Raw genomic sequence first — 57,671 nt, forward strand, 5'->3', positions numbered from 1 at the left:
TCAGCAAAAAACATCTTGATCCCTGGCTCACTAGATTGCCCGCCTATAGTATCCCAACCCCATAAGTACTCATTCCCTACTCCGTCTTTTTTTCTAACGTAATACTCTAATCGGTAAGGCTCTACTAATCTTCTGTACCCGCTATAAGTCATTTCAATCAAGCGTCGATTCCGTCCAGCTTCCAGGATCGCGTTCCTAACATTTCCGGGGCAATAACTGAAATCAACTATTCTATTTGGATACCCTGATCCAATACCGCCACCCAGGTTGCGGTATTGGGATTCAGGTAAAACTAAATCAAAAAGAGCATTAATGAGGGTTGTAAATTGCTCAAGAACATAGTCGAAGCTAAATACGGACGCTACTGGGACAAAAAGGTCTTTCCATGATAAATTAAAGTCCCCTATTGGAACAGAGAGAAGCTCTTTCCTCGCATCGTTTGGGCGCGGCTCGAAAATCGACTTCTTGAGAAAAGTAATAATAAGTTCCTGTCTATTTATTTGTTTTTCTCTCTGAAATACAAGCGAATAGAATAGATCAAAAAGATCTCCGGCTTTTCGGCGGTGTAGCAAAGTCGTCAGTTTAGAGGCAAGAACTTCCTCTGCTTTCTGACACGTGATCGTACCACGACATAACCCTGAATCTGAGTAAGGGTGGATAATTGACTGTTCTTGGGGCGGAAGATAAATTTTGTCGAATTGCGTAACATCAAATTGTGTTTTGAGCGTGCAATTTTCATCGTTATAAAATCCTTTAAAGTAAATTCTTGCTTCAAGAGCTTTAACATCAGGAATTGGGAGTTTTTTTTCCCTAACTGTAGCGTCCGCATCCTTGAAGGTAACACCAGTTTGCTTTTCGACAATGCGACACACTTCCCGAAGTTCAGTTTCTAGCAGTGTTTGACTGAAATTGTCTACAGAGGAGAAATCTAAATCTTTTGAAAATCTTGTTTCTGAAAAATAGCATTTCCGAAGCGCGTTGCCACCCTTCAATACAAGCCGCTTTTTTAATTCAGGTCTTGAGTTAATTGCCCACAAGATCCAGCTATGAACGTAATCCTTCTCAACCTGTTGCGGCTGTAGGCAAAATTTCTCTGCGGTTGATTCGATTTCTTTACTAGATATCACAATTTTCTATCCGATAGACACGGTTGCTTTGTGGGAATATTTGACCTCGACATAAAAGAGCGAGTGTCATTGTTAAAATTGACAAGCATGCTAGAAAGGTCATCGACGCATAGATGTAGCAATGATCATCGCTCCAATAATTATGGCCGCACTAACAAGGAGAGCAGAAACTGCTGCACCCATCGCCCAAAGTGCAAGTCCGGCGACCGTTGCGAGTAGAATACCGATAAAAAGCTCACGGATGAGTCCAAGTCCAATAATTAACAAGAGTGCACCAACAATCCAACCTACTTTCTTGTCCCATTCGAACGCAGTGAAATAGGATGCCCCGAACACTACAATGCTGGCTGGATATCGAAACCACCACGGCGCACTATATGGAAAATCCTCGTGATTCCACCACCGAGTAGAAGTATTCTCTTTCGAGAGGACTTCATTATTAGTGTCAATTTCATTGGCTTGATTGCTGGATTGATCTTCTTGGTGAGGCATAGAATCTCGCATATTTCGATACTGGGTTTAGTGCATAGATGTGCCGAGGAACGAGGCACATCGTTCGCGACAGATGCGCCTCACTTTGTTCAGCACATTATCCTACATTAAATAATCCCCCAACTCCCGTATGCCGCGCCGAGCATCGGAGCATTTATCGGAGATAGCCCATTAGGGGTGCGGCAGGGATGCCGCACGTTGCCGGAGGGACAGGGAAGTCCCTTCCGGCAACCCCCGGTAAATGCGAGAAGCGCAGGAGAGAAGCGGTATCGGGCGGATTTCTTTTGGATACTTTTCTTTGTCCGCGCAAAGAAAAGTATCTCGTCCGTGGGTACGAGAACCCACATTCAGATAACCGTCGCGATAGCGACACCTTAATATACCCCTCACCCTAACCCTCTCCCACAAGGGGAGAGGGGACAAAACGGGGATTCCGACAAGCAGTGCAAGTTCCCGCCATCCATAATGGTCGTCCCTGCCGGAATGAGGGCTTATTTTAGCAATATTGCTTCCTGAAAAGCGGTTTTTATTGTTTAGCGATTTCCTGTGCAGATGACCGTTAATTCCTAAGCGGTTTCCCCGTTTTCAACATGTGATCCAACCTATCCAACGTCCCTTTCTGCTTGACCAGCGCAACAAAGGCTTCTAGTTCCAACGCCAATAGGTCATCTTCCGTTATCGGCGCAGTGAAATCGCAAGCGCCGCCGCTCAAGACATGCGCCAATTGCCCGGATACGACGACATCATATTCTGTCGCCTTGCCCAGCAAACGGAACGCTTTGATGCCCATGTCCATCAAGACCTTGGCGGTAAAGCCCGGCAAGTGGTAGGTAAACGGTAAGGGCGGCGAGTAATCCTTGGCTAGAGCTAGGGCTTTGGCATCGGCCAAAAGCCGATTTTTGTTCATGGTGATGCCGTCGTGGGTGTTGAGGTACAACAGTTCCCGTGCATCAAAAGCCGATTTGGATACACTGGCCAAGCCGATGGTTTGGAAGGCTTTGATAACGGGCGGTATGGGGCCGCCGGGGCGTTTGGGTTGGCTTAGGCAACGGCGCAGGTATTCTTTGCAGCCGCCCCAGCCGGGTATCAAGCCGACACCGACTTCGACCAAGCCCATGTAAAGCTCGGCATGGGCTTGCACGGCATCGCAATGGAGCAGGATTTCGCAGCCGCCGCCCAGGGCAAGGCCGGAAGGTGCGGCAACGACAGGGAAGGGCGCGTATTTCAGGCGTTGGTAGGTCTGTTGGCCTTGTTTGATAAGCTGTTCCACCGCAGGCCAATCGTTGTCATGGATAGCTTTCATTAATAGGCCTAGGTTTGCGCCAGCGGAGAAATTTTCGGCATCGTTATGGATCACCAACGCTTTGAATTCTTTGTTAACTTTGTCGATACTCTGGTTAATCAATGCCATCGAATCCATATCCAGCGTATTCATTTTGCTGTGGAATTCCAGGCAGGCCACACCGTCGCCGATGTCCCAAAGCGAAGCCGAGTTGTTTTCCAGGACTGGCTTGCTTTGCTGCTTGATGTCGGATAGCAGCAAAACGCCTTCGGCTCGCCTGACGGGATGGTAATGACCTGACAGGTCGGCGAATTCCAACCTTCCTGAGCTGGTCGAATACATCTGGGCGTTTTTGGCTAACAGTGGCGGAACAGGTCGGCTTTCGGATTTCAGCTTATCGACAAACCAAGGAACGCCGATTTGGTCGAGCAACTCGAACGGGCTGAATTTCCAGTTATAGCCATCACGTAAGGCGGCATCAATTCCAGTGATGTCGTCGGAAATTTCCGGGATCAGGTTGGCGGCATAGCATAAGGTATGGGAAAGCACGCGCCAAGCATATTGGGCAACCGGATCAGGGTGCGACAATAAGGCTTGCAGCCCCGCTTTTTGGGCATCCTTGAGTGGGGACAAATCCGCCCGGTCACTGCGGGCATAGTCTCCCGTCGCAAGGCTGATGGATTCCTTAACCTTTTTGCCTTCGGTTTTATTCAAGCGGTAAAACCCGCCTTTGCCTTTTCTGCCCGTGTAACCTTCGCTAATCATTTTTTGCACGATGTCAGGCAAGTGATTGACTTCGTGAAAGGCGTCCTGCTGCGGCAAGGCCATTTTCATGCCTTTTAGGATAGGCGGGATCAAGTCCAGGCCGACCAAGTCCAGCAGGCCGAAGATGCCGGTTTTGGGGATGCCGAAGCTGGGCATGATGCCGTCGGCTTGTTCTACCGATATGCCATGTTCGATGGCATCCAATAAGCCATACAGCAACCAGTAAATGCCGATGCGGTTGCCGATAAAACCGGGCGTGTCTTTGCAAGTCACGCAGTTTTTGCCCAGTTTGATGTCGGCAAATTGGTTGATGGAATCAACAAAGGATGGTTCGGTTGCGGGGCTGCTGACCAGTTCCAACAAACGCATATAGCGGGGTGGGTTGAAGAAATGGGTAATCATAAACCGCCGCGTGAAGCTGTCGTCCAGGTTCTTTTTTAACAGCGCTAAGGGCAGGGTGGAGGTGTTTGACGAAATCAGGCATTCCGCTTTGCATATCGTGTTCAGTTTTTGGTACAGCGATTGTTTGACTTGAAGGTTTTCAATAACGGCCTCAATCACCCAATCGGCATCGGCCAGTTTGGGCAAGTCGTCCTCGATATTGCCCGTACTGATTAACTTGGCATTGGCCTTATCCATAAACGCGGCGGGTTCGGCTTCCAGTAATTTCTTTACAGCATTTTCCGCAATGCCGTTTCGGTTGCTTGCGCCTTCCGGGACGATGTCGAGCAAGTAGACGGGAATCCCTGCATTCGCGACATGCGCGGCAATGCTGGCGCCCATGACGCCCGCGCCGATGACTGCCACTTTTTGGATGTTCATAGCGCCTCCAGGATGGTGGCTATGCCCTGGCCTCCGCCGATACATTGTGTCGCTAGCGCATAGCGCTTGTGTTCCCGCTGCAAAAGGCTGGCGGCTTTACCGGTGATGCGTGCGCCGGTTGCGCCTAGTGGATGCCCCAGGGCAATCGCACCCCCATCCAGGTTGAGCTTATCGGCAGGAATCGGCAATTCTTTCAAGACGGCCAGGGATTGTGCCGCAAAAGCTTCGTTCAATTCGACAATATCGATGTCAGCCAAAGACAAGCCTGCCCTTTGCAAAGCTTTTCGTGTCGCAACAACGGGGCCTATGCCCATGATTTCGGGCGCACAACCGGATACTGCACATGACTTGATACGCGCCAGTTTGGGCAAGTTATGGGCATCGGCATAATTCTCGCTGCATATCAGGACTGCGGCTGCGCCGTCCGTTAAGGGCGAAGATGTACCTGCGGTGACCGTGCCGGTGGCTTGGAAAGCGGGATTGAGTCCAGCCAAGCCTTCGGCAGTGGACTCAGGCCGCAGGCAACCGTCCTTATCCACCGTGCCGTACTTGCCGGTAATTGGGATGATTTCATCAGCAAAAAGCCCTTGCTGCTGGGCGGTATAAGCCTTTTTTTGGCTTTCCAGCGCAAAGGCTTCCTGTTCTTTACGGCCAATGGCATATTTAAGCGCGAGATTTTCCGCCGTATCACCCATGCCGATATAAGCCTGGGGAAAGGTTTTGTACAGGGCAGGGTTGGGCATATTGTTGTAGCCGCCCATCGGAATCCGGCTCATGGATTCCAGGCCGGCACAAATAAACACCTCGCCTGCATCCATCTGGATTGCACCTGCCGCAATGTGGATGGCTTGCATGGACGAGCCGCAGAAGCGGTTTAGTGTCATCCCGGCGATGGAATTGGGCAAGCCTGCCAGAAATACAATAAGCCGCGCTACATTTAAGCCCTGCTCGCCTTCGGGAAACGCGCAGCCCAGGATCAAGTCTTCGATGTCGTCAGGATTGATACTTGATTTACTGACCAAGCCCTTAACGACTTGGGCGGCGAGGTCATCTGGTCTTACTCTTGCCAATGCGCCTTTCAGGGCTGGAGTAAATGGTGAACGGCAATATCCGGCAATAACAACATTTTTCATCTTATTCTCCTGTTATACCTGCACCTCTTGGCCCAATGGGAACGCATATTGGGTAGATAAATATCTTGGTTTTAAGGCAGCCCCTTGTTATCCCATTCATGGTTTGGTCGTTCGACAAGCCCACGATTCACCGAGGACAGGGTCAGCTTGTGTAAAGACTTCATCAGGAAAGCTCTTAAAATTAAAAATCTCCTCGTTTACTTCGGAGTATAAACCTAGGTTTGTGTTCCGGCATTCGCTGTTCATTAGGGGATCGAAAAATATTTTTTTGATCCCCAATTTCTTAACTGTGGGCAAGGAAGGAAAAGGGTAAGCAAAAAGCCCTTGATTTTATTCTCCTCCCCCCGGCTTTCTCCAACAAGAGGATGCCTTTATCCTCCTTGGCTTAACAGATGCTCTTAAGACCAGATTACTTTGCATTCGTTTCACTCACGCATTGTGCCATAAACGCATCAATACTTTCCCAGGTGCCGCCGATGTTTTCCATCAAAATGCCATGACGGTTTGAGTTGATGATTTTTAGCTGTTTGTTAGGACAGCGTAGCTTGTTCATGATTTCATCGGCGCTTTTGGGAGCGACGACAGGGTCATTGTCGCCTTGCAAAACCAGTACTGGTGCAGCACATAGCGGCACAAAATTATCCATTTCAGCAATCAGTTGCCTTAGCTCATATAGGCTTTTGACAGGCACGTTCCGGTAGTTGACTGTTGGATGCTCGGTAGGGTTCTCAATAAAGGACTTTACGCCTTCGAAGGATGACAGCCAATCTACCAGTTTGTTGGTGCCGTGCAGTAAAGGCACAAGCATAAAGGCTGGGTTGATGAATTTAATCGGCAATGCGACGACACTCACGCCAATGATTTCAGGGAAATGTTCGGCAGCCAACTTGAGGGCCAAGCCGCCGCCCGTGGAAAATCCGGTAATAAATATCCGATTGCAATGGGCTTTAAGAATCCTATAACCCCGAAGAGCGGACTGATACCAATCTTCCCAGGTTTGGTTTTGCAGGGCATAAGGTGACGAGCCGTGGCCTTTCAGGCGCACCCCCATCACAGTGTAACCTTGTTTAGCCAGGTAGTCTCCGTAATCCCTGAGTTCGGCAGGGCTGGCGAGCAGGCCGTGGACTAGCAGAATGCCGATGCCATTGTCGTCATGCGGATCGAGAAAAAAGGGGTTCGCATCCGCAGTCGCGGTTTCTTGCTCATTGATGTCGTCATAAGCGGGTTTGTTGTAGGCGTGATGCTCCCAGCTTAGGTCGCGGCATTCATCCTCAAAGTGCCAGGCCGCAAGTTCCTGTTGGTCGATATCATCGCATTCTACCAATGCCTTGATGAGAGTGTCCCTAACCAGCGAAATTGGCTTGGCTTCGTTATCATAGACCGCGATCATATTTTCCAGGCGGATGCTGTCAAAATCATGGTCTTCCAGCAGTTTCGGCAATAAATGGTATTGGCTGTCGTCCTCACTGATAAGGTCGGTGTTTTTTGCCTCATCGATAAAATGCTCAAACCGCGTCCCCGAACCGCTAATCAGTTCACTGTAATCAATGGGGTTGAGCAAGCTCCGGTGCAGGTTGATATTGCCGTTGTTTTGTAGGAGTTTCACGGCAATATAGAGGGTAGTTAAAAAGCGTTGCCGTTCTATCTGCACCTCTCTGTGTTTGATGAGGTGCATAATCAAGGTGGAGGCAAGGTGGCTTAAGTTAATGGTGACATTAAGGTAAATTTCCTCCATGTATTGGTCACGGGTCGCATTGGCGGCTTTTTTGAAATAATCGCCCAAGCGTTTTTGTTGCGGGTCTTTGGGATGGGCTTGGAAGGTAAATATCTCGTCCAGTGATTGGGCATTGGCCATGGCTTCTTCCAATAAGCTGTGATTTGCCAAGAACTTACGGTCAAAAGGCTCTAGCGGTTTGCCCATGCGTATGTCCATATCGGTATTCTTGAGCATAATATTGCCTTCGATCAACAGTTCTTCGGTTTGACGCAGGCTTAAGCTGTCGGTAAAAAAATCGACGGCTTTTACCATCAGGTTTTCCGATGTCCGTATGGGGTAAAACGTGATATTGGCCGGGATAATCGACGTGTTTTTGAGTGCGGAAGCCAGCAACTGGTCTAAGCTATCGAGCTGGAGTTGCTCTTTCCACCAAACCAGTCGGGCATGGTCTTTTTGATGGTAAGCCCGCCGGATGATAATTTTTATGGCTTCAACACCCTGTGCCAGTACTGCCGCACCCGTATGCGGTTTACGCCTTTGCCCAGTCGTGCGTGAATAGATGTTGTAATTGCCTTTCTCGTCCATGACCCGGTGGTCTTTAATCATGCTGCCTTCGGGAAAAATGATGATCTTGCGACCACGCAAAATTTGGGCGGTCAGCAGGGAGAACAAGCGGTCGTGGTCATGTGGAAAAACACCGACATGTTTTAAGTAACGGGCCAGTACCGAGTCTTGTTCAAAAAATTCACCCGAAGCAATAGCACAGCCATAAGCCCCAGTTTGTTCGTAAATTAGAAATTGCGGGATGAAAGTTTCAAACCGGGAGAAATGGTTGAACAGGAAGATGTCGCCCTGCTGTAACTGTGTTTCGGCATGGAGCTTCATTTTGACGCTCAGTACTTTTTTGACGGTGTTAAATACCCGTACAGAACGGTTATAGAGTGCTTTTTCTATGTCGTACCAGTTATCAGGGTAGGCTTCTGTTGGCATGGCGGTATAGTTATTTGCGTTGGTTTTCCTCTTCAGGTGCGGATAATTCCAATAGATGTTTCGAATTGTCGATAACAGGAACCGGGGGGGCTTCTTTGGGCATCGTAGTGGAGTTGTCGATAATAATAACGGCGTTAGGGTTTTGGACGGCTGATGTGCTTGGCTTGGGCGGATTTGATAGGTTGTTTGGGCTATTATTGGCTGCAGGGCCCGTTGCGCTACCTTCAAGTGCTTCGCCCGCTAAAGGGTCATCGTTTTCTTCCGGTGGATTGCCGTCATGGATCAGGTATTCGCGGCGTTGCTTATAAGAGTTTTTGACGAAATCATAGCGATCCACGGATGCCTCATTGAGAATTTTCTCAGAAGACATCAAGTCAGATCGGGAATCGGTGACATCAACCCCGGTGGCGGCGGCAGAGGCGGCATTGGCCGCAAAACCACCAAAGAAAGAGACATATGTCAGCGGGTTGAACAACGCATCGCCGATCAGCCCAACCGTATCCCTGGGTGAACTGGCACCCAAGAAAGGCAGCACCATATAATTGCCGGACGGAACGCCCCAAAATCCCAGGGTTTGGCCGAAATCTTCGTCATGCTTGGGCAAGTCGATCATTTTGGCAACATCAAAAGCCCCGACCAGGCCCACCGTGGTGTTCACCAGAAAACGACTGGCATCCATGCCGCCCTGGACAAATTTCAATTGTAGGAAATCATTGATAGTTACGCCTATATCATTAATATTGCTGAAAATATTGGTGATGCTTTCGTCGACTGGATTCGGCGTTATGTCCTTATAGCCTTTTGCCAAGGGTTTTAGGATGGTATCGTCGAAATCCTTGTTAAAGCTATGGACATCGCGATTCCAACTTTCCCAGGGATCGTTTTTATCCGTTGCCGTAGGTGAGGTCGAGCAACCCGACAACGTACCTGAGATAAGTAGGGCACCTAACATTTGACAGGCAATAGGGGTTTTTTGAGATTTCATCTTAGCGATTATTGGGGTGGCTATCGTTAATTGGCTGTTGATAAAGCTTATAGCATCAATCTTGTTACAAGTATAACCCAAGCTGATTATTAGTAAAAAGAAGCAGGTTTATTTTTCAAAATCCCAGTCAATGTCTTGGTTTTGTAGGCATCCGGCTATCTCGGCTTGGGTTTTGTCGGCATCCCAGGATAGGATGGCCGCTGCATTGTTGGCTAGACGGTTGAATTCGTCAGGCGATAGTTTTGCAAGGATTAAAAGCGGTATCCGCCGCCTTAACAAATCCTCAAGATGGATAGTCATCTCGTTTTTAGCACAGAACACGAAATCGGCCATAATAAACGGTAATTCCGGCCTTATTCGTTTGACTAAAGCGGGATTTTCAGTGCATAACTGAAAGATTTCAGTAATCCTATTGCCATGCCTTCTTACCAGCCAGACGGCGCTATCGTTGTCTATGCCGAGTTGCTCGGCTGTTAAGAGCGAGCTGTCCAGCAAAGCCGGATAATCCGTATGGGTTAGCCAAGGGAATGTTTTGCCGAAGGTTTGGCAGACTGAAGGCTTACCGAGTTGATTGCAAAGCACGTCAACTATAATTGCGGAATCTTCCCTGGCAGAGGTAAATTTGCCGCCGATTGATGAAAGCAGGCCGTTGGGGGATGTTTTTAACGCCCAATCGCGGCTGAGGTTGGACGGATTCTTGTCCTGGCTTTGTTGTAATACCCGTATGCCGGCAAATTTGCCGATAATATCCTGCCCAGTCCAATGTGTCGTTTTAAGCACATGATTTGCTTCGCCCAATAAATAGCCGATGTCTTCACTGGTGATGGTAACCTTGTCAATATCGCCCTCATAATTGGTGTCGGTCGTCCCCAATAAGGTCAGGCCGTACCAAGGGATGACAAAAAACACCCGTCCATCCGATTGCGCCGTCAATAACAGCGCTTCATCCGTCACGGTTTTGGGCATGATTAAATGTATGCCTTTCGTTAAGCGATAACTCCCCTTGTCGTTCTGGAATGAAACCGACCATCGCCCTGTCGTATCGACCACGAGGGACGCTTCAATCCTGAGGGCTTCATCGTTGACCTTGTCCTGTAGGACGGCACCGCAGATTATGCCATTTTGTTCGATTAATTCTGTCGCTTCGCAATAGCTTACGCAAACTGCACCCGCAGAAATGGCGCCGTCTATCAACTCCAGTACAAAGCGCGCATCGTCGGTTTGGGCATCGAAATAGGTGAATCCACCCATTAATCCCATCGGATCTAGGCAGGGGAAATGTTTGATGAAATCATCCTTAGAATGGTATTGATGTGCTTGGGTTTTCGGCATGTCCCCTGCGAGGAAGTCGTACAAGGCTAAGCCACATTTCAGCCGGAATGCGCCTATGCGACTGTTTTTGTAAACGGGTATCCCAAAACGTAAGGGCCAGACTCGGTGTGGCGCAGTTTGCAACAGCATGCGCCGCTCCGTCAGGGATTTCTTTACCAGTTTAAAATTAAAAGTTTCCAGATAACGCAATCCGCCATGGATCAGTTTGCTTGAAGCCGACGAGGTTGCACTCGCCCAATCGCCTTTGTCGACGAGGGCGACTTTAAGGCCGCGTAGGGCGGCATCGTAAGCGGTCCAAGCACCGTAAATGCCGCCGCCACAAACCAGCACGTCGAATTTTCGGTTTTTGAGCTGCTTGAAATCTCTTTGCATAACCTGAATCCTGGGGAATTGATGAAAATCGAGCTTGCTTACGTGGGAATCAATAAGATTAGCCTGCCATAAAGTTTTACCAAATAAAGACTATACTGCGATTCTGATTGGGTTTCCGAAGAGTTTTAAGATTTATACATTTTTACAAGAGATTATGCGTGATATGTTATAAAATACATGTACTTTGCAAGTGCTTGATGGCATGGGTTTTCAGTGCTGGCTTGCTGTTTTTTATTTTGCACGGTATTTGCCTTTGGCAATACCTATCATGGAGTGTGCGATGCGAATTATCCTTCTGGGAAGCCCTGGGTCTGGCAAAGGCACACAGGCCCAGTTTATCACTGAAAAATACCGGATTCCCCAGATCTCAACGGGTGACATGTTACGCGCTGCGGTGCGTGCAGGGACACCATTGGGCATTATGGCAAAGCAGGTGATGGATTCGGGCGGTTTAGTTTCTGACGACATTATCTTGGGCCTGATAAAAGAACGCATCAAACAAGATGATTGCGCCAACGGTTTTTTGCTGGATGGATTTCCGCGCACAATCGCCCAGGCAGAAGGGCTGGTTGCCATGGGTGTAGCCATTGATACGGTGATCGAGATTGTGGTGGATGATGAGCAAATCGTGAAAAGGATGGCAGGAAGGCGGGTTCACTTACCATCTGGACGGACCTATCACATTGAATATAATCCCCCCAAAACCGAAGGCATTGATGATGTGACGGGGGAAGCCTTGATCCAACGGGATGACGACAAAGAAGAAACGGTTCGTAAGCGCTTAAGTGTTTATCACGACCAGACTAAGCCGTTGGTCGATTATTATTCGGCCCCAGGCCAAAAAGTCAGGTTTTACTCGATTGTTGGGGTAGGCAGCGTCGACGAAATTACCCAAAAAATATACACGATTTTGGGGTAAATATTTTAGGGCCCTTAGTTTGCCGTAGGGCTTATTAAGGGCTATTTTTAATAGATTCGTGAATAGGTAAGTATAAAAATTACCAGGTCAGTTGAAAAAAGTGAGAATAAATGAGCAAACTTTATAACGTCGCGGTAGTAGGCGCGACGGGTGCCGTAGGCGAAGCCATGTTGTCTATCCTGGAAGAACGAAATTTTCCGGTGGGGGAAGTCTACGCACTTGCCAGCAGTAAATCCGTTGGGAAACGGATTCCGTTCAAGGGTGGATCGTTAAAAGTCGAAGATTTAGCCGACTTTGATTTTTCAAAGGCGCAAATCGGCTTATTTTCGGCAGGTGGATCGGTTTCTGCCGAATACGCCCCGAAAGCAGCGGCAGCGGGTTGTATTGTGGTCGATAATACCTCGCATTTCCGTTATGACGACGACATACCCTTGGTCGTGCCCGAAGTTAACCCCGAAAAAATCGCCGATTACCTTAACCGTGGCATCATTGCCAACCCCAATTGTTCTACGATTCAAATGGTAGTGGCCTTAAAGCCGATTTATGATGCGGTCGGCATAACCCGGATTAATGTATGCACCTATCAGGCGGTTTCGGGTACGGGTAAAAAAGGCATTGAAGAAGTCGTCAAACAGACGTCCAGGTTATTGAACGGTCAGCCCATAGAAACCAATGTTTACCCAAAACAAATTGCTTTCAACGTACTGCCCCAGATTGATGTGTTCATGGATAACGGCTATACCAAAGAAGAAATGAAAATGGTATGGGAAACCCAGAAAATTCTTGATGATCAGTCGATTATGGTAAATGCCACAGCCGTACGTGTGCCCGTTTTTTATGGGCATTCGGAGGCCGTCCATATTGAGACTCAGAAAAAAATTGATGCCGACACAGTAAGGTCGTTGTTATCCAAAGCACCCGGGGTTGCAGTCCTCGATGAACGCAAAAATGGCAGCTATCCAACGGCGGTCACGGAGTCTTCAGGACATGACAATGTATTTGTCGGGCGGATACGGGAGGATATTTCCCATCCTTTGGGTATAAGCTTATGGGTGGTGGGCGATAACATAAGGAAAGGGGCCGCCTTAAATAGCGTGCAGATTGCTGAAATACTGGTAAAAAATTACATCTAGGCTAATCTTGTTCCTATAATTGTGGCTGTGTGGTAAAACATCGTGATAAAAAAAGGAGATGGATGCGTGCGCAACTTAACTAAAGCCCTGACAGTGGTATCGTTACTGGCTCCTGTTAGTGGACATCCACTAGGGATCGGTGATATCAGAGTGCACTCAGCCCTTAACCAGAATCTCAACGCCGAGATTAACTTGGTTGCTTCACGCGGAGAAAATCCTACCAATATCAAGGTCAACTTGGCGCCACCTGAAAAATTTGATGAAGCCGGTGTGCCTTGGTCGTACTTTCTCTCAAAAATCAGGTTTCAACCGATTATCAAGCCGAACGGCTCGATGGTTATCAAGGTAACGTCAAGGGAGGCGTTGAAAGAACCCTTCCTTAATTTCTTGCTTGAAGTGAGTTGGCCTAAAGGCAATTTGTACAGGGAGTTCACTGTGCTGGTCGATCCGCCAGCCGATTACCAGCAATCTGCACCGACTTACCAAGAACCGGTATATCAAGAACCCGCCTATCCCATAAATTCAAAATACGAAAACTACTCGCCAGGGCAAGAAGATTATGCGTCGCGTAATCGTCCTGTCAGGCATGCAAATAGGCCAGCCCGCAGTTCTGCCGGTAATTATGGTGGACAAATTACCACCAGGAGAAATGACACTTTATGGCATGTGGCAGAGCGTGTGCGAGGCTCCGGCGTTTCTGTAGAGCAGATGATGATTGCGCTTTACCAACAAAATCAACATGCGTTTTATCAACAAAACGTGAATGCGTTGTCTGCCGGAAAGACGCTGAAAGTTCCAGAAAAAGATGTGGTGCAGCAAACCTCTAGGCAGGAGGCTTTAGCTGAATTTGGACGGCACAATGACGCATGGAATAACAACCGTTCAAGTGTTCCTGCAGGGGAAACTCAGCTTACAAAAGAAAATGCCCTGGATACCCAGTTAAAGCTGGAAGCCCCAAATGAGGCGGCTGTTGCTGCCAACGAGACTGTTTCGCCTTCAAGTGAGCAAGAGCCTGGGGCAGCAAATGCCCCTGCACAATCTGCGGCGGTAGCCCCCCCAGGCACGCAAAATCAAGCCGCAACCAAAGGGACATCGGCAGTCGATGAAGCTGTGCAAAGCAAAATTGCTGCGCTTGAAAAACAGATGGCGACGATGCAAGAATTGATTGCATTAAAAGACAAGCAGCTTGCGGAATTACAAAATCCGGGCCAGGGGGCGGCACTAGGAACTCCGCCGACACCCTCTACATCTGCACAATTACCCCCCCCAGTTGCGCCAATTCCAGCCCAACCTGAACCAACGGTAACGCCGCCAGTAAGCCAGCCTGCGCCGCCGCCTCAACCGGTTCAACCTGTCGTTCCACCAAAGCCAATCGTCAAACCGATTGAAAATAAAATGGTGCAACCCGCTCCCGCTGTGGAGGATTCTGGCTTTTCTTTACCGCTGATATTGGGAAGCCTGGGGGTATTGGTCTTATCCATTTTTGGTTGGTTATGGTGGCAAAAAAGGAAAGCTAGCCAAGAAACCGAGGCTGAAAGCATGTTTCGTAACTATAGCAGCATGCGAAGCAACAGCGATTTATCGGGGCCTTTTTCCGGCAGCCGGAAAGGTGGGGCCGATTCCGGCGTCCTTGCGGGTGAAAGTTCTTTTCTGAACGATTTTAAAGCCAGTGACTTTGAATCATTCGAATCTTTTAACGTAGACCATGGCGACATTGATCCGATTGCGGAGGCCGATGTCTATTTGGCATACGGACGTTTTCAACAAGCAGAAGACCTAATAAAGCAAGCGATCATAGATTTTCCCGACCGAGATGATTGTAAATTGAAGCTGCTTGAAATTTTCCAAGCGAGCTCAAATAAAGAAGGGTTTGAAAATTATGCGAGCGAATTAGTCGCTGAAGGCAAACAAAGGGATACGGATTTTTGGTCAAAAGCGACGGAATTAGGTCGAGATATTAGCCCGGAATCTGTCTTATTTTTATCTTCACCCATCAGTAATACGGCGGTATTTTCTACGGGATCTGAGGTGCTTGCTGAAAATGTCCTGCTTAGCCCAACAATAGATCAGGACGCAAATGGCAAGCCAATAGATGTCCCTGAGCCTCAAGGTTCGGCAACCTTTGATATTTCCGATATTGAAGAAGGGCAGTCGGTATTTGAGGCCAAATTATCACAAGAAGAACTGGCAGTCCAGCAACGAGATGAGCCAACCGTAGAAACGCATAAGGGCGGAAACATCAGCGAGGAACGGCCGGACCTTGACCTAGATCTATTTGAAGACGATCTCTCAGGACTCAAGGACAACGAAGCGTTAGATTTTGACTTGGGGCCTTATCCTGGAAGTGCCCCAAAAGCTCAACCTGAAAATATGCTTGATACCGATACCGTCGCTAATGCTTTCGGCAAAAGTCCATTAAATGAACAATTAGACGATTTTGATGACAAAAACGAATTTGAAACCTATGAATTTGATTTCAAATCAGACAAAACGGAAGAAAATAAACCAGAAAAGATAGGGACAATTAACGCGGAGGACTCTTGGGATCTTGATCAAACCTTAGAATTTTCTATTGATAAGCTGCCTATGGCAGATTCGCTTGGCAACGATCCGTTAGATTTTAGTTTCGATCTAGAACCACCGCAATCCGATACAGCTAAGCCAAGCAGTTTAGATCAAGGGTTTATGGTATCCGACCTGACAGATATGGACGAAATCGAAACCAAACTGGATTTGGCGAAAGCGTATATTGATATGGGGGATGCCGATGCCGCCAAAGAAATCATAGAGCAAGTCATCGAAAAAGGGTCTGCGGAACAAAAGAAAACGGCCCAAATGCTACTGGATGAACTGAGTTAAAGTTGTGCCGATAAACGGTAATTCAAAGGTTTTACAGAATAGCCCTAATAAGGGCTATTTTTTTGTATGCCAGTTATTTTGTAAGGTGGTCCAGTATAGTTTGGCGGTGCTTTAGTAAAGTCTCAATGCTGCGTTGCAACATCAAAAAATAATCTTCGGCAAGGTCGTATCGTTGGTGGTTTAGGCAATTTTCCAAAGCTATTGCCGGTTCTTCAATGTCATTCAGGTAGCATATTTTTGCAGAAGAATTGATGGTATGTGCTGCCTCAAGGGCTACTTGATAGTGCCCTGCTTTGAGGGAAAAAGCGATCTGGTCAATTTGTTGGGGCAGTTCTTCGAAAAGCTTCTCGTAAAGGGTCAACATGACCCCCTTATTTTTCCTTAGCTGTACCGATAAGGTGCGGATAGATTCAAGTAACGAGGCTAAGCCGTCATTTTCTCGCCAAAGCTGGAATAATTCATTTAGCTTGTCGATGGTCAGCGGTTTTAGCAAGCAATCATCAAAACCGGCGGCGATAAGCTCTTTTTTCTGGTCGGGATTAATCCCTTTACCAAGCAGTGCAATGATAGGCGTGTTGCAATTGGGACAGTCCTGGGATTTTGCCAGGGAAACCAGGCTTAATCCGTTTAATTCCATGTCAACAATGATGAGGTTAAATAGCTTGTCGGTAATTGCCTCTGCCGCTTCAAGTTCTGTGCTAACCAAAACCACGCTGTTACTACATAAACCCTGCGTTTGGGCAATCGGCGGCATCGGGTTATTGGCGTGGGCCAATAACGTAGTGAATTGCCCCGGCTTGGCTGATGGTTTATCCATAAGTTAATGATTCATGATGATTACAGTGGCAATTATTACCAAGACGAATGGGCTCAACAAAAGATTGGGCAAGTATTTTAAATAATCGGTGCCTTATTGATAAAATGAAAACATCATGATTTCATTTTTCTAGTGCCATTTGTAATGAATTACCCATCAGAAATCAATCACTATCTCGCTGAACATGCTGACTTATTGAGAAAAAGTTATAGGAAACTCCTAGAAGACGAATTAATCGTGACAAACAAATCGCATGGCACTTTGGCTCAAGCCTTATTCCATGCGCCTTTTGTCATTGTTTCCCACAATATCGCACCTGATCCGGTGTTCAATTATGCCAATCTGAAAGCCCTGGATCTTTTCGGATTTAGTTGGGAAGAATTTACTCAACTGCCGTCCAGGTTATCGGCAGAACGTATCCATCAGTCGGAACGGGAAAATCTGCTGGCAGAAGTAAGTCAAAAAGGCTATTTGGATCGTTATCAAGGTGTCCGTATCACAAAAACGGGCACCAGGTTTTTGATCAAAAATGCAGTGGTTTGGAATTTAATTGACGAAAACGGTTGTTATGCAGGACAGGCCGCAAAGTTTGGGGAATGGGAATTTCTTTGAACTGCTAAATACTGCCTGGAGGTGTTTTAGGGTTATTGGGGTTGTCCGGCTTTTTTAAATCCTGTCCCAGTTCGTCGATTTCATTTTTCAATTGATTGCCCAAGGATTCTATTCCTTTTTGGACTTGAGGAAGTTGCTGCTCCAGTTGCTTGGCAAAGGTATCGCCCAGGTTTTGCAGGCTTTTCACGACTTCCCCGAGAGGGATCATGGAGATGTTCATTTGGGTTTGCAAATAATCCACTTCCCAAAGGCCTTCCTTTTTAATCAAAACCGTGTCGAAAGTGACCAAGCGTTTATTACGGCTAATGGTCGTTTCAACACGGGCTGTTGAATCTTCAATGACGGCTACGCCCATCTTAATGGTCGAATGCGTGTCGATGTCTTGCAAGTTTACCAAATGTTGGGAGTCTTGGGTGACATGCGTTCTGGCATTTTCAATCTTGCCTTGTGCCAGGGACTGCCAAAATAAGCTGGTGACTTCTTCGGGCGACTTTCCGGTCTGGCAACCGGAAAGCAACAGGATACAAAAAAGCCCGGCCAGATTGACCGGGCATTTGATGGGTTGTAATAAAAACTTAATCGTCACCGCCAAACACGCCCAGTATTTGCAACAAACTTAGGAACAGGTTGTAGATGGAAACATATAAGGAAACCGTCGCCAAAATATAGTTGGTTTCACCGCCGTGGATGATTTCGCTGGTTTGGAACAAGATCATGCCCGACATCAGCAAGATGAACATGGCGGAAACTGCCAGCGACAGGGCAGGGATGGAGAACAGCACGGCACCGAGTCCAGCCAGGAATGCGACCAAGATGCCGACCATCAGAAAACCGGACATGAAGCTGAAGTCCTTGCGGGTGGTGAGTGCATAACCGGAAAGCCCCAGGAAGATTGCACCAGTACCGCCCAATGCAGTCATCACCAACTCGTTGCCGTTGCTAAAAGCATGGGTGTACATGTTGATGATGGGGCCGAGGGTCAGTCCCATGAATCCGGTCAATGCAAAGACAAAAACCAAACCTAAAGCACGGTCACTGAATTTTGTGGTCAGAAACAACAAGCCAAAATAGCCGACCATTGTCAGGATCATGCCAGGGTGGGGCAGGTTGAAATACATGGATGCCCATGCGGTCATCGCACTGAACAATAGGGTCATGGACAACAATAAATAAGTATTTTTCAATACTTTATTAGTTGACAAGATACTTTCTTCAGTACGGGTAATAGCAGTGTTTAATCGCATAAACGTAAATTCCTTAAATCAAGTGAACAACAAAAACTGAGACAGGCTAATCTTACAAGAGTTTCAACCAATTGGTAAGTTAATTTGAGCTGCCTGCCAAAGTCGTGTGCGAAATCTAACACAAACAAGATTTACAACCCCTATTTACGCCAAAATTCCGGTACGAACAAGATGATGATGGAAAAAATCTGCACACGACCGAGTATCATGGCAAACGAGCATATCATCGTTTGCAGGTCGCTTAAGCTGGCGTAATTGGTGGCGGGCCCGACTTGGTTAAGGCCTGGTCCAGCGTTGTTGAAGCAGGCGATAATGGCGGAAAGTGCAGTAACGAAATCAAGTCCGGTCAACAGCAATGCAAATACCAAGATGACGATACACATGAAATACAGAAAGATGAACCCAGTCACGGAGGTAACGATATTGTTACTAATGATTTGGTCGCCAATCCTTAAGGATTTAATGGCATAAGGATGGATAAACTTGAATAATTCCAAACGGGTTTGTTTGAGCAGGATAATCGTCCTAATCATGCGGATACCGCCGCCAGTAGAACCCGATGATGCCGATAAACAGCTTAAGAACAGCATCCACATCGGCACAAAGATAGGCCACTGGTTAAAGTTCTGAGTGGCGAAGCCGCAATCAGTGGCTATTGTGACCAGATTAAAGGTGGCATGGCGCAATGCCGTTGGGAAGTCCGGGTATGTGCCGGTATCCCACAAGACATAAGCTGCAAACAAGCAGCTACTCAATACCAAAGTTAAAAACCCCCGCATTTCCATGTCCTCCCGATAAGGACTCAGTGACCGTTTTCGGATGACCACGAAATGGGTAGCGAAATTGATTGCCGCCAGCAATTGAAAAATCGTCAACACGATTTCGATAGGCACTGAATCAAAAAAACCGATATTACTGTCGTGCGTGGAAAACCCGCCCAGACTCATGGCGGCAAACGCGTGGCAGATTGCGTCAAACCAGTTCATGCCTGCTAATTTCAACGAGATAATACAAACGGCGGTAATACCTGCATATACCAGCCACAAGGCTTTGGCAGTTTGGGCGATACGAGGCGGCAAATCGGATTCTTTCACCGATCCCGGTGCTTCCGCCATGTATAACTGCATTCCGCCGATGCCCAAAATAGGCAGAATCGCCACGGCGAAAATGATAATTCCCATCCCTGCAATCCAGTTTAACTCATGCCGCCAGAGGTTAATTGACATGGGCAGGTTGTCAATGCCGCTAAAGATGGTTGCACCCGTTGTCGTCAACCCAGAAACAGATTCGAAATAAGCATCGACAAAGCTTAAGGAAGGTATGTAAATGAGGAAAGGAATCGCACTAAACACAGGCGTGGCAGACCAAGTAATCGCAACCAGCAAGAATCCCGTTTGGCGGGTGACTTTTTTGGTGGCGCGAAGGGTAGAAAAAAACATCAGCGCGCCCAGCAAGAGCGTGATTGCCGTGCCTTCAATAAAAGCATCCATTGCACCGTCTTTAGCGAATATCGAGGTCAACAAACTGGTGGACATCAGGCCACCGCAACCCATCGTAATAAGGCCAAAGACGTGGATGATGGTAAGCAGGACAGTCATAATTTGGGCAAGAAAGGCTTTTGGTTTAGTTGCGCGAATGGCAAAGTCTAACTGACCTAAGCAATCTCTGGGCAACTCCGTCAACAAGCTCAGGACGGACGGAAAAATGTTGATTCCGTTTACGGTTCGACAGGCTCGGTACGAACGGAATCAACTGGACCGGCGATTCCTGAATAAAAATGGTCATTTTTGCAGCGGCTGAAAATTTTTCTCGATATTGATAACCAATTTTTTCTCCATTGCAAACATGACAACATGGTCGTTTTCTTCAAAAATCGTGTCGTGATGGATTTCGATAACTTCCTGTTTGCGGATCAAAGCCCCCAGTACGATCCCGGAAGGGAAATGGATCGCATCCACACGCTTACCGACGACCGAAAATGTGCCGCTCGCGTGGGCAATGGCTTCAATCGCTTCGGCTGTGCCGCCGCACAGGGAACTGACTTGGGCGACATCGCCTTTACGCACATGTTTTAAGATACTGCCCAAGGTTTCCTGGTTGGGCAGCACGGCGACGTCTATCCCCGTGCCGGGCAGCAATTTGCTGTAGGAAATGTGATTGAGCAAGCAAATAGTCTTCCGTGCGCCCAAGCTTTTAGCCAGTGCGGCGGAGATAATATTCACTCCGTCATTGTCGGTGATGGCGCAGAACAGGTCGGCGCTGTCGATGGATTCGTCCAGCAGCAGGGTTTCGTCCGCGCAATCGCCTTTCAAGACGACAGTCTTATGCAATTCATTGGCGATTTTCTTGGCGCGTCTGGGGTCTTTTTCAATGATCTTAACTTGATGGTCATTTTCTAACGCCAACCCTAGTCGCTTTCCAATATGGCCACCACCAGCAATAATAATGCGCTTGATCGGGGCTTCAAGTTTGTTGAGCGATTGCAATACACGCTGTACTTCTTTTCGCGGTGCGACAATAAAGATCTCATCGCCCGATTTAATCACGGCGTGACCATTGACTGCCAACGGTTGGCCTTGCCGAAAAATTGCCACCACACGAATTTTTCCGTCCGCTAGGCGTTCTTTCAAATCTTTGATTTTTTTGTCTATCAAGAAACCATTGGCGCCGACTTTGACCGAGAACAAACGCACCAATCCGTCAGCAAAATCGGAAATATGCAAAACGCCAGGAAAGTCGATCAGGTTGCGGATGGCTTCCATCACGATCATCTCAGGGCTAATCACATGGTCGATAGGAATCCCTTCGAAACCGAACAACTCTGGATGTTTGAGGTAATCAATCGCCCTAACCCTCGCAATCGTTTTAGGTCGCTTGTATAAGGCATTGATAATAAGGCAGGCCAGCATATTGGTTTCGTCGCTGTCCGTGACTGCGATGACTATATCGGTATCGTGTATCCCGGCTTGTTCCAGGACGCTGGGATGGGCGGCATTTCCCGCGACGGTAGCAATATCGAAACGCTCTTTTAACGCATCCAATACGAGTGGCTTAAAGTCTACGACCATAATGTCGTTTTCTTCGCTGGCTAAGGCAGCCGCCACAGCGGAACCGGTGACTCCGGCCCCAAGAATGAGTATCTTCATTAAATCCTTCTAAACCACCAATAAAACTAGGGGTAGCGTATTTTACTGATTTTGATTGCTAAATACTATATGAATAAATGATGTTAGATAGCGTTGGCCCTTAATTATGGTGTTGCCGCCGCGACGCTTGATTTAATCGGGTTCTCGCATCCGAAAGCGAGACACTTTCTTCACGCACTCCGACGCTTATCGAGGATTGCTAAAGGGACTTCTGTCCCTTTGATAAAGCGCGGCTTTTTTGTCGTACACCTAACTAAGTTATTCGTAAGCTATTCCCGACAAAAACGTCGGCGTTCAGTACGGCGTACGGGGTGGTAGGTATGCATGTCTTGGGCTGCGTAGTATCAATTAACTAGCCAAATATGGATATTATCAACCGCTTTTTTAGTTAGCACATTAAACCCCGTAACAGCACCTTTGGCATCCGGCGTTGGGCAGGGGAGTTGCAGGTTGAATTCCCGTTTTTGGGCTTGATGTTTATTGTCGTCCGGCACCGAAGTGGCTGTGAAGCGCATGACCACTTTTGCCTTTTCTGCGGAATCAAATTGTTGCTCAAAAACCTGTAGCTTGATGTTGACAGGTGTAGGCCATTGCTTTTCGCTGTTATTGAGCAATTGCTCAAAAAGTTCTGACGGCGGTGCTATCCAGCGATCCAGTGAATAAAACCGCACCTGGGTCGGTGCGGCATACAGCAAACGATAGCGGATATGGGTGTCAGTTAGCCATTTGGGCGCATCCACAGTGACGGGCGGTTGCTCGGGCAACGTGGTGGCTTCGGATGGCGTATTTGTATAAGGGTAACCTAAATCATGCACTGCTGACGGCTTGGTCAGCAGGCTGCAACTGCCGATAGACAAAATGAGCAGTAAAATAAATAATCCAGTCATTCGGGGCTTCATTTTGGCTCCTCGTAGCCGGGTTCGCCCGGGCCAGGCACTTGGCGTTCCGGCAGCAAGAGCGATTGCGGGTTGTTTTCAAAGGTTGTCGCAATACGTTTGACTTGCTCTGTCGTCGCTTGCAGTTCGGTCAGTAATTGATTCATTTTAGGGATAGTGGTTTGCACGAACTGGCTTCCGGCTACATTACCCGTATCGGCAACGGTACCGACTTTTTTGCTGAGATTTTTGGCTTCTTTACTCAGGGTTTTTAAATCGCTTGCCAATGCATCAATATTTTTAAGGGTTTTACTTGCGTCCTTTGTCAATACAGGAATGCCAACCAGCGCGTTATCGACGCTTTTTTGCAAGGATTCCAGTTTGCCGCTCAATGTCTTTAGGTTGGCGAGTATGCCGACAATATTCTTTTCGTTTTCTTCATTCAACAAGCTGCTCAAGCGGATCATGAGGTGGTCGGCTTTTTTGAGCAATTCATCCCCAGAATCCAGCAACCTGTCAGTAACGGACTGCACTAGTGGGATGCGATTGGCAAAGTCATCATCACCCGGCGGCAGTTTTTCGGTTATTTTTCCAGAATCCTTAAGCTCCAGTTGGGTCAGGCCGGTGACACCTTTTAATTGCAGAGTGGCATACACACCTTTGGTAAACACGATGTTTTTGTCCACTTCAATCTTGATAAGGATGATCCCGGCATTCTCAGGGTCAAAGCGAATATCCAGCACCTTGCCTACGGCAATCCCGCGATAAAATACGGTCGATTCAGGGTTGAGTCCCGATACGGAAGCCTGGGTTGAAATAATATAAACATCCCGTTCCCGCTCCAAATGCCCCAGCCAATATACGATGCCAGTGGTTGCGGCAAGCAGGATGGCCACGAACAGTCCAGACAGCAAGGCGCGATTGCTTCTACCCATGCGGTGTTCCCGATGAAGGCAGGGGTTGGGCTTGAGGTTGATATTGGAACACGCGTTGGGCGCGTTGGTTATGGAAAAACCGTTGCACAAACGGGTGCGGATTGGCCATTACATTGGCTAATGTACCAAAGGCCACCAACTGTTGGTCGGCCAGTACGGCAACTTGGGTGCATAAATCCCGCAATATATCCAAATCGTGCGTCACTAAGATCACCGTAAATTTAAGGTCTCGATGCAGTCCTGAAAGCAAATCCACAAAATCCTGGCTAGAAATAGGGTCCAGTCCTGATGTCGGCTCGTCCAACAATAACAAACGGGGTTCCAGGATCAAGGTACGGGCAAGCGCGACCCGCTTGGTCATGCCGCCGGACAAGTCTGCCGGTTTTAACCAGGCATCTCGTGCTGATAAGCCCACGTCTTCCAACTTCATGAACACCAAACGCTTAATGAATTCCTCGTCATCAACACCCAGCTCGCGCAAAGGGAAAGCAATATTTTCAAACACGTCCAGCACACTGAACAATGCCCCTTTCTGGAATAGTACACCACAATGGTTGCGTAGCCGTTTCCCGTGGCTACTGGAAATCGTTTTTAACGATTCGCCCATCACAACTATTTCACCTTGGCTGGGTATTTGCAAGCCAATAATCTCGCGCAACAACACGGTCTTGCCGCAACCCGATGCCCCGACCAGTCCCAGTATTTCGCCTTGCGGCAGGGTAAGATTAATGTCTTTATGGACAACCTTATCGGCAAAGCGAGTCCAGATGTGCTCCATGCGGACGGCATCGGGTTGGCTCATGGCATCCCCACGTCCATAAACAGGATGGCAAACAAGGCATCGACCATAATCACCACCGTAATTGCCGCCACCACGGAATTCGTCGTTTCATTGCCCAGGCTTTCAGTGTTTGGCTTGATACAGAAACCGAAATGACAAGCAATCAACGCAATCATCAGGCCGAATACGGCACTTTTGCCCAGCCCGATAAAGACATTCAGTAAGGGTACGGCATCCGGCAGTTTAATCAAAAACTGTTGATAACTAATGTCCAGGGTGTTTTGCGCTGAGAACATGCCACCGATTAACGCAGTAGCGCTCGTCCACACGCTTAACAATGGCATGACCACTGTCAGTGCCGCGACCTTGGGCAAAACCAGCCGCAAGGAATGGGAAATCCCCATCGCCGATAAGGCATCCAGTTCTTCGGTGACCCGCATGATACCGATTTGGGCCGTAATCGCCGAACCGGAACGGCCTGCGACCAGGATCGCCGCCAGTAACGGGCCCAATTCACGGATAATGCTCAAGCCCAGAATATCAATAATATAAATTTCCGCCCCAAACAATTTCAATTGCAGGGCGGAGAGATAACTTAACACAATACCGATCAAGAATCCCACCAACGCCGTAATACCCAACGCCCTGACACCGGACTCAAAAATAGTGATAGAAATCTCAGGCCAAGGAATATCGCCGGGATGCCGTAGCAGATGGCCTATATCCAACAATAATTGCCCCAGCATCGTGACAAAGTCCAGGAACTGCTTAAAAACGTTCGCCATCATTTGCGCCAGGTAATTGGCCGTTAGTGCGACAGAGAAGCCAGGTGAACTTGAGTCAGGCACTGTCTGTGACTGCCACTTGTTTATAAGGCGCAGATGTTCCGGTTTTATCTCCAACTCTGCAGGCAATGACTGTCCCCATGCTTGCCAAAGCCATAAGGCTGTCGCGTTATCGAGGACATTGACCGAATGTAGATCCCAATGTAAATGGCTATTGTTGGCGGCTTGCTTGATATTTTTTTGCAGGGAAGCGTCTATTGTCAAGTTGCTCAACGTCCAATCGCCGGACAGGCAGGCGCTGGATTTTCCACCCTTTTGTCCAATCAATTCCAATATTGCTTGTTTTTTTAAGTTGGTTCTATTGTCGTCCATGCGATAAAAGCACGTTTTAAGCGGAATATTTCAAGTTATCCTAGTCCCAATAACTTTCAGGCACAATAAAATTCGACCGTACGCAGCACTTTATCACGGGGAACAAGAGTGGATTTGTCAACATCGCTCTAGTTCCTTTGAATCAGTCGCGCATCTCTCCCATCAGTAAACCGTTTCTAAAATATCAATTTGAGGATGCCATGAGCAGGCCCTTCGAGAATGAAGGGTTTCCTTAAACACAATACCAGAGATAGACATCTCTCCCCATTCTTTAATGGACATTGGCGCCTGTCACTAAACTGAAACACACCGGTCATTGCCTTGTAACATCAGCAAAATAGAATCTTGTGCGGATGCAAGTGATCCCTCATAACGTACATCCGATAGCTTACCTCAATAAACATAAAATAATTATCCGGAGTTAAAAATGAAAATGAAAGTTCTCTCCTTGGCGATTTCTACTATTTTTGCGGCATCAAGCGCACATGCCCTCGATTTCGGTCAAGAGGTCGAAAATGAAGCGCGTCAAGAATCGTTGGAATTATTCGGTACACTGGGCACATTAGGCGCATCGTCTATAGCCTCAGTAGATGCAGTGACTGCAAACGCTGACCCACTCAGCATGATTACCGTAGCACCAGGACTTACCAAAACGGTTGTAAGTGCGGCGGTTAACTTGGCTCCTAATATTGACATGATGGTGCTGTATCCAAACGATAAAGCACCGACCCATATAATAGCCTGTAACGAACAAGGTGCGACCAGTGTCGGCGTCCAACGTATCAGCCTTTCTGATGGTTCTGTTGAAGACATTATCTCATCTGGTATGAGTGGCTGCGACCCTGCTGAAATCACGCCTTGGGGTACTGTGATTGTAGGTGAAGAAGCGGGTGTGAATGGCCGTATGTTCGAAATCCTTGATCCATTGACTACCACTGGTATTACAGTCAACGGTTCTGGCTCTACCACAACAACATCTGACGACACGAAAGTGCGCTTCTTATCGGCTCTGGGTCAATTGTCTTTTGAAGGTATCTCTGTGTTGCCAAACGGCGTAACCCTTTACCAAGATGAAAAACGTCCAGGTAATGGTGTCCCAGGCGGCGCTTATTTCAAGTTCATCCCATCTACTTTATGGGCTGGTGGCGCTCCAATTACCGACTTGAACAACTCGCCACTGGCTGCTGGCCGTGTTTTCGGCTTGCGTGTTGGGCATCGCAATGGCAATACAGATTTCGGTCAAGGCAACAATGTTGGTCGCGGTGCTTGGGTTGAAGTGACGGACGGCCAGTTTGGATCTGCCCTAACTACAACGCCGGCAGTATCGCGTTCTAATTTAGGGGCCGCAGCGATAACCCTTAAACTGTCGCACGGTTACCGCCCAGAAGACCAGGACATTGACAAAAAAGCGGCTGCGCTTGGCAATGTCCGTATTTGTGGCACCAATACGGGTGACGACGCAGACGGTAGCAGCAATAACTTTGGTGAAACTTTCTGTATAACTGACGGCACTATTGCTCAGTCTGCCGTTATTTCCACGGTTAACCAAGTTTCTGGTGGTGTCACCTACACTGTCAATTCTGGAGCAGGTACATCCATCCCAGAATATCAAACTTTGGTTGAACATTTCCTGGATTTCGGTATGCCTGATAACATCGCTTACCAACCAGGACGCGGCAATTGGGTCATCAATGAAGACGGTGATGGCGCTTCTTACACGCCAGCCCGTAACAACGACATTTGGGATTGTTTGGATGACGGAAAGGATAGCAATCAATTAGCGGATGCTTGTGTGAAGATCGCTACATTGAATGACCTGACCGCAGAATCTAGCGGTGGCGTGTTCAATGCGGCCGGTAATGAATACTACGTCAGCATCCAACACAACGTCACGGGTCACGGTGCGATCGTGAAGATCGGCGGTTGGAAGAAGAAACGGTAATTGAGCTTAAGGGCTATGCCTCTTGCCCGCATCCTTGAAGATGCGGGTTTTGATAGATAACGGTCAGCCTTTTTGATGCTTGTTTGAAGCACAAAGCCCAGCCTAAAAACTGGGCTTTTTAAAACCTATTAAAAAATTATCAGTCATTGGAAATGGTTAGTGCGATAAGGTGGTATCATTCCGTCCAATTTTTTGCCCTATGAATAGCCTTTTGCCAAAAGTGTTTGAGTGTTGCAATTTGTTCAGGCGCTAAGTTGGGCGTAAACTGCTTGCTCATTCGCCATGACAACTTGAGGTCTTCTATCTTCCAAAAGCCGACGGCGATGCCTGCTAAATAAGCGACACCCAGGGCTGTGGTTTCCAGGTTTTCAGGTCGAGTGATGCTGATATTGGAGATGTCCGCCTGAAATTGCACCATCAGGTTGTTGTTGGCCGCGCCGCCGTCTATCCGTAATTGGGTGATGGCTTTACCGCTGTCCAAGGCCATGGTTTGTAGCAGTTCATCGGCTTGGAAGGCGATACTTTCCAATGCGGCCCTAGCCAGATGTGCGGAGGTCGTGCCACGGGTAATGCCGAAAATAGTGCCACGCGCCTGAGAATCCCAATGGGGTGCGCCTAGTCCGGTCAGTGCAGGGACAAAGTAAACGCCGCCGTTATCGCTGACACTGTTTGCCAAGGCTTCTGAAGCCGAGGCTTGTTGAATAATTTGCAAGCCATCGCGCAGCCATTGTATCACCGCACCGCCTATAAACACACTGCCTTCCAGGGCGTAGGTAAGGTCATCGCCGATTTGCCAAGCAATGGTGGATAGCAAACGGTGGGTTGATGCGACCTTCTTGCTTCCCGTGTTCATCATTAAAAATGACCCCGTACCATAAGTGCATTTCGCCATACCCGGTTGATGGCATAACTGGCCAAATAAGGCGGCTTGTTGGTCGCCGACTATTGATGTAATCGGTATGCCTATACTAATTTCGGGGTTTTGGGTAATTCCGTAGATTTCACTGGATGATTTGACTGTGGGAAGCAACGAAGTAGGAATATCCCATAACGCTAGTAATTCCTCATCCCAACAAAGCTCGTTGATGTTGTACAGCAGGGTGCGGGATGCATTAGAGACATCGGTAATGTGCAATTCGCCCTGAGTAAGCTTCCAAACCAGCCAAGAGTCGACAGTGCCGAATGCCAATTCACCTCGTTCCGCCTTGGCTCTTGCGCCTTCAACATGATCCAGCAACCATTTGACCTTGGTGGCGGAAAAATAAGGGTCAAGCAACAGTCCGGTCTTGGCTTGGATTAGGGGTTCATAACCTGCTTCTTTAAGTCGCATGCATTCTTCCGCTGTCCGCCTGTCTTGCCAGACGATAGCGTTATGAATGGGCTTGCCCGTTAAGCGATCCCAAATTACAGTCGTTTCCCGTTGGTTAGTAATGCCGCAACCCGCTATATCAGAGGTTTGAAGATTTTTTTCTTTCATTACCTTGTTAATGACGGCAGCTTGGGATTGCCAGATTTCCTCGGCATTATGTTCTACCCAGCCGGGCTGCGGATAAATTTGCTTGAATTCCTGCTGTCCGATAGTAACGGGTTGCGCCGCTTTATCGTAAAGAATGCACCGGGAACTGCTGGTTCCTTGGTCTATGGCTAGGATGTATTTCATGGCAGCAATTGGACTGAGTTTTTGAAATAAAGGTCATTTTTACGCATAGTACAATTTGTATTGCGGTGATTCAAATAACACCACAAGCATCCTTTTGGATGATATCCGATAAGCTTCTGACTTAAGGGGCGGCTTTTTCATATATAATCAACCAGAATTATTTTTGACAACAATTTGGACAGGCGGTGCTTTTAATGTTGATAATCACTGCCCACTTTGATTGGCCCCTTGGGCGCTTAAACTCATGTTAGCAGCCAATCCGTTAGGGATGACATCAAATTTATAGTACGACTTTGGAACATGAATATCGAACTAACTCGTGTCTATGGCTGAACGACAGCAGGATAGTTGGCTGAAAAACTTGCGCTATATCGCCATGACCACCTTGTTATTTTACATGGCGGGGCGGTTATCGTTTCCTCTCACTTGGAGCCAAAATTATGCCGGCGCGGTTTGGCCGCCAGCAGGCATAGAGTTAGGGGCTGTACTGTTATGGGGCTACGCAATGCTGCCGGGCATTTATCTTGCCGAGCTATTGCTGCACTATGAGGCATTTTTCGTGGCGGATACAGCACTCAAGCAAGTTGTTTTCTTTCTTGCACCGCTGAGTAGCGTCCTACGTGTCTGGCTAGCCACTGTGCTGGTTAGGCGATATGCAGGATTCCCTAATACACTGATTTCAATAAGGGCTATCCTACTTTTCTTTTTATGCGCCTGTCCTGTCGCCACTTTTCTGCCCGCCTTACTGAGCGTAATCGCCTTACGTGCAAATGGCATTATTCTCGAATCCAATTTCTTGTTCACCTTTTTGACTTGGTGGGTTGGGGATTGTTCTGGGATAGCTATTTTTACGCCCTTATTTTTTATTGTTTTTAACAAATCGCACCGGATATGGCGTCAGCGCTTGTTCAGCTTGGGCTTGCCGCTAATGGTCATTTTTTCGATTGTCGCCATGGGTTATTTATATGCCCAAAATAAGGAGTTTGGTCGATTGCAAAATCTGGTCAGCAATCAAACGGGTGCTGTAAAAGATGCCTTGCTCGATGAATATTCTATCCATGTGTCGGTATTGGGCCGAATCAAGGATGTGGTTGCCCTTAATCCTTTTAACGAAACCTACTTTCGTTTTAGCGCACAAACCGCCCTAACTCAGCATCCCGATTTGGTGGGTATTGAGTGGTTGAGCGCGCAAAAAATAAATCAAGGATATCGTTTCAATAGGCAAATTTTTGAAACCAGACAGTTTGGAAGGCCAGTCAATTTTTATTCGATCCCCAAATTGCTCAGTACATTGAACATCGCGCAGGGTAGCATAGCTTTATTGGGTAAACAGCATTATTTAATCGCTGTGCCAAATTATGAAATGGGACTCAATACCTGCCAATGTATGACGGGTGTCGTGGTTGGAGTCTTTGATATAAAAGCCTTTTTATATGATGCAATGCACAGGGGAAATTATAGGCAGATCGTTGTCAAATTGATGGATGATGTCAGCAACCCTCAAGTTGAATCTGTTTTCGGGATGAATGATGATGAAGACATGGCGGATCGTTTTGGCCTCGCTAAATGGGAGACTATTAAATTAGGCAATAAGGACTGGTATCTACAGGTGATGCCCAAGCCTATATTCTTGTCCGAAAATTATTCTTGGTCGCCTTGGCAATTGCTGATTGGTGGAATGTTCCTGACCGGAGTTATGAGCATCGGTTTGCTGGCGCTGACGGGGCATACTGAATTTGTTGCCGACCAAGTGGATAAGCGTACCCAGGAACTTAAACGCAGCAATATTAAATTAGCGGCGCGGGAGCAGCAATTCAGGAAATTGGTGCAAACTCAGTCCGCCATCGTTTGGCGGGCAGACCCCGTTACGTTCCGGTTTGTGTTTGTCAGTGCCGAAGCGGCGAGCATATTGGGGTATCCGGTCAAACAGTGGCTGGACGAGCCCGATTTCTGGCAGAAGCATCTTCATGAAGATGATAAGGAAAATGTCCTGAATCTGTGTGCCCGTGGCAGTATCAGTACGCACAACCAAAATTTCGACCAAGAATACCGGATGATTGCAGAAGACGGGCATATCGTCTGGCTACGCGATATTTCGACCCTGGTTGTTGAATCAGGAGTCATTACGGAATTGTACGGCTTTATGATTGATATAACCCGGCAAAAGCATTCGGAAGAGCAGTTACGTTTGGCGGCCAATACCTTTGAGAGCCAGCAAGGCATTATGATCACAGATAAAGAGGCCAAGATTTTACGGGTAAATAAGGCGTTTACCCAGATTACCGGTTTTTCTGCTGTGCAAGTGATTGGCGATAATCCTAGGATCCTGAAATCAGGACGGCATGACCAGGCGTTTTTTGAAGATTACTGGAGGCAACTGCTTACAAACGACAAGTTTGAAGGCGAAATCTGGAACCGTAGGAAAAACGGCGAAGTTTATCCCGAATGGCAAACGGTAACGGCAGTCAGGAATAACCAAGGGGAAGTCAGCCATTATGTGTCGGTGTTTTCCGATATCACCGAAAAGAAGGATGCCGAAAATAAGATACACAATATGGCTTTTTATGATCCGTTGACCAACTTGCCCAACCGGCGGTTATTATTGGATCGGTTTGACCACGAAATAGCTATTGCAAAGCGCTATAAACAATTTGGTTCGGTGTTATATCTTGATTTGGACCACTTTAAAATATTGAATGACTCTCAAGGCCACTTGGTGGGCGATGAGCTGTTGATCCAAGTGGCAGCGCGTTTATCGGAAGTCCTTAGGGAAGAAGATACGCCGGCCCGTTTGGGCGGTGATGAATTTGTGGTTTTGTTGCATGCCAATTCAGAATCCTTGTCGGCGGCGGCCGACCATGCCATGACAGTCGCTGAAAAGATTCGTGAACAGATCAACGCGCCTTTCGTATTGGGTCAATATCAGCATCAAATAGGCACCAGTATCGGCATTGCGCTATTTCCGGGAGACCAAGAAAGTCCGGATGGTGTCTTGCAGCAAGCGGATACCGCCATGTACCGCTCCAAATCGAGCGGACGTAATGCCATCAATTTTTTCCAGCCAAGCATGCAAGAAGCTGCCGATTTGCGCTTGAGTCTGGAACAGGATTTGAGGGGAGCTATTGATAAAGGGCGGTTTATCCTTTGTTATCATCCCCAAATGGACATAAAAGGCGAAATAGTCGGTGCCGAAGCCTTGATACGGTGGGAAGACAGCCTTAAAGGCAGGTTGTCGCCAGCCGACTTCATCCCTGTCGCCGAGGAAAGCAACCTGATACTGACCATAGGTAAATGGGTGCTGATGGAAGCCTGTAACCAGATTAAGATGTGGCAAGATGACGGGCTGGCGGTTTTGCCTTATGTGTCGATCAATGTCAGTTCCCGGCAATTCAGGCAACAGGACTTTGTCGATCAAGTTAAATACGCGTTGGAAAGCACGGGCATTGCACCTTCTCGCCTAGGCATTGAGTTGACTGAAAGCGTCATGATTGTCGATACCAATGATACGGTCGACAAGATGAAAGCCTTGAAAGCACTGGGCGTGTCAATTGCGGTGGATGATTTCGGTACAGGCTATTCTTCCTTGGTTTACCTAAAACAACTGCCGTTGGATGTATTGAAAATCGACAGGGGATTTGTCAGGGACATCCTGAGCGACTCCAGCGATGCAGTTATCGTGGAAACTATCATCAGTATGGCAAAGCACCTTAATATTAAGGTCATTGCAGAAGGCGTGGAAACGCTTGAACAATTGGTCTTTTTAAAAGAAAAGGGTTGCACTATTTTCCAAGGCTATTATTTCGACGAGCCATTGACCGCCGCCAATTTCGCGGAAACTTACCTGAAGCAGGAGTTGTAGGTACAAGACCCGGGCACAAGGGACAAAACAGCACGATTCACGTTCATCCAAAACCTGGGTCTAATCCGATTTAAGGCAGCCGGATAAAGCGTAGCGTATCGTCAAAAGCGTCATGAAAGTAGGAAATTGGATAAAGCGGTTTTCAAAATAAAGCGTAACTAATACGCAAGCCATCACAAACCATGGTTGGATAACGCCTGAATTAACGATAGTTTGCATGCGTTGTCGGCTATCTTGGTCAATCTTGTGCCGTTGTCCGATAAAAAATAAATCGGCAAACGCGACTATCAAAGCAAAATAAACGGGAAAGAAAAAGAAGATGGGCGAATCCGTTACGAACAACGGTTTCCAGTACGCAAACCAGACAAATAAGGCACTGCATGCAAAAAGGTCATAACCGGTTTTTTCAGGCAAGCGCTTAAAAAAAATGCCGATAATTATGGCAATCGCTATCGCCAAACCGACATAAATGAAGATAGGCGAGACCAAAATAGCCTGCAGTGGGCTTCCGGTTTGTACAATGATCGCCAGTAGCAGGCAGAGGGCAACAAAAAATGGCATGTTTACTCGTCCAATAAAAGGAAATACTTTACAAGCGGGTCATCACGCTTTAAGGGTATTAGTGTGCCGTGCTGACACTCATCAAGGCCGACGATAATTCTTGGCTAAATTCGCCCAACATTTTGCTAAGTGTCTTGACTGTTCCTGGGTATGACGAATCGGCCATCGGACGGTTGATAACGGAATGTCCGCTTTTCAGCACCGCGTGGGTGGCTTCGTTTTTTACAGTCCAGTTGGCTTCCAGGTTGGCGGATTCGCCGGGGGTGGTATCGAAGCGGACGATATCTACGATGACTTGCAGGTCTACTGTACCATGTATGCTCCAAGGATAAGCCCTGACGATATTGTTGGGTTGTAATGTCGATAAATTTCGGGTCAAGGCTTGGAGCAGGGTATCCTGCAAGGGTGATGCCCATTGCTGGAATTCCGCGATTTGTACCGTGTTGTCGGATGACCGTGTAACAATTTGTTGATGTTCCAGTAACGTTGGAATGGAAATCGGGCCGATGCCGATTAGCCGTTGTTTATCGGTAGGGATAGGTGATGGTGCGGCTTGGCTCAAGGTTTCCAGGACATAAAACTGGACGGAAGGCGTGCCGACGCAGCCAGATAATAAAATAACTAATAGGGTTGTCGCGGTATATAGCTTAGTCATCTTTATCTCACTTTTTACCGCGAATCAAGGATTCCGGATGTTGTTCCAGATAATCGGCCAATTGTTTCATCGAACGGGCGGCTTGCGTAAATTCCTGGAGCATTTTGTGGAGTTCATAATAGCCTGTCGAGCCCGGTTCTAGGTTACCCAGTACCAGTTGGGCCGATTTGATCGTGCCGCTGGCATTGCCCAGCGTGTCTTTTGCGGTAGCCAGTGTGCCATTCGCGGCCTTAAGCATGCCCGTTGCCGCTTTTGACGTATCTTGCAGCGAGGCTAAGGTTTTGTTCATTTCCTCGGACAGCTTATCCAATGGCAGCTTGGCAAGCTTATCCATAATGGTTTGTGCTGAATGGGTGAATTCCTCAACAGAACTGGCCGTGGTCGGGAATTCAGGGTAATCGTTATGGTGCTTGTCATTGGTTTCAAGCTTGCTTTCAGGATGAAAATCGAGGTCGATCAATAATTGTCCAGTGACGAGGCTGCCCATTTGTAATTGTGCGCGTAAGCCTTTGTTTATCAGCTGTGTCATCACATCTTTGTCGCTGACTTTAGGCTCTTCATTAATCGACGTAATCCGGTCAGGCTCCAATTCCACAATGACGGGCACACTAATTTCCGCCGTTTTTTTGTTAAGCTCAAGGTTGATGTCGGTGACCCTGCCAATAGGTATGCCACGAAGTTGGACGGGCGCGCCCTCAGTCAATCCACGCACCGACCCTTTAAAGTGCATTACGTATTTCAATGTGTTGCTGTAAGCCATTTGGGTGGATTCGTCATACGTGTCATATAGCTTGAACAAACTTTGTTCAGGTTTGACATCGGCAATCGAATCTTTGCCGGATGCCCGAAAGGCTATGCCGCCGCTGAGTAAAGAAACCAACGGCCCCGTCCTGACTTTGAAACCGTCGGCGCTGGCCGATAAATCCACGCCGCTATCTATCCAAAAGCGGGTATTTTTTCTGATGAACTGGTCGTAAGGCGCATTGATGAAAATGCTCAAATGGATGGCATTGGCTTCATCGGACAGTTTATGGCTAAGCACTTCACCGACTGGAATACCATGAAAATTAATCGGCGTTCCGGGTCGCATGGAACCCAGATTATTGGTTTCCAAGATAAATTGTTTTCCGTCTACTTGGCTTTTCATGACGGGCTGGACTGTCAGCCCAGTAAAATGGAGCTGTTGTTTACCGTTACCGGGTTTCAGTTCGATGTACGCCCCCGACAGCAAGGTACCCAATCCAGAAATACCGCCCAATCCTACCTGCGGCTTTACGACCCAAAAGCTAGTGCCTTCTTTAAGATAACCGGTCGCATTACTGTTCATCTGGGCACTTACGCGGATAGTTTTTAGGTCATCATTAATGGATATGTCGGTGACTTTGCCCACGTCCACATCCAAATAGCGAATTTTAGTTTTGTCCACTTCCAAGGCTTCAGCCGTAGGGAAGTCGACGGTGATAATCTCGCCTTTTTCTGATGCGGACTTGTAGATCAGCCAAGCGCTGACCAATAAGGCAATAAGTGGCAAAAACCAAACCAACGGCAGGTCTGGCTTTTTACTGAGGGTAATATCGGCGGCGGCAATATCTTCTTCGGGTAAATTATTCATAACTGAGTTGATGATCCCATATTAGGCGCGGATCGAAGCTTTTGGCCGCAAGCATGGTCAGTACGACGACACCAGCAAAAGCGGTTGCGGCAGGGCCTGCGATGACTTGCGCGACACCACGCAAATCGACTAAAGCAACCAGGATGGAAATCATGAAAATATCCAGCATGGACCAGCGCCCGACAAAGGCAATGACACGGTAAAGGCGGGTAAACAAGCGCGCGTTGACTTGCCATCGGTAATGGACGCAAAGCAGCAGCAAGCTTAATCCCAGCAATTTCATCAAGGGGACCAGGATGCTGGCAATCAACACCAGCAGGGCAATCGGAACCATATCGCTTTGGATGAGCGCCACAATCCCGCCCACAATGGTATGGGTTTCAGCAACACCAAGCTGGGTCACGGACATGATCGGGAATATATTGGCGGGGATATACAAGCATAACGCGCTGATTATTAAGGCGAGGGTATATTGGACACTGTTGGGTTTACGTGCCGAAACGTGATGCCCACAAACAGGGCACAAGCATTTTGGATCTGATTTTAATAAACTGCCACAATCGTGGCAACGGATAAATCCCTGCATAAAAGCGGTTTTTAGCGGTTTCTTAAGCATTATTTTTTGGTCAATTGGGCAATACGTTGCCAGAAAAAATAGCAGTCCAGTTCGTTTGACAGCATTGCATTGACAATCAAAAGGCCAATAAAGGCAAACAGCCCTAATCCAAATCGGAGTTCTGCCATCCCCGCCAGTTTAACGCAAGCCACGATAATCCCCAAGGCGTAGACTTCCAGCATGGCCCATTCGTTCAGGTGTTCATACCAATGCATCCAGCGGGCGAGCTGGTTGTTGGCCTTATGCATAAATAGATGGAAACCGATCAAAAAAGCCAATCCGAGATTAACCAAAGGGAGCAGGACACTGGATAACAAAACCAATACCGCAACGGCCCACATATCCTCCTTGAACAAAGCCGACACCCCTGTCCACAGGTTACCGTCCTGGCTGTTCCCGAAAATCTTGATACCGACCATGGGCAACAAATTGGCGGGCACAATTAAAATAAGCCCGGTGAGAGACAAGGCCAAAGTCCTTTCTATGCTCCGTTTGCGCGGACGTTGCAACAAATAACCGCAACGCGGGCAATAGGCTTTGTCACCTGGTTCAGGCACGACGGGGTTAAGCAATAAATCACATTCAGGGCAGGCGACATAGGCTAAAGGCGCAAGGCTCAAGGCTAAAGACATACGGTTTTCGCCTTGAGCCTTGTGCCTTGTGCCTGTATTTTTTTCACCATTGCGATTCGCCAGTCTCTGGATCGTACATCTCATGGACGATTTTATGGCGGTTGGCAATCAACTCCTCAATGCTGGGCGAGTTGTTCATGGCGCGTGATATCGCCAGTTTCATCGCTTCGTAATTGGTGCGGTACAAATCTTTCCTGTCCAGGTCAGGATTTGTTGCACATTCCGGCGCAATCCACAGCATGGCGATAATACACAAGTCATTGGCCTGGTCTTTAGGGATCACGCCAGCGATAACGCTATCCAGTACGGCATCAGCCACGGCAGACTGAACCGGTCCACCGAATAAATTGACATAAGCTGTCGATTTGATGGTGACCTTTGGCACCATCAGGGTTGCAGGGCGAACCTGTTGATTGCAGGCGCGGATGGCGAACATGCGGGTATGCCCTTCCGTTTGTCCCATCAAGTTGGCAAAGGCATTTCCGGCTGGGCCTTTTACGCTGCCAATTAGGATTTCTGGCATGGCATCCGTCCCTTGCCCATCACTGGAAAACACGGTGGCTTCCCCTGTCCTGAACCAAATCGAGTCTGTCATAAAATCTCCTAAAATCAAATTAAGAACGGCATTCTATGATGGATGAAGTGGCAGGGGCAACAGGCGATGCGCCATTAACAAAATGAGGGCCGGTTTTTCATGGTGGCGGGCTGACGGCATGAAGATGGGCTTATGTTAAACTGTCAGCCGTTCATTTCGCATTCATCTTTATCGGTGTAGCCTTGCTTTTATAGTTGTACCCTAACGTATGGGCTCAAAATCTATGTTGTAATGGGATGTTTAAAGTAGGGCAACGAACCGTTTCCTGTCAAAGTTCCGCGACGGGATGGTAAGGCGTTACAATAGCCGTATTGAGTAGGTTTATAGAAGTTTTAAGTGGAACAACAAACCGATAGTGAAATGCATGTGCAAGCACTTTTTTTGTTATGGATTTTATGGGAGAGAGATTTGTGAATAAGCGTTTTCTGATACTGCTTGCCACCCTGATTGCGGGGTTTGCACAAACCAGCCCAGCCGAACCTTATAGCCTACCGATCCAATTAGATTACACCTTGATAAAAAAAGCGGTCGTCAGCCAGCTTTTTAAGGGTGAAGGCGGTGTTGCCGAGGTTTGGAAAGATAAGCATAAATGCAGTTTTCTCAATCTTTACAACCCTAGGATTTCAGGCGTGGGTGGGCAAATCAAGTTATTGAATGATGTGCAAGTTCAGTTTGGCACGTCTTTTGGAGGCCAATGCATTCCCATTTTGGTGCAGGAAGGTGTATTGGAAACTTTCCAACAACCCACGATAAGTGCTGACCAATCCGTACTCAGCCTACCCGTCACTAAAGCAAATATCTACGATAAACAGGGGCGACAACTGACTATCGATAAGCTGCAAGACCTGATAAAAAAAGTCGCCGAGCCTAAATTGGCAGCAGTCAAAGTGGATTTGAATGAGTCGCGTGCCGATATGGAACGCACGTTGACAGATTATTTGCCTAAAGAAAATGCAGGTGAAGTCAAAAAAACGTTGGAAACCTTAAAGTTTAGCGGTGCAGAAGCCAATGAGGATGGCATCAAGGTGAAGCTGGCATTTGACGCCCCCGTAAAAAAACTGGACTCTAAACCAGAAGTACCTTTTACCGAGGCCGAACAAAAGCAATGGCAAGCGACTTGGCAAGAATGGGATGCGTTTTTGAGCAAAGCTATCGATCAAGCCGCCAGTGAAACAAAATCAAAAGAACTGAAAAATACCTTGACGGAAATTTTAGTGGAGTCACGCAGCGCATTCCAGGCCGGATTGAAGGCACAAAGCCCCGAAAGCAGCGACCCCGTTCGGGTATTTTTTACCCATACCTGGCAAAAACTGTCTCCCCAGATGCGTAGCTTGGCAAAGGAACTGCCGGAAATTGAAGCCTTGCGCTATATGACGTTTATAGCCGCTACCGATGTGATTTATGAGCTAGAAAACCTGGGCGCACCCTTCGGCTTGGAAATTTCGTCGGACGGCTTACGCAAGTTGGTAAGAATGTTGATGGCGGGGAAGCAGCAGGCTGACGCTAAGCGGCCGTAATTGTCCCGCTTATCCATACCATGTCGTAATGAGGTTAAGCCATGAAGCATACGAATTACATTTATTGTACGTTTATTGCCTTGTCCTTATCGGCCAATGCCGAAGTCTTTAAATGCAAGGACGCAGCCGGCAAAATTATTTATCAATCCGATCCTTGTCCATCGGGTGAAATCACGCAAGGTGTTATCGAAGTAAAACAAATGACACCCGAGGAAACCGAACAAGCCAAAGCAAAGTTAAAGGCTTGGCAGGAACAACAGGCGATTGAGGATGAAGCCAAGCATGAAGCGGAAAAAGAGCGGCAAATAGAATTGGAGAGGCAACAGGGTCTTGAGTTGCAACGGCGGAGTGTTATCGCACAGGAACAACAAGCGATTGCAGCACAACAACGCCCATACACAGGGGTAGGCGGGGTTTTCATCCCTTCTTACGGCTTGAATGGCCGAAATTGGGGCAACCAGCCGTATTCGCCGATTGGCGTTTGGAATCCAATCGTGCTGCCCCAACAACCCAACAATACCTGGAATCAGAACATGATGCCATCCCAACCCTTTGGGCATCCCTCCTACCAGCCGCCTACATTTAGTCCGCACCCTGCGGCGCCTGGAATAATTAAGCATCAGCAATAAATACCCGATAAAATCAAGGCAGGTTTAACCTTATTCACTATCCTTATTATTTTTACCCATGAATACAATGCCAGAAAATATCAATTTGACCAGGGCAAGGCCAGGCTTTTTGGCTAAAGAACGAATCATTGCGCCATCCGGTTTCAACCGCTGGCTGGTGCCACCCGCCGCGTTGGCAATCCATTTGTGCATTGGTATGGCTTATGGCTTTTCCGTTTTCTGGCTGCCGCTTTCCAAAGCGATAGGCATCAAAGAAGCGATAGCCTGCGGCCCTGAAATAGGTTTCTTACAAGAGCTGACCGCCACCCATTGCGACTGGAAAATTTCGACGTTGGGCTGGATGTATACCCTGTTTTTTGTTTTTTTGGGCTCGTCTGCCGCCTTGTGGGGCGGTTGGTTAGAGCATGTCGGCCCACGGAAAGCGGCGGTGGTCAGTGCATTTTGCTGGTGCGGCGGTATGTTGTTTTCTGCCTTGGGCATTTACTGCCACCAGTTTTGGATGATGTTGCTGGGTTCTGGCGTAATCGGCGGCATTGGCTTAGGCTTAGGTTATATCTCGCCGGTATCGACCTTGATTAAATGGTTTCCAGACCGTAGGGGCATGGCGACCGGCATGGCCATCATGGGTTTCGGTGGTGGCGCGATGATAGGTTCGCCCTTGGCGGCAGAACTGATAAAGTATTTTGCCACCGAAACCGATGTCGGTGTGTTACAGACCTTTGTGGTGATGGCTTCGGTTTATTTCATCTTCATGATGGCGGGTGCCTTGGGCTATCGTGTACCTGCGTCAGATTGGAAACCCGCCAACTGGCAGGATTCTGAACCCCAAAAAACCAGCAAAATGGTGACGCTTAAGCATGTGCACGCAAAAAATGTTTTCAAGATTAAACAGTTCTGGCTCTTATGGGGCGTATTGTGCATGAATGTAAGTGCGGGCATCGGCATCATCGGGATGTCATCACCGATGTTGCAGGAGGTTTTTGGCGGTCAACTTATCGGTGTCGCAAAACCTTATTCGGAATTGAATAAAGAACAGTTGGCTGCGATAGCTGCCGTTGCTGCCGGATTCACCGCCTTGTTAAGCTTATTCAACATAGGCGGGCGATTTTTCTGGGCAAGTTTATCGGACAAATTGGGCCGTAAAACCACATACCTGTTATTTTTTTTATTAGGCAGCTTGTTGTACCTCAGCATTCCAGAAAGTGCAAATACAGGCAATATCTTATTGTTCGTGGGAGCGTTCTGCATTATTTTAAGCATGTACGGCGGCGGCTTTTCCACTGTCCCTGCTTATCTCGCCGATTTATTCGGTACGCAAATGGTCGGCGCGATACACGGGCGACTACTGACCGCCTGGGCGACTGCCGGGATTCTAGGCCCGGTAATCGTCAACTACATGCGTGAATACCAACTCGCCTTAGGCATTCCGCGCGAACAGGTCTACAATCAAACCATGATGATTTTGGCGGCAATGTTAATGATTGGCTTGGTGTGCAACCTGTTGATTCGGCCTGTGGCAGACCGATGGTTTATGACCGAAGGTGAATTGGCGGAAGAAAGGCGCGTGGCACATGAAATCAAGAGGAACAGCATCCCTGGGGATGAAGCCGGCACCATTAAACCAACTGGCCTTATTTGGGTTCTGCTGGCATGGCTCGCGGTTTTGTTGCCCTTGGGTTGGGGGATTTACAAGACTATTCTGAATGTAACCAAGTTTTTTTCTTGACCACGATAGCGAGCAGGATAAGGGTTCAACGTCGCGTAAACGTCACTTTAAACGAATATGGTTGGCGATCAATCGAAAATGGCAGAATCCAGGTTTTTGCTGGATTCCAAGCCTTTAAGCTGCGATTTATCCTTGATGTCTGAAAATCGGGTTCCTGCCAAATTGCTGCCCGTAAAGTTAGTGTCGGTCAAGTTACAGCCCGATAAATCGGCACCGGACAAATCGGCATTCGAAAAATCCGCCCCAGAGAGATCGGATCCAAACAAAATAGTGTTCCGTAAAATGCTACCCGTGAGATTTGCATGTCGCAATAAAGCCCGATTAAGATTGGCATTACTTAAATTGGCACCGGACAAATCGACATTGTTCAAACTGACCCGCATCAAACCCATGGGTTGGTTTTTCATATCAACCCCCCAGTCTGCATTGCGTAGATCTGCATGACTAAGATTGGCACGATCCAGGTTGGCAATAAACCGGCTATGGGTAAGATTGGCTTTGCTAAGATTTGCGCCTATCATGCTGACACCAAAGATGCTGGTATTAGACAGGTTGGCATCGGACAGGTTGATTTTGGTCATGACGGTTAAATCCAAGTTCAGCCCGGATAAGTTGCTTTTGCTTAGGTTACTCCTGCGTAAATCAGAACCCCACAGATCGGCATGGGTAAAGTCAAGCCCAGACAAATCCAGGTCGGTCAGGTCTTTTCGGCGCAGGTCGGCTAGCTGTTTGCCCGTAGCCTTTGCAAGCAGGCTTTCTACAGAAGCACGATCTAAGTCTGCGGCATGAATGGAAAAGTTGCACAATACGGCTAAAATACCGATAACATATTGAATTTTCATTAATACATCTACCTTGTATAGTTATGGTTAATTTTCGTATCCAATAAGCGGAATAGCATGATTCTATCCTATAACATTATAAACAGGGTAAGTGTCGGGATATTAAGGGGCAGAAGATGCCGCGCCCAACCAACTAAAACCAGCGTTGTGCCTTGCGCCAGTTCTCGCACAGGACAGCCAATAAGCTGTTATAAGCCTTATCCCCAGTTATTGGATAAAAATTTTGCACCTTATCTAATCGCCTTTTTATTTTTGGTGTTTGCCGAAGTTGCTAATGGCGCGAATGAGTTTAAGGAAGTTTTTCCCAAGCAAAATCACAGTGCTGAATCCGTTTTGCAGTTAACGCAAGAAGAACAGGCATGGCTTATCAAGCACAACACTATCCGTATTGCGTATGACGGAAGCTTGCCGCCTTATAGTTTTATTAATGACCAAGGTAAAATTGACGGGATTGCCTTTGAAATCATGGCGCTTTTGAGCAAGCGCCTGGGGATTAATTTTACAATCTACCCAAATTCCGACTGGGGCGGCCTCTATAAAGCGGGCGCTAAACGAAAAGTCGATGTGATTGCCACGATGGTCAATCGGGCTGGCCGAGCGGAGTGGTTTAGTTTTACCCGGCCTTACTTAACAAAATCCCTGGTTATCGTAACCAAACAGGACAATCCTTCAATAAATAACCGTAGCGATCTGGCTGGCAAAAAAGTTGCCCTGGTTAAGGGTTATCAATACGGGGAACAATTGGAGAGCGAGTTTCCGAGCGCGAAACGTATTAAGGTCAAGTCCATGCTGGATAGCCTGAATGAAGTGGATAAGGGTCGGGCAGATGCCGCCATTCTTTTTTTAGGGACAGCCAATTACCTACAAACCAAGCATCAATTGAACCAATTGAAAATTGCCGCATTTTATGAACGCAACAGTGCCAATGAAAGTATTGCCGTACGTAAAGATTGGCCGATATTGCGGGAAATTATGCAAAAAGGCCTGGATTCGTTAACGGAAGAAGAAGTCCAGAAGATTTTTGCCAAATGGGTGGTTCAGGGCGGTGTTGCTTCCACAACTGAAGCAACAATTAAAAAAGTGCCAGAAAAAGCCCAGCTTTCGGCTCAACCGATTATCAAAAAAGTCATTGAAATTGAACAACAACCTCCACATACAAGCATTCAAAAAGTTGTACCCAAACTGACGGAAAGGAGTAATGAAACCGATAAATTAACGGGAGCATTCTTAACAATTTTAGCGCTTTTGGTTTTATGGTTTGTCATTATCCGAAAACAAAACAAAAAGAAACAGCATGCCAAGAGTGACATGTTGGCACCCGCTACGCATTTGGCCTCAAAGCAATCGCCTTCAGTAGAAATTAAGGACGACCAAAAAAATACACAGTCCCAATTTGAAGCCGTTATTTCACCCACTATCGGACAGCTAGGGTCAACCCAGCAAGCACTGCCTGAATTTATCACTCACGGAACCCTGCGGTATGAACTCGATAGTGAAGGTCGGTTTATTGATGTGAGTTCAGAAATAACGGACTTATTGGGTTATGACAAAGTCGATTTTATGGAAAATTACCGGCGTTACTTGACCGATAATCCCATAAACCAGCATTTGGAGGGTTTCGTTGAAGCGTTTATGCAAGGCCAGCCCAATAATATTTACGAGCTTGAAATTATTGATGCCGATCAGGATAGGCATTGGCTGGAAGTCAGCGGTTCCCCTATTTATGACGGGCAAGGGCATTGCATTGGTGTCGAAGGCACGATGCGCGATATCACTGCATTAAGGCCGGGTAGCATATTATCGGCTACGTCGCCCGATTATACAGGGGCAGTAGGTAACTATCCGCCGCAAACTTTGGAAGGGCATTTGCGATTGGCGATTCATACGGCAGATGAAAGGCAGCAACCGCTTGCCGTAATATGCATGTCTTTGGAAAGGCTAAGGTTACTTGATGGCAATCCATTAGGCTTTCCTAATGACGAGGTGTGCAAACAAGCAAACAAGCGTCTTCATACCATTTTGCGCGATACTGATACCGTCCATGTTTTGGAAGCCAACAAGTATGCTTTGATATTGCCCGAAACGGGGGAGTTTGCGGCTAGCTTGATTGTCGATAAAATCAGGAAAACACTGCAAGTGCCTTATTTGGTGGATGTGCAAATGATCGCTCTTGATGCAAAGTTGGGTATAGCCATTTATCCAGATCATGGCCTGGAACCAGAATCTTTAATCGCTAAAGCCGAGTTGTTGTCGCACGGCAGCGTCTCTGAAAATCCAGTTATTGGGTTGCCAATGGGCTACGGCACGGCGGAAGATGATAGCTTAAAGCTCCAACAAGACTTAGTCCTGGCGCTTGATGAATGTAAAGTGTCGTTGCGGGCTTCAAGTCCACACAACATCAATGCGTTACACAGGCACAGCCAATTCGCCGTTTATTATCAAGGTCGTCACACCCTGGATGATAATACGATTAAGGGTTTTGAAGGCTTGATTCGTTGGCAACACCCCGAATTGGGGTTGCTGTTGCCAGCAGAATTTGTCAATTTGGTAAAAGACATCGGTATGTTTGATGTCATGACTTATTGGATTATCCAACAGGTCAGTTTTCAATCCCTATCTTGGGAAGAGGCTGGCATTCGTCCGAAACTGATGGCGATCAACCTGAGTGACTTGACCAGCAAACAAGCTGTCGAGGTTTCTAGAATGGCTAATATCGTCAGGGAAACCGGCGCCAAAACGGAGTGGCTGGTTTTTTCAGTGCCTGAAAGCGAAATCGCAACGGATCCGGATTCGGTTATGGCTGTCATTGACCGATTGGTCGAAGAAGGGTTTGCTGTGGCTATCGATAATTTTGGTACTGAAAGTTCAATCTTGCCGCTATTAAAGACTATACCTGCCCAAATAATAGAAATCGATCCTGAATTTATCCGCAACCTTCCTGACAATGCGGAGGATGCAGCAGTTGTCGCATACAGTGTCGCCCTGCTACATGACTTGGGTAAAACGGTTATCGCCAAAGGGATTGAAACAGGGCGGCAACGGGACTATCTTAAAACCTGCGGTTGTGACCTGATCCAGGGGTATTTATTGAGTATGCCATTGCCGGCCAAAGAGGCGAAAGCGTTAATTGAGAAGCCAACTGATTTTGCTTGATGATCGAAGTAAATAACAAAGGGCATTGAAAAAAGACGCTCGCAATAGCTGGATTATTTTTAGAGGGCGTGAATCTTGTTTGTCGAATTATGGTCTTACGACTAACAAGACCGTTCTCTTCTAGTGAATAAAGGGTAGTCACGGATAACTTAATAATTTCTTTTGGCGCTAAAGCTTACTTGAACAATGAAGGCACTCTTTAATAACCCCTCTATTCTTCTGTTATTTTTCCTTACAGGCTGTACTCCCATGATCCATCCGGTTGGAGAAAAAAACAACATCGCACAACTTACAGCTAATCTTTATAAAACGGCAGATGGCGCTAGCCTGCCGCTGCACCAGTGGTTACCCAAAGCAGGGGATACTAAGGCTGTGCTTGTCGCTTTACATGGGTTTAATGATTATGGCCAGTTTTTTGATCAGCCGGGGAAGTATTTAATCCGCCAAGGTATTGCCTGTTTTGCTTACGATCAACGCGGTTTTGGGGGCGCTCCTAAACGTGGCTTATGGGCTGGAGTTTCGACATATATCGACGATTTACGGGGCATGGTCCAATTACTAAAACAGCGTTATCCCCATCAGCCCATTTATTTGTTGGGCGAAAGCATGGGTGGGGCCGTCATCATTACGGCGTTGAGCCAAATACCTATGCCGGGAATCGAAGGGATCATTCTCGTGGCTCCGGCGCTTTGGGCACGCCAAACCATGCCCTGGTATCAAACCAGCTTATTATGGACATTAGCCCATACCTTTCCTTGGTTAACATTAACCGGCAAAGGCATCCGCGTTCAGGCCTCTGATAATATCGAAATGCTAAGGGCATTGGGAAAGGATCCGATGGTTATCAAGAAAACGCGTGTAGAAGCTATTTATGGGCTAACAAACTTAATGGATGCGGCATTTAGTAACGCAGGCCAGTTGCACGGCAATACCTTGATTCTCTACGGTGAGAATGACGAGATTATTCCGAAAAAGCCGACTTACGACTTTTTGCAGCGATTTTTGAGCGTTGCAGGGGACAAAAAAACCGTCGCGTTTTATCAGCAAGGCTACCACATGTTGTTACGTGACTTGAATGCGTCAATAATCTGGAAAGACATCGTGTCTTGGATGAGGCATGATACGGCTAAGTTGCCATCAGGCGCGGATCTTCGTGCCAGTGAGATATTAACGCCGATTTCGTAAATACCTGTGAAGAAGCCCTGATTAAATCCTCCGACAGGTTTTCTTCAACGGGCCCGGGACGGACGGTAACGTGTTGTACCGTTCGGGGTTGGGCTTGCAGTCCAGGCCTTCATTGGGTAGGGCGAGCCAGAGGTAATAGCTTTTTCCGGAATTCTTTTAGATTTTCGGTTGCCCCAGGTTCGACATTTGCCTGAGTATCCAGCGTTGCCTCCTTAGCAAGTAAGCGGAGGGTCGAGCAGCCTTCAACAAGACTGGGTTGGGCAGCGTTGCCGCGAGTAATGCGGCTTGAGGACGGGAGATACTTCTTGCAGGGATACCAAAATACTGTTGGCTTGCCGTTTCTATCCCAAATAAATGGTCGCCGAATTCTGCAATGTTTAGATATACTTCGAGTATCCTTTCTTTAGTCCACAATAATTCAATCAATAAGGTGAACCAGGCTTCTATGCCTTTACGCAAAAAACTTTTGGCCGGTGTCAGGAATAAATTCTTGGCAACTTGCTGGGATATAGTGCTGGCTCCCCTTAGCTTACCGCCATCTTTATAATCCTCGATTGAGGACTGTATGGAATCGATGTCAAAACCGAAATGCTCAGGAAAGCGCTGGTCTTCTGATGCCATGACGGCGGCGGATGCATTGGGCGAAATGTTGTTTGCGTTAACCCATCGGTATCGTATGCTTTTAAATGTGCCTTCATGGATGAGGTCTTCATAATGGCGGTACATCATAAAGGCTGAGGTAGGCGGTGGTAGCCAGCGCAGAAGTCCGCATAAAATGATGGAAAATACCAAGAAGAAAATTAGCAGTAAACTTACAAGTTGCCGCAATTTGGCAAAAAAAGGAGGGAACGGCCTGTTTTTGGATGGTCTTGATTTTGTTGCCAAGCTAATGCACGAAAGTGTCAGGCAGTTTAAATGATTGCTTACTGGGGCATGCTCTTGCAAAGCATTTTCTGGCGGTTGCCGCACTCATATTCAGCAGTGGAATACAGTTAAGCTGTCGAAACAAAATGCGGTACCGCTCAGATTATTGCCGTATCAAATTCACTCGACTTCCGTTTTTTCCAAATTGCCTTTCTTGTCTATCAACACATTCCAGGACTTGCCTCCTGTTTCCAGGACGACATCAAACTCTTCGCCAGCCCCATTGGGGTTAACCACCAAAACGGCCTGTTTTACATGGTAATCTTTGAAGTCGGCTTTTAACTTTTCTTTACTGTCAGTAAACATCATGTCGTCGGCGGCAATGATAAGGCCAGAAACAAAGAAATGCCCGTCAGTCCGATAGTAATCAACAAATTTCTCTTCACCTTCTTTGTAATAAATTTTTAACAACTCTTGGGCGAAATGCGATTTTTTCTCAGCGGCAAAATCCAATGCGTTGGGATGTTTCTTATAAATTTGGTCCATGATTGTGGTAGGAATTCCCTCTTTTCCAATTTTTTCAGCATTTGCAGAAATACTTAGAAATATCAAACAAAGACTTAACAATAACTTGTGCATTTTTATAATTACCTGTAGTTTTAGTTTTTTTTGTTTTTCGATAACGCATCGTGTGTTGCATTATCACCCTTCATCCGAGAATTATTTCCTATATTAGGCAAGCCCATTGGCCTTAGCCTTCAAAGAATCAATCAAAAATAATTGAGTTGAAAAGTTTGTGGACAAGGAAAAATAACAGGCTTGCAATAAGCATACAAGTAATAATTGCTCTTATTCATCATTAAGCGGTGGCTATATTGCCATAGATCAAAGATTATGGGTAATCCAGAGGATCAATAAGTCCGAATTGTAAATCTCACGAAGCGAATTGACGTTACTTGTCTTTTTAGGGAAATAAACTTTTTCAGCTTTATTACAAGTGGAATTTCGCTACACTAAGCTGTTGCTTCAATCCTCTCAGGAATTCCTTGCCACTTTGGGTTGAAAGCTCCGCAAATTCGGGGAGTTTTTCATTGGTCACCAAGTGCCAGCGGCGCAATAGCTTTTTTAATTGCATTTGTTCGTTTTCGGTAAAGTGGTGGCGGCTTAACAGGTCGGTTAATTCCGATAATTCCGTTTTAGTAAGAAGGGCGGCAAGTCGGGCTAATTCTTTCAAAATGGCCGCAATGGTCTCTAGTTGTGCGTCGATAAGTCCGGTTACCCATTTGGGTTGAATGTTTCGGGCTGATGATGTTTCGTTGTCAGAGACGATTTTCAGGCTTTGGATCAATTCACCGGAAGAAAACCGTATTGCCGTTTCATAAAAAGCAGAGGACTCCATGTCGCAAAGATCCCGTTCCGGGTAGATGAGTTGTGGCCTTGCCACCGTTTTAAGGCTATGGGTGGGGCAGGGCGGTGTAAATACTAAAGGAGGAAAATGTCGTCGACCACTATCGCCGTCAGTGACTTTGTCGATCAAATAGACACTACCGATAGGGTAATTTTTATGGCCGGCAATGCCTACATTGAGCATGACTGGATTTTTGGCTGATGAAAAAATGGCCAGCGTATAAGCGACAGCCGCAGCCATCGCGTTTTTGCCGATACCGGTAACGGTTAGGCATAGTGCCTTGTTGGTATAAACGTCAAAGCTATGGATTGCCGTGTCTTTTTTAAGGCGATAAAAATCAATTAATAGTTTTGCCTCGCAGGGTAAGGCAGTGTAAATGAAGGTATTGGGAGGCGTGTCGGCTTTCATTGGCTGTTTGGATATCGAAAAAAGCCCCTTATCTCTTTAACGCCCTTCCAATGAACTCTTTGGAAGAGGTTAAAAGACCGGGGAATAAGCGGCTTATTGCGGTGAACATTCTATCAGCAACTTTTAACTGGACGAATTTCAAAGGGAATTGCTGTCACAACCTATTGCAATTACCTTAGTCACAGCAATTACTTTGCCAAAGCCTTACTGGATTCGGCTTCCCATTCCCAGCCCCCGCCCAAGGCTTTGTATACGGCAACGACTGCCGTGGCGGTATCGGTTTCAGTTTGTGCCAATTGATCCTGGGTTTCCAAAAGCCTGCGTTCGGCATCGAGGACGGCGAGGAAATCCGACACGCCATCTTCATAACGCAACCGCGCCAACCGACTGGCTTTCTCGCCCGATTTTACGGCTTCCTTGTAGTAATCCCGACGGGTTTGTAATTGACCGAATGCGACCAGGGCATTTTCGGTTTCTTCCAGGGCTTGCAGCACTGTTTTTTCGTATAAGGCAAGATTCGCTTCCTTGTTCGCTTTGGCTGCATTGATTTGCGCGTACACCCTACCCAAATTGAACGCGGCCCACTGGATGGACGGGCCGAACGAATAGGTGTTGCCGCCCGTTGCACCCAAACCGGCAAAGGTTCGCGCTTCCAAGGCGACATTGCCGTTAAATGTCACCCTAGGGAACAGATCGGCGGTGGCAATGCCAATTTCTGCCGTCGTTGCCGCCAGGTTTCGTTCAGCGAAGGCAATATCGGGTCGTCTACGGAGCAAGTCCGCCGGATGGGCGATGGCGACTATTTTGGGTACGTGCGGTAATTCTTTGGGTTGCTTAAGGGCGGTATACAATTTTTCCGGCGTTTGCCCCTGTAAGACCGCGATTCGATGGACGGCACTTCGGATGTGGGTTTCCAAGGGAGGAATGGTCGCTAAAGTCGAGTTGAGCTGTTCTTCTGCCCGTGCCGTATCCAAGGCAGTCCCTAAACCCCCGCGCAGGCGAGACTGGGTAAATTTCAGGGTAGCAGCCTGGTTTTCCGCATTTTTTTGGGCGACTTCCAATTGGTGTTGCGTACCTCTCAACTCAAAATAATTGCGTGCAATTTCCGCACTAAAGCTGACCATTGCATCGCGTCGCTGTGCCGCAAAGGCTTCGGCCTCGTAGCTTTTAGCTTCAATTGAACGGCGAACCCGTCCGAAAAAGTCCAGTTCCCAGGTTGCATCGAATCCGACGTTCATCAAATTGAATCCTGGGAGGCGAGTCCCAAAGACCCCTATGCTGCGTTGCAAGTATTTTTGGGAAGCGCTGGTTGTGACCGTAGGGAATAAGTCGAATTGGCTTTTGGAACGTAATGCCCTGGCCTCCTGGAGCTTGGCTGTGGCGATCCGAATATCGGGATTCGACCGGAATCCTTCAACGATGAGTTTATTCAATGTCTCATCATGAAAGGCTTCCCACCAACGGATTTCGATATGCGTTGCCTGCAACGAGACGTCAGCGTCATTGTGAAATTTGGCAGGTATCGGAAAATCGGGCTGGCTATAATCTGGGCCGACTGGCGCGCAGGAAATGAGCGTTAGGCTAAACACGGCGGTAACCGTGAAGACCAGCCTATCCCGCATAAGGTTTAAATAGGGCATTACCCAAGCAACCCGTATCAAGTTGACTAAGCGCGTTAAGTTAGTTTCCGATATCATGGTTTTCCGGCCTGGATTCAGGATTGGGTTTTGATTTTCGTTCAGCCCATCCTTGAAGAACGACATAAAATATCGGAGTAAACAACAATCCGAAAAAAGTGACCCCCAGCATACCGGAAAACACGGGTATCCCCAGTGCCTGGCGCATTTCGGCACCGGCTCCGGTCGCAAAGACCAACGGCAACACGCCCATGATGAACGCAAACGAGGTCATTAAAATCGGCCTGAATCGAAGCTTGCACGCATCCAATGCAGCAACATCCCTTGCTACGCCTTCATCCCGCCGAGCTTTCGCAAATTCGACGATTAAGATGGCATTTTTGCAAGCCAAGCCGACTAAAACCAATAAGGCAATTTGGGTAAAGATATTATTGTCGCTACCGGTTGTCCATAACCCGGCCAGCGCACACATCAAGGTCATCGGCACGATCAGGATAATCGCCAGCGGCAATACCCAGCTTTCGTACAAGGCCACCAGGACCAGGAACACCAAGATGCTCGAAAGCAGAAAAACATACATGGCGGTATCGCCCGCCAGTATTTGCTGGTATGTCAGTTCCGTCCATTCAAAGCCCATCGAAAGCGGTAAATTGTTGGTCAACAAGTCTTCTACTAAGTTGACGGCTTGCCCCGAACTAAAACCAGGCGCGGCCGCACCATTAATTTCTGCGGACGGAAACATGTTATAACGCACAACCCGATCTGGGCCGCTGATTTGCCGTACCTTTATCAGCTCGTCCAAGGGCAGCATCTCGCCGTTTTGGTTGCGGGTTTTCAGCTTGCCGACATCTTTCGGTTCGCGCCGAAAAGACCCGTCTGCTTGGGCAGTCACCTGAAAAGTTCGCCCGAACAAATTCAAGTCGTTGACATACAAAGAACCCAGGTAGATTTGCAGGGTTTCGAATATATCGGACAGTGGTATGCCTTGAGACTTAGCTTTCACCCGGTCAATGTCAGCATAAAGCTGGGGTACGTTATTTTGGAAACTGGAAAACAAGCCGACCAAGTTCGGTGTACTGCGGCCTTTCTCCAAGGCTGATTGGAGGGCATTATTTAAGGCATCAAAGCCCTGGTTTCCCCGGTCTTGCACCTGCACCTTAAACCCCCCCAGGCTACCTAGGCCGAGAATAGGCGGCGGTGGAAAAACGCCAATAAACGCCTCTTTAATACCGGCAAGCTTAGGTTGCAATTCGCCAAGGATTCGACCTGCCGACAGTCCTTGGGCGACCCGATCCTCAAACGGCTTTAGCGGCACAAAGATAGTCCCTGTATTCGAGGTATTGGCGCCACTAACGACAGAGAAGCCAGGAAATGCTACCGCACCCTGTACGCCCGGTTGCGCAAGGATAATTTCCGAAGCCTTATGTATGACAGCGTCCGTACGTTCCAATGATGCCGCCTCGGGTAACTGGGCAAAAACGACCAAATAACCTTTGTCTTGCATGGGGATGAAGCCGCCTGGCACTTGCTTAAATTCGAAGCCCGTCAATACCAACAGCCCTAGGTAAACTAAGGCAACCAGACCGGCAAACCGGAACAGGCGGCGTACTAGCCCAGAATAAAGCATCGCACTTGCATCGAAACCTTTATTGAACAACTTGAAAAACCAGCCGAGGATTCGGTCGATAATCTGGGTAACAAGGTCTTGCTTCCCATGATGCGGCTTTAATAACAATGCCGCAAGTGCAGGGCTTAAGGTCAAGGAGTTAAACGCCGAGATCAAGGTTGAAGCGGCAATAGTCAATGCGAACTGCTTATAAAATTGTCCGTTAATTCCAGGAACGAAGGCGGAAGGAATGAAGACGGCACCCAATACTAATGAGATGGCGATAATGGGACCGGTCACTTCCTGCATCGCGCGATAAGAGGCCTCCTTCGGCGTTAATCCCAGCGCGATGTTTCGTTCTACGTTTTCAATGACAACAATGGCATCATCCACGACAATTCCGATAGAAAGCACCAAGCCGAACAGGGTGAGATTATTAATCGAAAACCCCATCACCGCCATGACTGCAAAGGTACCGACGATGGATATAGGCACGGCAATTAAGGGTATGATAGCCGCCCGCCAACTTTGTAAAAAGATAAGCACGACAATGACCACTAAGGCCAGGGCTTCGAAGAAGGTATGGATGACCGCTTCAATGGACTGTTCAACAAAGATGGTCGTGTCATACACAATGTGGTAATCGATGCCTTCAGGAAATCGTTGCTTTAAACTCGCCATCGAAGACTTGATTTGCTCGGCGGTTTCCAGTGCGTTTGCCCCTGGCCGTAGCGAGATGGGCATTGCGACGGCTTCCTTGTTATCCAACTGGCTGCGTAAGGAATAACGGCTTGCGCCCAATTCAATTCGGGCCACATCGCGCAATTTGACCGTGCTGCCGCCTTCACCGTACTTTACGATGACGTCTTCAAACTGCTCCACGCTGGTCAAGCGCCCCATCGTATTAATGTTAAGCTGAAATTCGGGGCTATTATCTAAGGGTGGTTGCCCGATAACGCCCGCCGCAACCTGGACATTCTGTTCCCTGATCGCACGTATTACATCGCTGGCGGTCAGCCCATGGGCGGCAATTTTTTCTGGATCCAGCCACACCCGCATACTGTAGTCGCCCGCGCCGAATGTCCTCACATCTCCGACGCCTTTCAAGCGGAGCAATTGGTCTTTGATGTTGAGCAGGGCATAATTGGACAGGTAGAGCTGGTCATACCGTTTATTGGGCGAAATCAAATGGATAACCAATAGAATATCCGGCGAGGCTTTCTTGGTGGTTACGCCTAGCCTACGTACATCTTCCGGGAGTTTTGGCAAGGCGTTAGCAACCCGGTTTTGCACCTGCATCTGGGCAATATCGAGGTTGGTGCCGATTTCAAAGGTGATAGTCAATTGCATTTGTCCGTCACTAGTGGATTGCGAGGACATATAGAGCATTTTTTCAACCCCATTCACTTCTTGCTCTATCGGGGCAGCCACGGTTTCGGCAATGACTTTGGGATTGGCACCGGGGTAATTGGCAGAAACCAGGATAGTGGGCGGCGTGACTTCAGGGTATTGCGCGATAGGTAAGGTAAACAGGGCGATACCGCCAATCAGCGTTATTACAATGGATAACACAATGGCAAACCGGGGGCGGTCAATAAAGAAGGCAGTGAAGTTCATGGCAGATACGGGTTGATATTAATGGCTTTCAGGCATCGGCTTTTGGGTCGCTTGGACTTCTGCACCTGGGCGCACGAATTGCAGGCCGTTCACAATAACCCAATCGGTTTGTGCCAAACCGTTGGTCACTATGCGCAAACCTTCGTGCATTGCGCCCGTGGTAATCGGGCGGTACTCCGCCTTATTATCCTTGGATAATACCATTACGTATTGTTTGCCCTGATCCATCCCGATGGCCTTGTCACTCAACAACTGGGCAACATATTTGCCACTGCCTGGAACGCGCACCCGTCCGAACAGCCCAGGTTTTAGCAACTCGTCAGGATTGGTGAACACGGCCCTTGCCCTGACTGTGCCGGTTGCCGGATTGATTTCAGGGGCTACATAATCGATGTAGCCTTTATGGGGAAAATCCTGTTCGTCTATTAAAGACATCTCTAACGGAACGCGGTGATCTACCGCGCTTTGGCGCTTACCAGCAATACCTAAACGAGTATATTTGAGTACTGAGCGTTCATCGGCATCCAAGTAAAGATAAATTGGATCGACCGATACGATTGTCGCCAATAGCGTACTATCGGCGGAGACCAAGTTGCCGACTGTTATCAGCTTGCGGGATATTCTGCCATCAATGGGCGAATGGATTTGAGTGTAGTCGACATTCAATTGGGCGAGCTCAACCATTGCTTTGGCCGATTGCAGGGCGGCTTCCGATTGCACCACATTTTTGCTGCGGGTGTCGTATTCTTCCTCTGAAATCGCCTGTTCCCTGAGCAAGCGTTTAGCGCGTTGGAAATCGCCTTGTGCGAGTTCCCGTTTGGATTTGGCCTGGTCGTACTGTGCTTTCGCTTGGTTGAGTTGGGCGATATATGGCCTGGGGTCAATCTCAAACAACAAATCATTTTTCTTGACCTTGCCGCCGTCTTTAAACAGGATTTTGTTCAGGTAACCGGAGACCCTTGCCCTGACTTCGACGGATTCAACGGCTTCCAAGCGTCCGTTATATTCGTCCCACTCCACGATGTCGCGTTGGAGTGGCTGGCTGACTTCAACCGACGGTTTTTGCTGCATAAGCGATGAGCCAGCATTTTCCGGCGCTTTGCCACAAGCCGCTAACAGTGTTGTTAAGCTAACAGCCAACAGCCATAGCCAAGGCTGATGAAAACCCACCATTCTATTTTCGTTGAAGCTAACAAAAGTTGCCGACATACGTTTTTCCTGTCTGCTTGCCATAGTTATATAGTACGGGGGGTATCAATAACTGACCGCCCCTATTCTTTGATGAACCCGTTTGGTCAGTTTTCGAGATACTACGCGAGTGCCATCAGTTTTTCATTTTAATGCTAAGCTCACGTTTTGGTATTGGTATTTAAAACGCTAACTAGCTGGTAATTGTAGCAAAAGGAAAGTCGATATAGCCTTTTGCGCCAATATCCGAATACCAATCCGACATTTCAGCATCAGGGTTCAATTCCAGATTGTGCCTGTACCGGGTGACCAAATCTGGGTTGGAGATAAATGGCCTGCCAAAAGCAATTAAGTCGGCATCGCCAGCCACCAACCTGGCTTCTGCCAATTCCTTGCTGTACCCTGTGTTCCCGATGATGCAACCCGGATAGACTTTTTTGAATTCAGCAAGAGTCATCGGCTCGCCCAAGGCGTGGAAGCCAAATTCAAGGCCGTCCATGATATGAAGGTAAGACAGGTTGTGTGCAGCCAATTCTTCTGCGACATACAAGAATTGCTCGCGGTAGTCGGGTGAACCCATATCGTTGAAAGCACCGTTAGGCGAAATTCTTACGCCAACCTTGTTTGAATCCCATTCTTCTTTTATCGCGTCCACAATTTCAAACAGGAATCGAGCCCTGTTTTTTATGCTACCTCCATAGTTATCGGTACGATGATTGGTCTTGCTTTGCAAGAATTCATCGATCAAATAGCCATTGGCAGCGTGAATTTCAACACCATCAAAGCCGGCGGCTTTGGCTTTTTTGGCTGCTGCTTGGTAGTCCCGGACAATTTGTTTCACTTCATCTGTTGTCAACGCCCTGGGAGTTTCGTAGGGCTGCTTGCCGTCAGGGGTATGGATGTATTCTCCATTAAGTTTTATCGCCGATGGCGCAACGGGAAGGCCTAGTTCAACATGGAAACTGGTGTGCGATGCCCTGCCGCAGTGCCAAAGCTGGAGGAAGATGATGCTTCCTTTGTCATGCACGGCTTTTGTGACGGTTTTCCAGCCATCGACTTGCTCGTCGGTATAAATGCCGGGGGAATCATTCCAGCCCAAGCCTTGGATTGAAATACTGGTCGCTTCGGTAATCAACAGGCCAGCATCGGCGCGTTGTGCGTAATATTCAGCCATGAGCGTATTGGGAATCCTGGGTTTTCCAGCCCTAGAACGGGTCATGGGTGCAAGTGCCATCCTATTTTTTAGAGTGTAATTTCCTAGTTGGTAGGGTTCGAATAATCTCATGTTGGAATCCTTGGTGTTTATAAGTTTTGGAAGCTAATCATTTAGTTGGGTTGGCACAAGTTACGGGCTTTTTCGTATGGCCGCACGATGGCCACCATAGCTTAGTTTGCATTACGGGTTCTTCAGTACCTAAATGGGCTTTAATTTAATTTTTTAATCTGGTATAACAATAGCAGGTAGATTACTAAATATAAAGTACTTACTTTTAAGTTTAATACTAACTAAACAGTAAGCCATGGCCAACCAAAACGCAAAAATTATGGAAACGAAGACATACAATTGCCCCGTAGAAGCGACTATCGAAGTGATTGGCGGCAAATGGAAACCGCTGATCCTTTGGTGGCTAAACCAGAAAACCTATCGTTTTGCCGATTTACGTCGGCAAATTCCGGGCATTTCCGAAAAGATGCTGATCCAGCACCTGCGGGAATTAGAAGCCGATGGCATTGTAGATCGCAAGGTGTATTCGACCGTACCTCCTAAAGTCGAGTATTCGCTGACCGACCACGGCAAGTCGCTCAAACAGGCCTTACATTCATTATGCGATTGGGGTAAGGCGCATATGGATAGGATAGGTGCGGAGTATAAAGAAACTTGATTGCAGGCTAACCCATTCTCCGTAAATATTTTTACGGGTATTCGATGGCTGCTGCCTTTGGAAGAAGCCTCGTAAGGCTTGACCATCCGTTTATTCTCTAACAGGCTTTTTTTCTAGTTTTCGTTGCAATGTACGTCGGTGCATATTGAGTGCCCTGGCCGCAGCCGAGATATTGCCGTCATGCTGGAGCAATATTTTTTGTAGATGTTCCCATTCCAGCCGCTTTGCCGATAGGGGGTTTTTGTTGATGACAACGCCCGGATCGCCTTCATTTTTGCTTAGCGCCTTAACGATTTCATCGGCATTGGCGGGTTTGGTCAGGTAATGGATTGCACCTAATTTGATGGCCTCGACTGCAGTGGCGATGCTGGCAAAGCCGGT

44 protein-coding genes (1 of these 44 running past the window's edge) are annotated in these 57,671 nt (G+C 47.6%); 12 read left to right on the top strand and 32 right to left on the bottom strand.

Features of this window, described 5'->3' with window-relative positions:
- The 7 genes from MGMO_RS00570 to MGMO_RS00600 all read right to left on the bottom strand — a co-directional run.
- Window positions 1–1,127: nucleotidyl transferase AbiEii/AbiGii toxin family protein (locus tag MGMO_RS00570; RefSeq protein WP_036306367.1), on the bottom strand; the 1,127-nt coding region annotated here is incomplete at its 3' end.
- A 99-nt stretch (window positions 1,128–1,226) separates the two neighbouring features.
- Window positions 1,227–1,619 carry a hypothetical protein gene (locus MGMO_RS00575; RefSeq protein WP_023493055.1) on the bottom strand — a complete coding sequence of 131 codons (393 nt, stop codon included), beginning with the start codon at window positions 1,617–1,619 and terminating at the stop codon, window positions 1,227–1,229.
- Window positions 1,620–2,178: 559 nt separating this feature from the next.
- Window positions 2,179–4,488 carry a 3-hydroxyacyl-CoA dehydrogenase/enoyl-CoA hydratase family protein gene (locus MGMO_RS00580; protein ID WP_023493056.1) on the bottom strand — a complete coding sequence of 770 codons (2,310 nt, stop codon included), beginning with the start codon at window positions 4,486–4,488 and terminating at the stop codon, window positions 2,179–2,181.
- A complete protein-coding gene (locus MGMO_RS00585) occupies window positions 4,485–5,621 on the bottom strand; it encodes a thiolase family protein (RefSeq protein ID WP_023493057.1) in 1,137 nt (378 codons plus the stop codon). Before MGMO_RS00585 ends, MGMO_RS00580 begins: the two co-directional genes overlap by 4 nt.
- Window positions 5,622–6,030: 409 nt before the next feature.
- Window positions 6,031–8,328, bottom strand: coding sequence for an alpha/beta fold hydrolase (locus tag MGMO_RS00590; protein WP_023493058.1), 2,298 nt, complete (start codon window positions 8,326–8,328; stop codon window positions 6,031–6,033).
- A gap of 10 nt (window positions 8,329–8,338) precedes the next feature.
- Window positions 8,339–9,313, bottom strand: coding sequence for an MlaA family lipoprotein (locus MGMO_RS00595; protein ID WP_036306372.1), 975 nt, complete (start codon window positions 9,311–9,313; stop codon window positions 8,339–8,341).
- A 108-nt stretch (window positions 9,314–9,421) separates the two neighbouring features.
- A complete protein-coding gene (locus tag MGMO_RS00600) occupies window positions 9,422–11,017 on the bottom strand; it encodes a glycerol-3-phosphate dehydrogenase/oxidase (protein WP_023493060.1) in 1,596 nt (531 codons plus the stop codon).
- Window positions 11,018–11,297: 280 nt separating this feature from the next.
- On the opposite strand from MGMO_RS00600, the gene adk reads away from it, so the two are divergent.
- From adk to MGMO_RS00615, 3 genes are all read left to right on the top strand, one after another.
- Window positions 11,298–11,936 (top strand): adenylate kinase, encoded by a 639-nt coding sequence (gene adk / locus MGMO_RS00605; protein WP_023493061.1) that lies wholly within the window; start codon window positions 11,298–11,300, stop codon window positions 11,934–11,936.
- Between the two features lie 110 nt (window positions 11,937–12,046).
- Window positions 12,047–13,069, top strand: coding sequence for an aspartate-semialdehyde dehydrogenase (locus tag MGMO_RS00610; protein WP_023493062.1), 1,023 nt, complete (start codon window positions 12,047–12,049; stop codon window positions 13,067–13,069).
- A 66-nt stretch (window positions 13,070–13,135) separates the two neighbouring features.
- Window positions 13,136–15,928: a FimV/HubP family polar landmark protein gene (locus MGMO_RS00615; RefSeq protein WP_023493063.1), complete on the top strand. Its 2,793-nt coding sequence runs from the start codon at window positions 13,136–13,138 to the stop codon at window positions 15,926–15,928.
- A 73-nt stretch (window positions 15,929–16,001) separates the two neighbouring features.
- Here MGMO_RS00615 and MGMO_RS00620 read toward each other — a convergent pair whose 3' ends face one another.
- Window positions 16,002–16,745, bottom strand: coding sequence for an Hpt domain-containing protein (locus MGMO_RS00620; RefSeq protein ID WP_023493064.1), 744 nt, complete (start codon window positions 16,743–16,745; stop codon window positions 16,002–16,004).
- Between the two features lie 144 nt (window positions 16,746–16,889).
- Between MGMO_RS00620 and MGMO_RS00625 the strand changes: the two genes are divergently transcribed.
- Window positions 16,890–17,357, top strand: coding sequence for an MEKHLA domain-containing protein (locus tag MGMO_RS00625; protein ID WP_023493065.1), 468 nt, complete (start codon window positions 16,890–16,892; stop codon window positions 17,355–17,357).
- A gap of 4 nt (window positions 17,358–17,361) precedes the next feature.
- Here MGMO_RS00625 and MGMO_RS00630 read toward each other — a convergent pair whose 3' ends face one another.
- The 8 genes from MGMO_RS00630 to MGMO_RS00665 all read right to left on the bottom strand — a co-directional run bounded on the left by MGMO_RS00630 (window position 17,362) and on the right by MGMO_RS00665 (window position 25,495).
- Window positions 17,362–17,943: a hypothetical protein gene (locus tag MGMO_RS00630; protein WP_023493066.1), complete on the bottom strand. Its 582-nt coding sequence runs from the start codon at window positions 17,941–17,943 to the stop codon at window positions 17,362–17,364.
- Complete coding sequence (locus MGMO_RS00635) at window positions 17,933–18,601, bottom strand: Bax inhibitor-1/YccA family protein (RefSeq protein WP_023493067.1); 669 nt, start codon at window positions 18,599–18,601, stop codon at window positions 17,933–17,935. The genes MGMO_RS00630 and MGMO_RS00635 overlap by 11 nt, the downstream gene beginning before the upstream one ends.
- 140 nt (window positions 18,602–18,741) lie before the next feature.
- Window positions 18,742–20,199 carry a TrkH family potassium uptake protein gene (locus tag MGMO_RS00640; protein ID WP_023493068.1) on the bottom strand — a complete coding sequence of 486 codons (1,458 nt, stop codon included), beginning with the start codon at window positions 20,197–20,199 and terminating at the stop codon, window positions 18,742–18,744.
- A gap of 183 nt (window positions 20,200–20,382) precedes the next feature.
- Window positions 20,383–21,747 carry a Trk system potassium transporter TrkA gene (trkA, locus tag MGMO_RS00645; RefSeq protein ID WP_023493069.1) on the bottom strand — a complete coding sequence of 455 codons (1,365 nt, stop codon included), beginning with the start codon at window positions 21,745–21,747 and terminating at the stop codon, window positions 20,383–20,385.
- A gap of 344 nt (window positions 21,748–22,091) precedes the next feature.
- Window positions 22,092–22,646: an ABC-type transport auxiliary lipoprotein family protein gene (locus MGMO_RS00650; protein ID WP_023493070.1), complete on the bottom strand. Its 555-nt coding sequence runs from the start codon at window positions 22,644–22,646 to the stop codon at window positions 22,092–22,094.
- Complete coding sequence (locus MGMO_RS00655) at window positions 22,643–23,557, bottom strand: MlaD family protein (protein WP_023493071.1); 915 nt, start codon at window positions 23,555–23,557, stop codon at window positions 22,643–22,645. Before MGMO_RS00655 ends, MGMO_RS00650 begins: the two co-directional genes overlap by 4 nt.
- Entirely contained in the window at window positions 23,550–24,359 is an 810-nt protein-coding gene (locus MGMO_RS00660; RefSeq protein ID WP_023493072.1) for an ABC transporter ATP-binding protein, read from the bottom strand. The genes MGMO_RS00655 and MGMO_RS00660 overlap by 8 nt, the downstream gene beginning before the upstream one ends.
- The gene (locus MGMO_RS00665) at window positions 24,356–25,495 is read right to left on the bottom strand and encodes an MlaE family ABC transporter permease (RefSeq protein WP_023493073.1); all 1,140 of its coding nucleotides are present in this window, start codon (window positions 25,493–25,495) and stop codon (window positions 24,356–24,358) included. The genes MGMO_RS00660 and MGMO_RS00665 overlap by 4 nt, the downstream gene beginning before the upstream one ends.
- 427 nt (window positions 25,496–25,922) lie before the next feature.
- Between MGMO_RS00665 and MGMO_RS00670 the strand changes: the two genes are divergently transcribed.
- Entirely contained in the window at window positions 25,923–27,437 is a 1,515-nt protein-coding gene (locus MGMO_RS00670; RefSeq protein ID WP_023493074.1) for an alkaline phosphatase PhoX, read from the top strand.
- Window positions 27,438–27,612: 175 nt separating this feature from the next.
- On the opposite strand, the gene glpK is transcribed toward MGMO_RS00670, so the two are convergent.
- Entirely contained in the window at window positions 27,613–29,097 is a 1,485-nt protein-coding gene (gene glpK / locus MGMO_RS00675; RefSeq protein ID WP_023493075.1) for a glycerol kinase GlpK, read from the bottom strand.
- A gap of 325 nt (window positions 29,098–29,422) precedes the next feature.
- Between glpK and MGMO_RS00680 the strand changes: the two genes are divergently transcribed.
- The gene (locus tag MGMO_RS00680; protein WP_023493076.1) at window positions 29,423–32,956 is read left to right on the top strand and encodes a bifunctional diguanylate cyclase/phosphodiesterase; all 3,534 of its coding nucleotides are present in this window, start codon (window positions 29,423–29,425) and stop codon (window positions 32,954–32,956) included.
- Between the two features lie 60 nt (window positions 32,957–33,016).
- Here MGMO_RS00680 and MGMO_RS00685 read toward each other — a convergent pair whose 3' ends face one another.
- The 6 genes from MGMO_RS00685 to fae are packed head-to-tail and all read right to left on the bottom strand — an operon-like array spanning window position 33,017 to window position 37,627.
- Window positions 33,017–33,517 (bottom strand): hypothetical protein, encoded by a 501-nt coding sequence (locus tag MGMO_RS00685; protein ID WP_023493077.1) that lies wholly within the window; start codon window positions 33,515–33,517, stop codon window positions 33,017–33,019.
- A 58-nt stretch (window positions 33,518–33,575) separates the two neighbouring features.
- Complete coding sequence (locus MGMO_RS00690) at window positions 33,576–34,172, bottom strand: PqiC family protein (protein ID WP_023493078.1); 597 nt, start codon at window positions 34,170–34,172, stop codon at window positions 33,576–33,578.
- Between the two features lie 7 nt (window positions 34,173–34,179).
- Complete coding sequence (locus tag MGMO_RS00695) at window positions 34,180–35,784, bottom strand: PqiB family protein (RefSeq protein WP_023493079.1); 1,605 nt, start codon at window positions 35,782–35,784, stop codon at window positions 34,180–34,182.
- A complete protein-coding gene (locus MGMO_RS00700) occupies window positions 35,777–36,400 on the bottom strand; it encodes a paraquat-inducible protein A (RefSeq protein ID WP_023493080.1) in 624 nt (207 codons plus the stop codon). Before MGMO_RS00700 ends, MGMO_RS00695 begins: the two co-directional genes overlap by 8 nt.
- A complete protein-coding gene (locus tag MGMO_RS00705; protein WP_023493081.1) occupies window positions 36,400–37,032 on the bottom strand; it encodes a paraquat-inducible protein A in 633 nt (210 codons plus the stop codon). Before MGMO_RS00705 ends, MGMO_RS00700 begins: the two co-directional genes overlap by 1 nt.
- 43 nt (window positions 37,033–37,075) lie before the next feature.
- On the bottom strand, window positions 37,076–37,627 hold the full coding sequence (gene fae / locus MGMO_RS00710) for a formaldehyde-activating enzyme (RefSeq protein WP_023493082.1): 552 nt from the start codon (window positions 37,625–37,627) through the stop codon (window positions 37,076–37,078).
- Window positions 37,628–38,037: 410 nt separating this feature from the next.
- On the opposite strand from fae, the gene MGMO_RS00715 reads away from it, so the two are divergent.
- From MGMO_RS00715 to MGMO_RS00725, 3 genes are all read left to right on the top strand, one after another.
- Window positions 38,038–39,144 (top strand): hypothetical protein, encoded by a 1,107-nt coding sequence (locus tag MGMO_RS00715; RefSeq protein WP_023493083.1) that lies wholly within the window; start codon window positions 38,038–38,040, stop codon window positions 39,142–39,144.
- A 41-nt stretch (window positions 39,145–39,185) separates the two neighbouring features.
- On the top strand, window positions 39,186–39,773 hold the full coding sequence (locus MGMO_RS00720) for a DUF4124 domain-containing protein (protein ID WP_023493084.1): 588 nt from the start codon (window positions 39,186–39,188) through the stop codon (window positions 39,771–39,773).
- 67 nt (window positions 39,774–39,840) lie between these two features.
- On the top strand, window positions 39,841–41,499 hold the full coding sequence (locus MGMO_RS00725; RefSeq protein WP_023493085.1) for an OFA family MFS transporter: 1,659 nt from the start codon (window positions 39,841–39,843) through the stop codon (window positions 41,497–41,499).
- A 68-nt stretch (window positions 41,500–41,567) separates the two neighbouring features.
- Here MGMO_RS00725 and MGMO_RS00730 read toward each other — a convergent pair whose 3' ends face one another.
- Entirely contained in the window at window positions 41,568–42,341 is a 774-nt protein-coding gene (locus tag MGMO_RS00730) for a pentapeptide repeat-containing protein (protein ID WP_023493086.1), read from the bottom strand.
- A gap of 57 nt (window positions 42,342–42,398) precedes the next feature.
- Between MGMO_RS00730 and MGMO_RS00735 the strand changes: the two genes are divergently transcribed.
- Complete coding sequence (locus MGMO_RS00735) at window positions 42,399–45,494, top strand: EAL domain-containing protein (protein ID WP_023493087.1); 3,096 nt, start codon at window positions 42,399–42,401, stop codon at window positions 45,492–45,494.
- Between the two features lie 249 nt (window positions 45,495–45,743).
- On the top strand, window positions 45,744–46,679 hold the full coding sequence (locus MGMO_RS00740; RefSeq protein WP_023493088.1) for an alpha/beta hydrolase: 936 nt from the start codon (window positions 45,744–45,746) through the stop codon (window positions 46,677–46,679).
- A gap of 156 nt (window positions 46,680–46,835) precedes the next feature.
- Here MGMO_RS00740 and mtgA read toward each other — a convergent pair whose 3' ends face one another.
- The 7 genes from mtgA to MGMO_RS00775 all read right to left on the bottom strand — a co-directional run bounded on the left by mtgA (window position 46,836) and on the right by MGMO_RS00775 (window position 56,692).
- Window positions 46,836–47,564, bottom strand: a complete 729-nt coding sequence (gene mtgA, locus MGMO_RS00745; RefSeq protein WP_051383937.1) for a monofunctional biosynthetic peptidoglycan transglycosylase — start codon at window positions 47,562–47,564, stop codon at window positions 46,836–46,838.
- A 159-nt stretch (window positions 47,565–47,723) separates the two neighbouring features.
- Complete coding sequence (locus tag MGMO_RS00750; RefSeq protein ID WP_152976263.1) at window positions 47,724–48,089, bottom strand: hypothetical protein; 366 nt, start codon at window positions 48,087–48,089, stop codon at window positions 47,724–47,726.
- A 445-nt stretch (window positions 48,090–48,534) separates the two neighbouring features.
- A complete protein-coding gene (locus MGMO_RS00755) occupies window positions 48,535–49,359 on the bottom strand; it encodes a 5'-methylthioadenosine/S-adenosylhomocysteine nucleosidase family protein (protein ID WP_023493091.1) in 825 nt (274 codons plus the stop codon).
- A 188-nt stretch (window positions 49,360–49,547) separates the two neighbouring features.
- The gene (locus MGMO_RS00760) at window positions 49,548–51,056 is read right to left on the bottom strand and encodes an efflux transporter outer membrane subunit (protein WP_023493092.1); all 1,509 of its coding nucleotides are present in this window, start codon (window positions 51,054–51,056) and stop codon (window positions 49,548–49,550) included.
- The gene (locus MGMO_RS00765; RefSeq protein ID WP_023493093.1) at window positions 51,040–54,219 is read right to left on the bottom strand and encodes an efflux RND transporter permease subunit; all 3,180 of its coding nucleotides are present in this window, start codon (window positions 54,217–54,219) and stop codon (window positions 51,040–51,042) included. Before MGMO_RS00765 ends, MGMO_RS00760 begins: the two co-directional genes overlap by 17 nt.
- An 18-nt stretch (window positions 54,220–54,237) precedes the next feature.
- Window positions 54,238–55,428, bottom strand: a complete 1,191-nt coding sequence (locus tag MGMO_RS00770) for an efflux RND transporter periplasmic adaptor subunit (RefSeq protein ID WP_023493094.1) — start codon at window positions 55,426–55,428, stop codon at window positions 54,238–54,240.
- Between the two features lie 172 nt (window positions 55,429–55,600).
- Window positions 55,601–56,692, bottom strand: coding sequence for an alkene reductase (locus MGMO_RS00775; RefSeq protein WP_023493095.1), 1,092 nt, complete (start codon window positions 56,690–56,692; stop codon window positions 55,601–55,603).
- 259 nt (window positions 56,693–56,951) lie between these two features.
- Between MGMO_RS00775 and MGMO_RS00780 the strand changes: the two genes are divergently transcribed.
- The gene (locus tag MGMO_RS00780) at window positions 56,952–57,290 is read left to right on the top strand and encodes a winged helix-turn-helix transcriptional regulator (protein WP_036306399.1); all 339 of its coding nucleotides are present in this window, start codon (window positions 56,952–56,954) and stop codon (window positions 57,288–57,290) included.
- Window positions 57,291–57,380: 90 nt separating this feature from the next.
- On the opposite strand, the gene MGMO_RS00785 is transcribed toward MGMO_RS00780, so the two are convergent.
- Window positions 57,381–57,671 carry the 3' portion of a response regulator transcription factor gene (locus MGMO_RS00785; protein WP_023493097.1) on the bottom strand. It continues 258 nt past the right edge of the window, so the window shows 291 of its 549 coding nt (coding positions 259–549); its start codon lies off the right edge, out of view; its stop codon occupies window positions 57,381–57,383.

Origin of the sequence: Methyloglobulus morosus KoM1 (genome assembly GCF_000496735.2) — a bacterium.
Lineage (GTDB): Bacteria > Pseudomonadota > Gammaproteobacteria > Methylococcales > Methylomonadaceae > Methyloglobulus > Methyloglobulus morosus.

What these genes read in the sequence shown, in the direction of transcription:
- MGMO_RS00680 (WP_023493076.1), top strand. Translation starts at nt 29,423, where the DNA reads ATGGCTGAACGACAGCAGGATAGTTGGCTGAAAAACTTGCGCTATATC.
- MGMO_RS00700 (WP_023493080.1), bottom strand. Translation starts at nt 36,400, where the DNA reads ATGCTTAAGAAACCGCTAAAAACCGCTTTTATGCAGGGATTTATCCGT.
- MGMO_RS00670 (WP_023493074.1), top strand. Translation starts at nt 25,923, where the DNA reads ATGAAAATGAAAGTTCTCTCCTTGGCGATTTCTACTATTTTTGCGGCA.
- MGMO_RS00750 (WP_152976263.1), bottom strand. Translation starts at nt 48,089, where the DNA reads ATGGACCAAATTTATAAGAAACATCCCAACGCATTGGATTTTGCCGCT.
- MGMO_RS00610 (WP_023493062.1), top strand. Translation starts at nt 12,047, where the DNA reads ATGAGCAAACTTTATAACGTCGCGGTAGTAGGCGCGACGGGTGCCGTA.
- MGMO_RS00580 (WP_023493056.1), bottom strand. Translation starts at nt 4,488, where the DNA reads ATGAACATCCAAAAAGTGGCAGTCATCGGCGCGGGCGTCATGGGCGCC.
- MGMO_RS00575 (WP_023493055.1), bottom strand. Translation starts at nt 1,619, where the DNA reads ATGCCTCACCAAGAAGATCAATCCAGCAATCAAGCCAATGAAATTGAC.
- MGMO_RS00705 (WP_023493081.1), bottom strand. Translation starts at nt 37,032, where the DNA reads ATGTCTTTAGCCTTGAGCCTTGCGCCTTTAGCCTATGTCGCCTGCCCT.
- MGMO_RS00725 (WP_023493085.1), top strand. Translation starts at nt 39,841, where the DNA reads ATGCCAGAAAATATCAATTTGACCAGGGCAAGGCCAGGCTTTTTGGCT.
- MGMO_RS00650 (WP_023493070.1), bottom strand. Translation starts at nt 22,646, where the DNA reads ATGAAGCCCCGAATGACTGGATTATTTATTTTACTGCTCATTTTGTCT.
- MGMO_RS00625 (WP_023493065.1), top strand. Translation starts at nt 16,890, where the DNA reads ATGAATTACCCATCAGAAATCAATCACTATCTCGCTGAACATGCTGAC.
- fae (WP_023493082.1), bottom strand. Translation starts at nt 37,627, where the DNA reads ATGACAGACTCGATTTGGTTCAGGACAGGGGAAGCCACCGTGTTTTCC.
- MGMO_RS00685 (WP_023493077.1), bottom strand. Translation starts at nt 33,517, where the DNA reads ATGCCATTTTTTGTTGCCCTCTGCCTGCTACTGGCGATCATTGTACAA.
- MGMO_RS00690 (WP_023493078.1), bottom strand. Translation starts at nt 34,172, where the DNA reads ATGACTAAGCTATATACCGCGACAACCCTATTAGTTATTTTATTATCT.
- MGMO_RS00755 (WP_023493091.1), bottom strand. Translation starts at nt 49,359, where the DNA reads ATGAAAGCCGACACGCCTCCCAATACCTTCATTTACACTGCCTTACCC.
- MGMO_RS00665 (WP_023493073.1), bottom strand. Translation starts at nt 25,495, where the DNA reads ATGGACGACAATAGAACCAACTTAAAAAAACAAGCAATATTGGAATTG.
- MGMO_RS00770 (WP_023493094.1), bottom strand. Translation starts at nt 55,428, where the DNA reads ATGTCGGCAACTTTTGTTAGCTTCAACGAAAATAGAATGGTGGGTTTT.
- MGMO_RS00695 (WP_023493079.1), bottom strand. Translation starts at nt 35,784, where the DNA reads ATGAATAATTTACCCGAAGAAGATATTGCCGCCGCCGATATTACCCTC.
- MGMO_RS00760 (WP_023493092.1), bottom strand. Translation starts at nt 51,056, where the DNA reads ATGATATCGGAAACTAACTTAACGCGCTTAGTCAACTTGATACGGGTT.
- MGMO_RS00765 (WP_023493093.1), bottom strand. Translation starts at nt 54,219, where the DNA reads ATGAACTTCACTGCCTTCTTTATTGACCGCCCCCGGTTTGCCATTGTG.
- MGMO_RS00655 (WP_023493071.1), bottom strand. Translation starts at nt 23,557, where the DNA reads ATGGGTAGAAGCAATCGCGCCTTGCTGTCTGGACTGTTCGTGGCCATC.
- adk (WP_023493061.1), top strand. Translation starts at nt 11,298, where the DNA reads ATGCGAATTATCCTTCTGGGAAGCCCTGGGTCTGGCAAAGGCACACAG.
- MGMO_RS00775 (WP_023493095.1), bottom strand. Translation starts at nt 56,692, where the DNA reads ATGAGATTATTCGAACCCTACCAACTAGGAAATTACACTCTAAAAAAT.
- MGMO_RS00590 (WP_023493058.1), bottom strand. Translation starts at nt 8,328, where the DNA reads ATGCCAACAGAAGCCTACCCTGATAACTGGTACGACATAGAAAAAGCA.
- trkA (WP_023493069.1), bottom strand. Translation starts at nt 21,747, where the DNA reads ATGAAGATACTCATTCTTGGGGCCGGAGTCACCGGTTCCGCTGTGGCG.
- MGMO_RS00740 (WP_023493088.1), top strand. Translation starts at nt 45,744, where the DNA reads ATGATCCATCCGGTTGGAGAAAAAAACAACATCGCACAACTTACAGCT.
- MGMO_RS00635 (WP_023493067.1), bottom strand. Translation starts at nt 18,601, where the DNA reads ATGCGATTAAACACTGCTATTACCCGTACTGAAGAAAGTATCTTGTCA.
- MGMO_RS00720 (WP_023493084.1), top strand. Translation starts at nt 39,186, where the DNA reads ATGAAGCATACGAATTACATTTATTGTACGTTTATTGCCTTGTCCTTA.
- MGMO_RS00585 (WP_023493057.1), bottom strand. Translation starts at nt 5,621, where the DNA reads ATGAAAAATGTTGTTATTGCCGGATATTGCCGTTCACCATTTACTCCA.
- MGMO_RS00640 (WP_023493068.1), bottom strand. Translation starts at nt 20,199, where the DNA reads ATGACTGTCCTGCTTACCATCATCCACGTCTTTGGCCTTATTACGATG.
- MGMO_RS00600 (WP_023493060.1), bottom strand. Translation starts at nt 11,017, where the DNA reads ATGCAAAGAGATTTCAAGCAGCTCAAAAACCGAAAATTCGACGTGCTG.
- MGMO_RS00660 (WP_023493072.1), bottom strand. Translation starts at nt 24,359, where the DNA reads ATGAGCCAACCCGATGCCGTCCGCATGGAGCACATCTGGACTCGCTTT.
- MGMO_RS00595 (WP_036306372.1), bottom strand. Translation starts at nt 9,313, where the DNA reads ATGAAATCTCAAAAAACCCCTATTGCCTGTCAAATGTTAGGTGCCCTA.
- MGMO_RS00735 (WP_023493087.1), top strand. Translation starts at nt 42,399, where the DNA reads ATGATTCTATCCTATAACATTATAAACAGGGTAAGTGTCGGGATATTA.
- glpK (WP_023493075.1), bottom strand. Translation starts at nt 29,097, where the DNA reads ATGAAATACATCCTAGCCATAGACCAAGGAACCAGCAGTTCCCGGTGC.
- MGMO_RS00620 (WP_023493064.1), bottom strand. Translation starts at nt 16,745, where the DNA reads ATGGATAAACCATCAGCCAAGCCGGGGCAATTCACTACGTTATTGGCC.
- MGMO_RS00730 (WP_023493086.1), bottom strand. Translation starts at nt 42,341, where the DNA reads ATGAAAATTCAATATGTTATCGGTATTTTAGCCGTATTGTGCAACTTT.
- MGMO_RS00780 (WP_036306399.1), top strand. Translation starts at nt 56,952, where the DNA reads ATGGAAACGAAGACATACAATTGCCCCGTAGAAGCGACTATCGAAGTG.